General features: G+C 41.8%; 45 protein-coding genes (1 of these 45 running past the window's edge). 17 read left to right on the top strand and 28 right to left on the bottom strand.

Annotated elements, in window-relative coordinates; genetic code table 11:
* Positions 1 to 46, bottom strand: the 5' end (the start) of a protein-coding gene (locus tag F612_RS0110875; protein ID WP_019557800.1) for an Lrp/AsnC family transcriptional regulator. It extends 437 nt beyond the left edge of the window; 46 of the gene's 483 nt are visible here — the first part of the coding sequence; the start codon lies at positions 44 to 46; its stop codon lies beyond the left edge, outside the window.
* Between the two features lie 168 nt (positions 47 to 214).
* Here F612_RS0110875 and F612_RS0110870 point away from each other — a divergent pair, with 168 nt between their 5' ends.
* The 3 genes from F612_RS0110870 (at position 215) to F612_RS0110860 (ending at position 4,715) form a co-directional block, all read left to right on the top strand.
* Positions 215 to 1,897: a 2-isopropylmalate synthase gene (locus F612_RS0110870; RefSeq protein WP_019557799.1), complete on the top strand. Its 1,683-nt coding sequence runs from the start codon at positions 215 to 217 to the stop codon at positions 1,895 to 1,897.
* 133 nt (positions 1,898 to 2,030) lie between these two features.
* Positions 2,031 to 2,639: a flavin reductase family protein gene (locus F612_RS0110865; RefSeq protein ID WP_019557798.1), complete on the top strand. Its 609-nt coding sequence runs from the start codon at positions 2,031 to 2,033 to the stop codon at positions 2,637 to 2,639.
* A 279-nt stretch (positions 2,640 to 2,918) separates the two neighbouring features.
* Positions 2,919 to 4,715 carry a Na/Pi cotransporter family protein gene (locus F612_RS0110860; RefSeq protein WP_019557797.1) on the top strand — a complete coding sequence of 599 codons (1,797 nt, stop codon included), beginning with the start codon at positions 2,919 to 2,921 and terminating at the stop codon, positions 4,713 to 4,715.
* Between the two features lie 247 nt (positions 4,716 to 4,962).
* Here the strand turns inward: F612_RS0110860 and F612_RS0110855 are convergent, their stop codons facing one another.
* Positions 4,963 to 5,361 carry a secondary thiamine-phosphate synthase enzyme YjbQ gene (locus F612_RS0110855; RefSeq protein WP_322785253.1) on the bottom strand — a complete coding sequence of 133 codons (399 nt, stop codon included), beginning with the start codon at positions 5,359 to 5,361 and terminating at the stop codon, positions 4,963 to 4,965.
* A gap of 136 nt (positions 5,362 to 5,497) precedes the next feature.
* On the opposite strand from F612_RS0110855, the gene F612_RS0110850 reads away from it, so the two are divergent.
* Positions 5,498 to 7,558: a M3 family metallopeptidase gene (locus F612_RS0110850; RefSeq protein ID WP_019557795.1), complete on the top strand. Its 2,061-nt coding sequence runs from the start codon at positions 5,498 to 5,500 to the stop codon at positions 7,556 to 7,558.
* Between the two features lie 105 nt (positions 7,559 to 7,663).
* On the opposite strand, the gene F612_RS0110845 is transcribed toward F612_RS0110850, so the two are convergent.
* Genes F612_RS0110845 through F612_RS0110835 form a run of 3 tightly spaced genes read right to left on the bottom strand, consistent with a single transcriptional unit; the run spans position 7,664 to position 10,010 of the window.
* Positions 7,664 to 8,974, bottom strand: coding sequence for a porin family protein (locus F612_RS0110845; RefSeq protein WP_019557794.1), 1,311 nt, complete (start codon positions 8,972 to 8,974; stop codon positions 7,664 to 7,666).
* A 58-nt stretch (positions 8,975 to 9,032) separates the two neighbouring features.
* The gene (locus F612_RS0110840) at positions 9,033 to 9,521 is read right to left on the bottom strand and encodes a DsrE family protein (protein ID WP_019557793.1); all 489 of its coding nucleotides are present in this window, start codon (positions 9,519 to 9,521) and stop codon (positions 9,033 to 9,035) included.
* 30 nt (positions 9,522 to 9,551) lie between these two features.
* Positions 9,552 to 10,010, bottom strand: coding sequence for a DsrE family protein (locus F612_RS0110835; RefSeq protein WP_019557792.1), 459 nt, complete (start codon positions 10,008 to 10,010; stop codon positions 9,552 to 9,554).
* Positions 10,011 to 10,264: 254 nt separating this feature from the next.
* On the opposite strand from F612_RS0110835, the gene F612_RS0110830 reads away from it, so the two are divergent.
* The 4 genes from F612_RS0110830 to F612_RS0110815 are packed head-to-tail and all read left to right on the top strand — an operon-like array spanning position 10,265 to position 15,101.
* Positions 10,265 to 10,840 (top strand): RNA polymerase sigma factor, encoded by a 576-nt coding sequence (locus tag F612_RS0110830; protein WP_019557791.1) that lies wholly within the window; start codon positions 10,265 to 10,267, stop codon positions 10,838 to 10,840.
* Positions 10,840 to 11,526 (top strand): hypothetical protein, encoded by a 687-nt coding sequence (locus tag F612_RS0110825; protein ID WP_019557790.1) that lies wholly within the window; start codon positions 10,840 to 10,842, stop codon positions 11,524 to 11,526. The genes F612_RS0110830 and F612_RS0110825 overlap by 1 nt, the downstream gene beginning before the upstream one ends.
* 40 nt (positions 11,527 to 11,566) lie before the next feature.
* Entirely contained in the window at positions 11,567 to 12,889 is a 1,323-nt protein-coding gene (locus F612_RS0110820; RefSeq protein WP_019557789.1) for an MFS transporter, read from the top strand.
* A gap of 49 nt (positions 12,890 to 12,938) precedes the next feature.
* Complete coding sequence (locus tag F612_RS0110815) at positions 12,939 to 15,101, top strand: AMP-binding protein (protein WP_019557788.1); 2,163 nt, start codon at positions 12,939 to 12,941, stop codon at positions 15,099 to 15,101.
* Between the two features lie 288 nt (positions 15,102 to 15,389).
* Here the strand turns inward: F612_RS0110815 and F612_RS0110810 are convergent, their stop codons facing one another.
* The 11 genes from F612_RS0110810 to F612_RS0110755 all read right to left on the bottom strand — a co-directional run bounded on the left by F612_RS0110810 (position 15,390) and on the right by F612_RS0110755 (position 29,542).
* Positions 15,390 to 15,845, bottom strand: a complete 456-nt coding sequence (locus tag F612_RS0110810) for a DsrE family protein (RefSeq protein WP_019557787.1) — start codon at positions 15,843 to 15,845, stop codon at positions 15,390 to 15,392.
* A gap of 475 nt (positions 15,846 to 16,320) precedes the next feature.
* Positions 16,321 to 18,042: a BatD family protein gene (locus F612_RS0110805; protein WP_019557786.1), complete on the bottom strand. Its 1,722-nt coding sequence runs from the start codon at positions 18,040 to 18,042 to the stop codon at positions 16,321 to 16,323.
* Positions 18,043 to 18,047: 5 nt separating this feature from the next.
* Complete coding sequence (locus F612_RS0110800; RefSeq protein ID WP_019557785.1) at positions 18,048 to 20,183, bottom strand: VWA domain-containing protein; 2,136 nt, start codon at positions 20,181 to 20,183, stop codon at positions 18,048 to 18,050.
* A 2-nt stretch (positions 20,184 to 20,185) separates the two neighbouring features.
* Positions 20,186 to 21,217 (bottom strand): VWA domain-containing protein, encoded by a 1,032-nt coding sequence (locus F612_RS0110795; protein WP_019557784.1) that lies wholly within the window; start codon positions 21,215 to 21,217, stop codon positions 20,186 to 20,188.
* The gene (locus F612_RS0110790; RefSeq protein ID WP_019557783.1) at positions 21,217 to 21,729 is read right to left on the bottom strand and encodes a DUF4381 domain-containing protein; all 513 of its coding nucleotides are present in this window, start codon (positions 21,727 to 21,729) and stop codon (positions 21,217 to 21,219) included. The genes F612_RS0110795 and F612_RS0110790 overlap by 1 nt, the downstream gene beginning before the upstream one ends.
* A gap of 44 nt (positions 21,730 to 21,773) precedes the next feature.
* Entirely contained in the window at positions 21,774 to 22,709 is a 936-nt protein-coding gene (locus F612_RS0110785; protein WP_019557782.1) for a DUF58 domain-containing protein, read from the bottom strand.
* Between the two features lie 68 nt (positions 22,710 to 22,777).
* Positions 22,778 to 23,770 (bottom strand): AAA family ATPase, encoded by a 993-nt coding sequence (locus tag F612_RS0110780; protein ID WP_019557781.1) that lies wholly within the window; start codon positions 23,768 to 23,770, stop codon positions 22,778 to 22,780.
* A gap of 226 nt (positions 23,771 to 23,996) precedes the next feature.
* Positions 23,997 to 25,697, bottom strand: a complete 1,701-nt coding sequence (locus tag F612_RS0110775; protein WP_019557780.1) for a formate--tetrahydrofolate ligase — start codon at positions 25,695 to 25,697, stop codon at positions 23,997 to 23,999.
* A 141-nt stretch (positions 25,698 to 25,838) separates the two neighbouring features.
* Positions 25,839 to 27,038: a glycolate oxidase subunit GlcF gene (gene glcF / locus F612_RS0110765; protein ID WP_019557778.1), complete on the bottom strand. Its 1,200-nt coding sequence runs from the start codon at positions 27,036 to 27,038 to the stop codon at positions 25,839 to 25,841.
* A gap of 63 nt (positions 27,039 to 27,101) precedes the next feature.
* Positions 27,102 to 28,106 (bottom strand): FAD-binding protein, encoded by a 1,005-nt coding sequence (locus F612_RS12645; RefSeq protein ID WP_019557777.1) that lies wholly within the window; start codon positions 28,104 to 28,106, stop codon positions 27,102 to 27,104.
* On the bottom strand, positions 28,106 to 29,542 hold the full coding sequence (locus tag F612_RS0110755; protein WP_019557776.1) for an FAD-linked oxidase C-terminal domain-containing protein: 1,437 nt from the start codon (positions 29,540 to 29,542) through the stop codon (positions 28,106 to 28,108). The genes F612_RS12645 and F612_RS0110755 overlap by 1 nt, the downstream gene beginning before the upstream one ends.
* An 87-nt stretch (positions 29,543 to 29,629) precedes the next feature.
* On the opposite strand from F612_RS0110755, the gene F612_RS0110750 reads away from it, so the two are divergent.
* A complete protein-coding gene (locus F612_RS0110750) occupies positions 29,630 to 30,745 on the top strand; it encodes a pyridoxal-phosphate-dependent aminotransferase family protein (protein ID WP_019557775.1) in 1,116 nt (371 codons plus the stop codon).
* Positions 30,746 to 31,038: 293 nt separating this feature from the next.
* Here F612_RS0110750 and cmoB read toward each other — a convergent pair whose 3' ends face one another.
* Positions 31,039 to 32,037: a tRNA 5-methoxyuridine(34)/uridine 5-oxyacetic acid(34) synthase CmoB gene (gene cmoB / locus F612_RS0110745; RefSeq protein ID WP_019557774.1), complete on the bottom strand. Its 999-nt coding sequence runs from the start codon at positions 32,035 to 32,037 to the stop codon at positions 31,039 to 31,041.
* A gap of 109 nt (positions 32,038 to 32,146) precedes the next feature.
* Complete coding sequence (gene cmoA / locus F612_RS0110740) at positions 32,147 to 32,899, bottom strand: carboxy-S-adenosyl-L-methionine synthase CmoA (RefSeq protein WP_019557773.1); 753 nt, start codon at positions 32,897 to 32,899, stop codon at positions 32,147 to 32,149.
* 332 nt (positions 32,900 to 33,231) lie between these two features.
* Here cmoA and F612_RS12640 point away from each other — a divergent pair, with 332 nt between their 5' ends.
* The 4 genes from F612_RS12640 to F612_RS13065 all read left to right on the top strand — a co-directional run bounded on the left by F612_RS12640 (position 33,232) and on the right by F612_RS13065 (position 40,890).
* Positions 33,232 to 35,862, top strand: a complete 2,631-nt coding sequence (locus tag F612_RS12640; protein WP_019557772.1) for a PAS domain S-box protein — start codon at positions 33,232 to 33,234, stop codon at positions 35,860 to 35,862.
* Between the two features lie 66 nt (positions 35,863 to 35,928).
* Positions 35,929 to 36,321: a response regulator gene (locus tag F612_RS0110730; RefSeq protein ID WP_019557771.1), complete on the top strand. Its 393-nt coding sequence runs from the start codon at positions 35,929 to 35,931 to the stop codon at positions 36,319 to 36,321.
* A gap of 35 nt (positions 36,322 to 36,356) precedes the next feature.
* A complete protein-coding gene (locus tag F612_RS0110725; RefSeq protein WP_019557770.1) occupies positions 36,357 to 38,057 on the top strand; it encodes a diguanylate cyclase in 1,701 nt (566 codons plus the stop codon).
* Positions 38,058 to 38,160: 103 nt separating this feature from the next.
* Positions 38,161 to 40,890 (top strand): EAL domain-containing protein, encoded by a 2,730-nt coding sequence (locus tag F612_RS13065; protein WP_019557769.1) that lies wholly within the window; start codon positions 38,161 to 38,163, stop codon positions 40,888 to 40,890.
* A gap of 150 nt (positions 40,891 to 41,040) precedes the next feature.
* Here F612_RS13065 and F612_RS0110715 read toward each other — a convergent pair whose 3' ends face one another.
* Genes F612_RS0110715 through F612_RS0110705 form a run of 3 tightly spaced genes read right to left on the bottom strand, consistent with a single transcriptional unit; the run spans position 41,041 to position 43,834 of the window.
* The gene (locus tag F612_RS0110715; protein WP_019557768.1) at positions 41,041 to 42,258 is read right to left on the bottom strand and encodes a murein transglycosylase domain-containing protein; all 1,218 of its coding nucleotides are present in this window, start codon (positions 42,256 to 42,258) and stop codon (positions 41,041 to 41,043) included.
* A 3-nt stretch (positions 42,259 to 42,261) separates the two neighbouring features.
* Positions 42,262 to 42,918 (bottom strand): cation transporter, encoded by a 657-nt coding sequence (locus F612_RS0110710; protein ID WP_019557767.1) that lies wholly within the window; start codon positions 42,916 to 42,918, stop codon positions 42,262 to 42,264.
* Between the two features lie 40 nt (positions 42,919 to 42,958).
* Positions 42,959 to 43,834, bottom strand: coding sequence for a DNA/RNA non-specific endonuclease (locus tag F612_RS0110705; RefSeq protein WP_019557766.1), 876 nt, complete (start codon positions 43,832 to 43,834; stop codon positions 42,959 to 42,961).
* Positions 43,835 to 44,117: 283 nt separating this feature from the next.
* Here F612_RS0110705 and F612_RS0110700 point away from each other — a divergent pair, with 283 nt between their 5' ends.
* Positions 44,118 to 44,471: a putative quinol monooxygenase gene (locus F612_RS0110700; protein ID WP_026329744.1), complete on the top strand. Its 354-nt coding sequence runs from the start codon at positions 44,118 to 44,120 to the stop codon at positions 44,469 to 44,471.
* A 277-nt stretch (positions 44,472 to 44,748) separates the two neighbouring features.
* A complete protein-coding gene (locus F612_RS0110695; RefSeq protein ID WP_019557764.1) occupies positions 44,749 to 45,810 on the top strand; it encodes a response regulator in 1,062 nt (353 codons plus the stop codon).
* 51 nt (positions 45,811 to 45,861) lie between these two features.
* Here F612_RS0110695 and F612_RS13060 read toward each other — a convergent pair whose 3' ends face one another.
* Positions 45,862 to 47,802, bottom strand: coding sequence for a sensor histidine kinase (locus F612_RS13060; RefSeq protein WP_019557763.1), 1,941 nt, complete (start codon positions 47,800 to 47,802; stop codon positions 45,862 to 45,864).
* Between the two features lie 290 nt (positions 47,803 to 48,092).
* Here F612_RS13060 and F612_RS0110685 point away from each other — a divergent pair, with 290 nt between their 5' ends.
* Entirely contained in the window at positions 48,093 to 48,629 is a 537-nt protein-coding gene (locus F612_RS0110685; protein ID WP_019557762.1) for a peroxiredoxin, read from the top strand.
* A gap of 31 nt (positions 48,630 to 48,660) precedes the next feature.
* Complete coding sequence (locus F612_RS0110680; RefSeq protein WP_026329743.1) at positions 48,661 to 49,476, top strand: M90 family metallopeptidase; 816 nt, start codon at positions 48,661 to 48,663, stop codon at positions 49,474 to 49,476.
* 121 nt (positions 49,477 to 49,597) lie between these two features.
* Here the strand turns inward: F612_RS0110680 and F612_RS13390 are convergent, their stop codons facing one another.
* The 6 genes from F612_RS13390 to F612_RS13265 all read right to left on the bottom strand — a co-directional run.
* Entirely contained in the window at positions 49,598 to 49,720 is a 123-nt protein-coding gene (locus F612_RS13390; RefSeq protein ID WP_019557760.1) for a hypothetical protein, read from the bottom strand.
* 41 nt (positions 49,721 to 49,761) lie between these two features.
* Positions 49,762 to 50,943 carry a tRNA 2-selenouridine(34) synthase MnmH gene (gene mnmH / locus F612_RS0110670; protein ID WP_245539539.1) on the bottom strand — a complete coding sequence of 394 codons (1,182 nt, stop codon included), beginning with the start codon at positions 50,941 to 50,943 and terminating at the stop codon, positions 49,762 to 49,764.
* The gene (gene selD / locus F612_RS0110665) at positions 50,943 to 52,019 is read right to left on the bottom strand and encodes a selenide, water dikinase SelD (protein WP_019557758.1); all 1,077 of its coding nucleotides are present in this window, start codon (positions 52,017 to 52,019) and stop codon (positions 50,943 to 50,945) included. The genes mnmH and selD overlap by 1 nt, the downstream gene beginning before the upstream one ends.
* A 288-nt stretch (positions 52,020 to 52,307) precedes the next feature.
* Entirely contained in the window at positions 52,308 to 54,698 is a 2,391-nt protein-coding gene (locus F612_RS0110660) for an HD domain-containing phosphohydrolase (protein WP_019557757.1), read from the bottom strand.
* A 39-nt stretch (positions 54,699 to 54,737) separates the two neighbouring features.
* The gene (locus F612_RS0110655) at positions 54,738 to 56,927 is read right to left on the bottom strand and encodes a CHASE2 domain-containing protein (RefSeq protein WP_019557756.1); all 2,190 of its coding nucleotides are present in this window, start codon (positions 56,925 to 56,927) and stop codon (positions 54,738 to 54,740) included.
* Positions 56,928 to 56,948: 21 nt separating this feature from the next.
* The coding region (locus tag F612_RS13265) for a transferrin-binding protein-like solute binding protein (protein ID WP_026329740.1) at positions 56,949 to 57,671 on the bottom strand (723 nt) is incomplete at its 5' end.

The following is a 57,671-nucleotide window of genomic DNA, read 5'->3' as shown; positions in this document are numbered from 1 at the left end:
TGGCTTTATCGTAATAATCGAGAACAGTTAACTCTTTTGATGTCATATTGCACCTTTACTGAACTAAAGTTGTGTTTTTTATAAGAATTTTAGCATTAAATTGTTATATTTGTCTAATATAGTAAATTGTTTGCAACAAAATTCGACCGTTAACTCTGTAAAATAGAGTCTATCAAAACATTCCACTCAACATTGAGAATAAGAGTTTAACGAGATGAAGCAGATGAACCAAACTATTCGGTCACACAAATATCAACGTACTTCCACGCCTAATATGCCAAATCGCCAGTGGCCAAATAATGTATTAACCAAAGCACCTATTTGGGCGAGTGTGGATTTACGCGACGGCAACCAAGCTTTAGCAAACCCAATGACAATTGAGCAAAAACTGACTTTATGGAAGCAGTTGGTCGCGTTGGGGTTTAAGACGATTGAAGTCGGATTCCCTTCTGCCAGTCAGATAGAGTTTGATTTTATTCGCCGTTTGATTGATGATAATTTGATTCCCGATGACGTGACGATTCAGGTTTTAGTGCAAGCGCGTGAGCATTTGATACAGCGCACTTATGAAGCCTTGTCTGGTGTTAAGCAAGCGGTCGTGCATGTTTATAACACGACTAGCATTGTGCAGCGTGAGAACGTCTTTGAGAAGAGTAAAGATGAAATTAGGGCTATGGCCGTACAGGGTGCGAGATGGGTGCAGGAGTATGCCCTTAAGGCGTCCGAAATAAATCCACATTCCAAGTGGATCTTCCAATATTCGCCTGAGAGTTTTTCACAAACTGAAACCGATTATGCGGTTTCAGTCTGTCAAGCGGTCATGGATGTCTGGCAGCCGACACCGAATAATAAGTGTATTTTAAATTTACCGGCAACCGTTGAAAGTAGTTCACCGAACCGTTTTGCAGATCAGGTTGAGTACTTTATCAACCATTTATCAAATCGTGAATCCGTTTTAATCTCCATACATACCCATAATGATCGTGGCTGTGCTGTTGCAGCGGCAGAGTTGTCTTTGTTGGCGGGAGCAGATCGTATAGAGGGCACCTTGTTAGGGAATGGCGAACGCACGGGCAATATGGATATCGTCACCTTGGCGATGAACCTATTTAGTGAAGGCATTGATCCATTGTTGGACCTCTCTCAGCCCAATGATTGGATTCCTGTAGTTGAGGCGGTCACACAAATTAAAACACATCCACGTCATCCTTGGGTAGGGGAAGATGTGTATACCGCCTATTCGGGAAGTCATCAGGATGCGATTCGTAAGTGTTTAATAAAGCAGCAATCCGATCAACCATGGAATGTTGCTTATTTACCCATCGACCCTAAAGATATTGGTCGTGATTATGAAGCGATTATTCGAGTCAACAGTCAATCTGGTAAAGCGGGTTCTGCGTTTGTCTTGGCCCAAGAGTATGGTTTAAGTCTCCCTAAATGGATGCAATTAGACTTTGCACCTATTGCACAACAGTTAGCTGAAAAACAGGGCGGCGTGATTAATCACAAGGAGCTTTATTCGGCATTTGCAAAACATTATTGCATTGAAGACGATGGGATTGTGTTGAATCACTATCAGTTGGATAGAGAGGGTGATGTAGAGAAATTGTCGCTTGACGTTAATGGTGAAACTTGGCAGGGGGTCGGCTCGGGGACGATCAGTGCTTTATGTGATGCTTGGCAGCAACGCACAGGGCAAGTGGTGGATGTAATTGACTATGCAGAACATGCTATGCATATTACCTCTAATGGCAAAGAAGGTAAAAATGCCAACGCGATGGCTTATGTTTATCTGCAAGTAGGGGGCATCAAATCAGTCGGAGTTGCGCTCGAAAAAGATTCAGTCAGAGCAATGGTTCTGGCCGTTATAAAAGGGCTTTATTCTGTCTTAAAATAGACAGGAAAAAATAGACTATTTAGTCTTTAAATATAAATGACCAGGCCTGGTCATTGGTACATAATTAAATCAACGATTGAACAGTACGTCTGAATGTTTCATCTTTTTACTTCTTTATATAAGGTTATATTGTATGTATTTTAAAACGGCTGATATCAGCACCAAAGAGCTATACCCATTGCTAGTTGAAGGAATTATTCCTCGTCCAATCGCATGGATCAGCACCCAAAGTTCTGATGGTATTGATAATCTTGCCCCTTACTCATTTTTTACCGTTGCCAGTTGTAATCCTCCTATTTTGGCCATTACCCATATCAATCAAGCTAATAAACAAGCCAAAGATACGTTGGATAATTTGCAACAAACCAAAAACTGTGTCGTTAATATCATCAGTGCCAATCAGGCTGATGAGATGAATGGCTCATGCGCTGCTTATCCTGCAGATGTCAGTGAATTTTCTATGCTGGGTATCGAGTCTACTCATAGTGCATCAGTGGATTCTTTGAGTGTTAAAAACTCAAAAGTACGTTATGAATGTCGTTTACGTGAATCGATTACCCTCTCTGATTTACCTGCAGGCGGCACTTTGATTCTATTGGATGTCATCGAAATTTATGTTGATGAGGAAGTTTATAAAGAGGGGTATATCAATGCAAATTTATTAAATGCGATTGGTAAATTAGGCGGCAATGATTATGTTAAAACGGTAGATTCATTTAGTTTACAACGCCCATCACTATAACCAAAATAGAGAGCCTTTTTATGATATTTAATGGCAGTTAACTGATCTGATTAACTTATATAACCCCATTATGTTTCACGTGAAACATAATGGATTGTTTACACGATACTTAAGTTTTTAATAAACAACTGTTTTGTAGGTATTTCAAAAGGCAATTTATTCAATATTCATAAAATCGAGTAACAATATATTTCTACAATAAGAAGCTATAAATCCTAACCCTGTGATTCAATGGGGTTAATATAAAAGTATTTCCAGTCAACAACAGGTTAATTCAAGATGTATATTAACTTACAAACCATTATTCGTATCTTTGCAGTCTTCACAATTCTATACAGTTCTTTTGCATTTTCTCAGTCGCCTAATACACCGGCATTAGATTGGTTTACCATGTTTATGTGGTTGTCTGGCGGCCTTGCTTTGTTTCTGTTCGGAATGGAGCAGATGGTCAAAGGGTTGTTAGTGGTTGCCGGCGATAAAATGAAAAGCATGTTGGCCCGATTAACAACAAACAGAGTGATGGGTGCTATTACTGGAGCAGGTGTTACAGCCGTTATTCAATCCTCTTCAGTCACGAGTGTCTTGGTCGTCGGATTTGTTTCTGCAGGATTGATGACAGTGGGTCAGGCCGCGGGCGTTATTATGGGGGCAAACCTAGGAACCACTATGACCGCTCAAATTGTGGCCTTTAAGGTGACAAATTTTGCGTTATTGATGGTTGCCGTCGGCTTTCTTTTTCAATTCATTGCAAAGTTGCGTAAGAAAAAAGCCATCGGTGATTTGCTTATGGGTTTAGGGTTGATCTTTTTTGGCATGAATATCATGAGTGAGGGCATGGAGCCATTAAAATCCTATCAGCCCTTTTTAGATTTAATGATTGAGATGCGTAATCCTTTTTTGGGCATTTTGGTGGGTTTGATCTTTACTGCATTGGTGCAATCATCATCTGCCACCATTGCTATCGTTATTGTGATGGCAAGTAATGGATTTTTGACCCTACCTGCAGGAATTGCTCTCTCGCTAGGAGCCGATATAGGGACTACTGTGACGGCAATGCTAGCCTCTATAGGCAAGTCACGAGAAGCATTACGCACGGCCATGATTCATGTCCAATTTAACATATTGGGTGTTTTGATTTGGTTGCCTTTTATACCGGAACTGAGTAGTTTGGCAATATTTATCTCAGCTCATGATGTGCTAAATGTTCAAACAATGGATGTTTTGGCAGCCAATACCCCACGTGAAATTGCCAATGCCAATACCCTTTTTAAATTAACGGCTGTTATCCTCTTTTTACCGTTGATTCCTATTTTCTTATGGAGCGTCTATAAATTATTTCCTGTTTTGCCAGAGGAAAAATCACTGGGTGAATTCCAGAATGTATTTTTAGATAAGGCTTTATTGGATACACCCTCGTTAGCTATGAAGGCCATTAATATAGAGTTGGAGCACTACCAAAAACAAGTCGGACTTTTTTATAGAAGGTTGGTCTCCATGATTGCCAATCCCAATATTGATCGCTTGGCACGAGAGGATATGACGTTACAGAGATTAAGATCTTACCAAGGGCAGATCGTGAGTTATCTTGGTCAAGCGGGTCAATCTGAATTGACTTCTGGCGAGCAAAAAGAGTATATGAAGCTCATGAATGTCGTCAATAGTTTAGAGGCAATGTTGGAAGCGATCCATTCTAATTTACAACAAGTTTTACATGAAATGATTCAGGAAAATATCAAGCCCAGTGAGACGATGCTCACTCTAGTAGGTCAATTAACAACAGAGGTGGGTAAATCTATGGAGAATGCCTTACAAAGTATTTATGCCAGAGACAGTGAAGCGGCACTGTCTGTTTTGGCCATAAAACAAACTATTGATCATTTGATTCAAGATGCGTTAACGCATCAAGTAAAGCACTTTAAACCCAATGAAGAGCGCTTAGTCGTTTTCCGGTATGAAATGCAATTAATTGATGGCTTTAAACAATTGCACACTTTATCGAAACGAATTGCTCGTTTACAACTTGTCAGTGACAACGATATGAATGAGCACAAAACGGATACGGCCAGTGAAACTTAGGATAAGTCATTCTCGCAGTTGTTCTAATCAACTTAATTTAGGATTCGGTGCAGAAATTTGGCTTCGTTAGACAACTCCTTAGACCCCTTTTGGGATGTTATTAAGGTTAGATTAGGGTTAGATAATAAAACCTTATACAGAGCCTCTCACTAAGAATTTTTTGATAAATGGGTCAGAAGTTGTTAAATCATCCATTTTAGCGTTAATTCAAAGTTCAAATTTGGATTCCATATTTATATTTAATCTTCTAATTGCCTTGAATGCTAATAATGAGTTTTCGTTTAAATCGACTGGTCCGATGTTCATATAAAAACAAGCCTTGCCACGTGCCTAAATTAAGTCGTCCATTAGTCACTGGTATGGTTTGGCTGGTATCCGTTATTAAACAACGAAGGTGACCGCTCATGTCGTCATCACCTTCGTCATTATGTTGGTAGTTTATATCTCCATCCAAAACGGTCCTCTGCAACCAATTTTCTATGTCCTGCCTTACTGTAGGGTCGGCATTTTCAGTGATAATCAAGGAAGCTGAAGTGTGCTGAATAAATACATGGCATATTCCAGATTGTATCTCGGACTCTATGATAGTTTTATTCATCTCGTCTGTTATATTGTAAGTCCCCCTATTGGGGCTCTGAAAAACCATTTCAGACTGAAAGTGTTTCATTTTACCGGTGCCTCATTACGTTATAATAAATACATTCTAAGTCAATAATGTTTAAAGAATACTCCAATTTTTTAGATTTATATTTCATTTAAAAGAGTAAAAATAAGAAATTAATATGACCAAGTCGACTAAAACTCTAGACAATCCATTACTCAATGTTTCATCACTCCCTAATTTTGAGTTGTTTCACGTGAAACATATAAAACCTGCAATCACCCAGTTATTGGCGGAAAATCGTGCCGAAATTGCCCGTTTGGTCGCAATGACAGAAACACCTAGTTGGCAGAATTTCATTGAACCTCTGGAGGTAATTGATAATCGATTTGAACGTGTTTGGGGGCCTATTGGTCATTTAGACGCTGTTAAAAACAGCGATGAATGGCATGAAGTTTATACGGATTGTTTAGGAAAGGTCACTGCTTACTATACGGAAGTGGGTCAGAATACCGGTTTGTATACCAAATTCAATGCAATAGCCGACAGTTTAGAATTTTTAGACTATTCACTGGCTCAGAAAAAAGTCATTGAAAATGCGTTACGCAATTTCCGTCTCAGTGGCATAGCACTACCCGCTGAGCAACAGTCGGAGTATCAAGAAATTACTCAACAATTATCACAGCTGAGTAGTCTTTTTGCAAATAATGTCTTGAAATCTAGCCAGGCCTGGTCTAAACAAATCACGGATGAATCCTTGTTAAAAGGGTTGCCTGATTCTGCAAAAGGGTTACTCAAACAACTTGCTGAAAATAGAGAGTTAACGGGGTGGTGTGTGACTTTAGATTTCCCCTCCTATTTGGCGGTAATGACCCATGCAGATAACCGGGAATTAAGAGCTGAAATTTATCGAGCCTTTGGAACTCGTTCATCAGATCAAGCGCTGAATACAGCCTTTGATAACACTGATAATATGCATAAAATTCGTTCACTACGTCACCAGAAAGCTAATTTGCTTGGGTTTGATCAGTACGCGGATTACTCTTTAGCCACCAAAATGGCGGAAAGTAGTGAGCAGGTATTGGGTTTTTTACGGGATCTGGCAACAAAGTCAAAACCTCAGGCCGTACAAGAGTTGAAGACCTTAACCGAATTTGCCAAAAGGGAATTAGGCATTGATGACTTTCAGCCTTGGGATGTAACCTTCGCGTCTGAAAAACTTAAAAGCAAAACCTTATCGCTCTCTCAAGAATTATTACGTCCATACTTTCCGGTTGAATCCGCTCTTAAAGGTTTGTTTGATATTACTCAAAGACTGTTTGGTATTCGAATCCAAGCCAAAACAGAGGTACCTGTCTGGCATCCTGATGTACGATTTTTTGAGTTGATTGCTGAGAATGATGACGTTGTTGGCCAATTCTATTTAGATTTGTACGCACGTGATAATAAACGTGGAGGCGCCTGGATGGATTCAGCGATCAGCCGTTGGCGACATCCAAACGGTAAGCTACAAAAACCTGTCGCTTACCTAGTCTGTAACTTTACACCGCCTTTAGAGGGTCAAGTTGCTTGTTTAACACATGATGAACTAACAACCCTATTCCATGAATTTGGACACGGCATACATCACTTAATGACCGAAATGGAGCAATTGGATATCTCAGGCATCAGTGGGGTCCCTTGGGATGCGGTTGAACTGCCTTCACAGTTTATGGAAAATTTCTGTTGGGAAAGAGAGGGCTTAGCCTTGATTTCAAGTCATATTGAAACCGGAGAAACCTTACCTGATGATTTGTTTGAAGCGCTAAAGAAAAGCCGCGGATTTCAGTCGGCGATGATGATGTTACGTCAAATAGAATTTTCACTGACTGATTTTGAAATGCACGCTTATTACAATCCGGAACGGGTCGAAGCGGTTGCCGATTTATCACAACGTATTCGTCAAGAGGTGGCTGTCATTATGCCTCCAGAATACAGTCGCTCTATGCATAGTTTCAGTCATATCTTTGCGGGCGGTTATGCAGCCGGATATTTTAGTTATAAGTGGGCAGAAGTGTTGTCAGCAGATGCGTTTGGTTTATTTGAAGAGGAGGGTATATTGAATCCAGAAACGGGTGCTAAGTTTAAAAATATTATTTTAGCCGCGGGCGGATCGATTGATCCAATGGTATTGTTTAAAGCGTTTAGAGGCCGTGAACCGAATATTGATGCCTTGTTACGACACAGTGGTATTACTGTTTAAACCCAGCCTTAATATTTTTACAAAAAAAACCCCTATTATTGTGAAAATAATAAGGGCTTTTTGTTGGTCGTAAACCAACAGACTAAAAATTAATCTAATTTCTTCTTAGAAAACCATCGTGAATCCAGCGGCTAAGCGATTATCTACTCCATCTAGAATTTTATGTACGCCAGCTGCTGCAGGTGCATTAGGTGCCTCGATTGAACGAATTTCATAGTTCAAACGAACAGATGTCTTCTTGTTAAAGAAGTACTGAGCACCCAATGTTGTGGTTGTAAACAGGCGTTCTTTATCATTACCTGTGCCTGATTGAGCGTCTGTTGCTGTGCCGCTATTAAGTACATCATAACGAGCATTTAACTCTAGGTTAGGCAGAGCACGGTAACCAAAATCAACATAATAACCATCGGCTTTCTGGTCTTTTTGGACGACGAATGTACCACCATTTGCAGGGGTACGCGCACCTGTTGTTCCGCCGTAAATCATACCATCGGCTTGAATATATTCAGCAGCCAAACGGTATTTACCATTGAAAAAGGTTGTCCCTAAACCACTACGAGTACGGTTGTGACCAGAGGTACCGTCAATGGTTCTTTTACCATCTTGTTGCCATGCGAAGAATTTCAGGCCTTTTCTTCTAGGACCTTTTGATTCCCCAAATACTTTTTCAGTTGAAAGATAAACATAGGTATCTAGATCGTTATCTTTATTGGTAGTCGCCAAGCCCCCACCATTACCTATCATGACTGCATAAGAGTGTTCCCAATCACCTCTACGGAATGCATCAAAGACCTGAATACCTGTATCTCTGACAGCGCCTACCGGACCATTACGTGATGTGTCGCCAGTTGAGTTATCAAAAGTACGCTCAATTAATAAACGGTCTGTCGCACTGGTGAAGTTAATGTAGTTGAAGGTTGCAATTCCCTGAAAGGACTCCTCTGAACCCGGTGTTTTAAATAGACCGGCACGGACACGTGCTCCAGGAATATGGTTAAACGTAACACTGGCATCGGTTAACTGTCCTTGTGAACCCTTACCACCTGTAGTGATACCATTATTACCAAACTCAGCTAACATAAAGTAATTCGTTTTAGGATCCAGTGGGAAGTTCGCCCCACGAACACCAATACGGGCACGACGGATATTAAAACTTTGAGATGATGATAATTGAGGTGCAATTTGGTTAAATGCAGCTTCTTGTCCTTTCCCAGGGCCGGCTTTTAGTTTTGTGTTATCTGTGGATTGATATTCACCTTGCACAAAACCCCAAACCTTAGCACGTGGTGCCTGGTGGTCAGCTTCTGTACCTTGCAGCATTAACCAGTTACTTGCTTGTGCGCCTTGTGAAGCAAATGCGCCTGTTAGAGCCAATAAGATTGCGGTTTTTTTGAATGCATATTTTTTGTTTAGCATGTGTATCCTCGTTATTCTTTATTTTATAGATTTATATTTCTGTAGAAATCTTCGACATTTAAGGGCGAAGGTATCTGAAGCCTTGATCTTGTAAGTATGCGAGTTCTGCAACACCACTTGGCACAATGTCCGACTGAGAAGCATCATATAGGTGTTTTTCAACATCGACTTTTCTACCCTTAAGGGTATTTGCGCAGACATTAAAACTGACACCTTGCAGCTTCAACTTATCTATTTTTTGTGTCATTACATGTGTGGCATTAGCCGACTTGAATTTAGGTACGTCTTTTAATGCCTCAGGTTTTAGGATTAAAGATAAACCATTTCCATGCATTACGACTCTGACATCCAGATTCTCAGCACCCACTGCATTGATGTGGTTTTGAATATTTCTTAAAGTACCAGACTGTTTTTTGGCATTGTCGTAATTCACGTGATAAACCACTTTTTGTTTACCATAACGATCGCTGGCAGCCATTGCTGAGAACGATAAACTCGTTACCAGTACCATTAGGAACAATTTGAATATTTTTTGAACTATTTTCATGTGTGATTTCCTTTTGTCATTGACCGTTTTTTAAGGTTTAAGAACCTGCCAACCTGCTCTTTGTAACTGCAAGATACGACCCGCACCGGCTTTAACTTCCATAACACCACCTCTTACAATTGGTCTATAACCCAGTTTCTTTGTCATATTGGTTAAAGTGTTACCACAAACAGAGAAACGAACACCTGCGTCCATAAGTGTTTGAATACGTTGTGCATGAGGGTTGCCTTCCATAAGTAAGCGTACACCCGGACCAAACGTAACGATCTCCATATCGACTTCTTTACCACCAAAGTACTTAAGTAGATTCCCAGCAACATTTAAAACGAGTTGCTGTTTAGCAGGATTGTAATCGCTCAATTGCAAGACAACCTTATTGTCAGCAAAAGTCTCTGGAAGGGGTGAATCGTTCGCGGCTGAAAAAGCAGACATTGAAATGGTGATACCTGCAAATAACCACATTAGTTTGAGAGCTGTTTTTTTAAACATGTAATATCTTCCTCTTTGGTTTTTAGTGTATATCTCGTGGAAATTGTAAATCGAGATGTGTCTTCTATTAAACGCTTGTGGGCGGTGTTTTATTCCATTATTTTGAACCAAACTTTTCTATACCTGTACTAGTTTTGTTTATTTAATTAAACGGTAATATGATTGCTTTTATTCTATTGTTAGCGTAATTTACGATCTCAATTAAGCAAAATAAGCTTGCTTTACACACCAAATTATTCAGAAAGTGATTAACAATGAAATTAACAAAAAAGATTGTTACTTTTTTATGTTCAGTGCAACAAAAAGAACGATTTAACCAGGCTCTTGAAGCCCAGTATGATCGGCTCTATCGTCTTGCCTATGCGTGGACTCATCAAGCCTGCCTGGCACAAGATTTAGTGCAAGAAACCATGTTAAAGGCCCTTGAGAAACAAGGTGACTTAGATAATTTCGACCAGTTTGGTGCTTGGTTAAGCAAGATTATGCATAATAAATTTATTGATAATTTAAGATATAATCGTCGCTGGGAATGGGCAGATGAAACTGAAGTCGATTACTGTTTAGCAGAAGCGTGCAATGAAAGTAAATTAATAGAAAAACAAACCCAAGATGCTTTGCATCTTGCAATGGGCAAACTGTCTTTTGAGCACCGTCAAGCCATTTCCCTGTCAGACATTCAAGGCTTTTCCTACCAAGAAATTTCTGAAATCACCTCAACCCCTATTGGTACGGTGATGAGCCGAATTTCAAGAGGAAGAGAAAAACTCCGGTTTTTATTAGAAAAATCCCATTCTGGACAAAGAAAAGTCGTTCCATTGAGGGGACGTTGATGAGTGCTGCCATTGAAAAATATCAAATTCATGCTTATATCGATGGGGAATTAGCACCTCCAGAAAATAAGGAAATTGAACAGCTTATGGAGACAGATGAGAGTCTTCGTAACGAAATTATTCAATTCAGTGCATTAAAAAGACAGATAAAAGATTCTTATCAACTGGTGAATATCCCATCCTATCAACCTGTGGTTGATAGAGAAAAGGCGGGTTGGCAGCTACCTAAAGCTGCGGTTGCCGCACTTTTTATTGGGGTTTTAATAGGATACTTATCTGTCAATATGCCTTTTAATCAGGCTTTCTTGTCAGCCGCAGACCAGCATCAAATGGCGGAACAAAAATATCTCATTCACTTAGATTCTGCCGACCCTAAAAAATTAGCTGCTGCTTTAGATCAAACTGAGAAATTATTAGTGAATGGTGGACCGGGTATCAAAGTAGATTTTATTACCAACTATGAAGGAGTGGGGTTGTTTGATGTTAATAACTCTAATAGAGCGCAGCTGGAAGGTCTATTAAACCGCTTTGATAATTTAACCTTATATGCTTGTAAAAGAGCCTTACAAAGGGCAATGGAGAAGGATGCAAGATTGCAATTATTGCCACAAGTAAAGCATGATAAGCCCGCTCTTGATCAAGTGGTTGAACGATTGAGTGAAGGGTGGAAATACATTAAAATATAAAATATCTTCTAGAGTGTTATATTTTTATTATGTCTTGCCTATGAATTTTATTTCAAAGTACTTATATTCGAAATCCCCACTGTGTAAAAGACCCTTTTTTACACTTTTTTGGGTTCAGTTTTTAGGGGCATTCAACGATAACTTGTTTAAAAACTCCTTGGTGATGCTAATCACTTTTAGATTGAGTCAATCCAACGGCGAGACTGGTTTATTAATTACCCTAGCCGCAGGCCTATTTATCCTACCATTTTTCCTTTTTTCTGGTCTTGCAGGTCAACTTGCTGATCATTATCCTAAGTCATTTCTAATCCAAAAAATAAAATTAGCGGAAGTGTTTATTATGCTGTTTGGCGCCTTCGCTTTGTTAACCCTGCAGCTCGAATTATTGTTTGTGACGCTCTTTTTAATGGGCACACAATCGGCCTTTTTTGGCCCCATTAAATATTCCGTACTGCCTGAAATATTAATGGATAAAAGTTTAATGCAAGGTAATGCATTGTTCAGTGGATCAACATTCATTGCCATTTTATTCGGGACAATATTAGGCGGGATTGGTGTATTGATGCCAAATGGAATTGAAGTGATGTCAATGGCCATTATTGGCGTTGCATTAAGTGGATACGCTGTGAGTTTATGGCTAAAACCTTCGACAGTACAAAATAAAGAGTTATTGATTGAAGGCAATCTACTCAAAAGTAGTTGGCAACTGATTAAACTTTGTAAGGGATATCACACCTCATTTTTTTCGGTGTTGGCCATCTCTTGGTTTTGGTTTTTAGGGGCGGTCATGCTCAGTCAGATTCCCATACTTACAAAGTATGTGTTGTGGGCAAATGAAGGCGTAGCAACGGCATTCTTATCAGTCTTTTCAGTTGGTATCGCATTGGGGTCTGTTTTCGCGAGTCACTCTTTTAAAAATCACTTGAATTTCAAATGGCATGGCTTAATGCTTGGTTTGATCTCAATATTGTTGTTCGCGATGCTTGGAGTGATTGAGCAGAGCACACAATTTCTATTCCTGCAGAGTCAATCAGCTGGTCGAATCAGTTTTAATGAATTTATAACGACTTGGCCGCTCAACACTCTATTTATTTTATTGTTATTGATTGCATTGTTGGGAGGGGCTTATATCGTGCCCCTTTACACACTATTACAAACGCAAACCCCAGTAAACGTCCGTGCTAGAATGGTCGCGGTTAATAATATACTCAATGCATTTTTGATGGTGATGTCTGCCGTTTTAGTGATGATTGGTTTCGCATTATCGCTCAGTTTATTGAATATCTTATTATGTTTAGCCGTATTAAATTTAAGCATTGCATGGTGGATACAAGTTCGGCAAAACAGACTCAAAATCGTTTAAATGGATGAGTTGCATCATCCTTCCGTTAATTTTTTTATAAAGGATCACAATGAAGTGGTTATTTAAGTTAGTTGCTAAGGGCTTATTCAAGCTATTTTATCGTGTCGAAGTCAATGGACTAGAACACTTTCATGCCGTGGATCAAACTGAACAACCATTGCTGATTATTTCTAACCATGTGTCGACTTTAGACGGACCTTTACTGGATCTTTTTATTCCTGGTGAAACCACGTTTATGGTGGATACTGCACATACTGAAAAATGGCATGAGCGATTTATCTTAAGTATGTGTTGCTTCTTTACGGTGGATTTACACAATCCTTATGCTGCCAAACATATGATTGAAGAGCTCAAAAAAGGCAAACAGTGCATGATCTTCCCTGAGGGTCGTATTACCACAACCGGCAGCCTGATGAAGGTGTATCAAGGAACCGCAATGGTTGCTCAAAAAAGCGATGCTGCGGTATTGGCGGTTCATATTGGTGGCGCGGTTTATAGTAAGTTCTCTTATCTTGACGGCACTAAATTCGCATTTATGAAGCAGTTTTGGTTTCCTAAAATTACCATCAACCTACAACCCGCACAGAAAATAAAACCAGCTGAAGTTCTTAAAGGGCATGCAAAACACCAGTTCTTAAACCAGCAAGTTTTCCGACTCTTACGCGATGGAGGTTATTACGGTTCTGTCAAAACACAAACGGTATTTACAGCTTTGTTGCAGGCAAAGTCGACTTACAATCAGAAGGAAAATTGTGTTGAAGACATTAATAAACAATCTTTAAACCTTAAAAAACTGACCTTAGCATCCATTATATTAGGTAAACAGTTACACAAAGTGTTGAGCGATGAAACACGTATCGGTTTGATGTTACCTAATGTCTCTGGTATGCCAGCTACTTTTTTTGCACTACTTGCTTACGGCCATGTACCGGCTATGATTAACTTTACATCAGGGGTTTCCGCCATTCGTTCCGCCTGTCAAACAGCGGAGTTAAAGAGCATTATTACCTCGCAAAAATTTGTCGACGCATTTGCATTGCAACCACTCGTCGATGAACTTTCTTCAGAAATTCAATTTATCTATTTAGAAGATATTCGTGCACATATCGGTAGATTGGATAAGTTAATGGGGTTAATGACTTCCCCTAAATCACTGCTTGGTCATCATAAAGATCCGTTAGATGAGGCGGTGGTTTTGTTTACTTCTGGATCAGAAGGCGTGCCAAAAGGGGTGGTGCTTTCTCATCAAAATTTAGTAAGTAATATTGAACAAATTCATTCCATGTTGACCTTATTACCTGGCCAGCAAATTTTAAGTGCCTTACCGACTTTCCATTGTTTCGGCCTTACTGCCGGAATGTTATGGCCGATTATTAAAGGGGCTAAGGTGTTTATGTACCCTTCGCCTTTACATTATGCCGTTGTCCCTGAAATGGTTTATCAAACCAATGCCCGTTTCATTTTTGGTACGGATACCTTTTTTGGAGGTTATGCACGAAAAGCAGATCCTTTTGATTTTTACAGCATCACCGCTTTAATCGCAGGCGCGGAAAGATTAAGCCCTGAAACGCGTCAGGTATATGCTGAAAAATTTCACCAGCCTATCTACGAAGGTTATGGGGTCACGGAAACGACACCAGTATTAGCCGTCAATATTCCGACCGCTTATAAACATGGTTCTGTGGGTCAATTTGTAGCAGGCGTTGAGCATCGTTTAGAAAGTGTGCCAGGCATTCAAGAAGGAGGCCGTTTGTTCGTTAAGGGTCCAAATATTATGTTGGGTTACCTCATGCCAGATAATCCAGGAGTCCTACTCCCACCCAAAGAGGGTTGGCATGACACGGGTGATATCGTTGAGGTTGATACGGACGGTTATGTCTGGATTAAAGGGCGCGCTAAACGATTTGCTAAAATTGGTGGCGAGATGGTCTCATTGACAGCCGTTGAGAACTATATCAATGAAGCGAGTCCAGATGCCCATCACGTTGTCGTTGCTGTACCTGACGAGCGTAAGGGAGAGCAATTAGTCTTAGTGACAAATGACTCAACCTTAAGCCGCAGTACGGTACTCGATGCCGCGAAAGCAACCCAAGTGACTGAACTAATGATTCCAAAAACAGTTATTTTGGTCGAATCTATTCCCGTCTTAGGCACGGGGAAAACAAACTATCCTGAAGTGCAAAATATTGCAGAAAGACATTTTACCAGTTAATTATTTCGCAAACGAAAATCAAAAAAGGCATTCATTTGACAAGTTAGGTGCTTCTTGACGGGATTTAAGTGCTTTAGCAATAAATTCGGTTAAAAACCCTTATAAGTGTGCTACAACGGGTTTTTACGGTTTTTGATTAGGGTTAGATTCAGCAATGCTGCTTGTTTTATTCCAGACATAAAAAAGCCCCGTTAGTACGAGGCTTTAGTCAAGTATGATTTGACATCCATTGAGCCCTACGGCTTAGCAAATTCCTGAATTTCGTATTTCGCCTTACCGTGGGTAGGTTTAGGGCTTTAGAAGCTTCCATCCAGCATCTTGTAACTGAAAGATACGCGGAGCACCAGCAGGAACCACGGTCACCCCATCTTGAAGTTCAATTTTTTCCCCAAGCTTTGCGGCCAAACTATTTAACGTTTTTTCACATGCACTAAATCGAACTCCAGCATCCATATAAATTTTCACTCGCTCTGCATTCTTGTTGCTTGCTTTTAGAAAATTAATTCCAGGGCCAAAGGCGACAACCTCAATATCAACCTCCTCCCCTTGATAGTACGTAAGAAGGTTACCGACCACATTGAGTGTCAAAACTTGCTTGGAAGGGTCACGATCGCTAATCTGGAGTACGAATTTTCTCTCCGCAAAAGTATCAGGAACTTCAGGTTTAGCCACTTCGGCCATGACTGAAAAGGCAGCCGCCACGCCAGCTAAAACTACAATTGATTTCATTAAAGATTTAAGCATTATTCTCTCTATATTTTTATTTGTAATTGATATTTAAGGGTAAAAATCCTTCTGTTTCAAGCATTTCCAGGCCAGCTACAGCCTACTCCAAAAGGCATGTCAAAAGATGTTCTTTTAAATCCACAGGGACTTTAATTTTAAATGGGGTCTCTAGCAACAAAAATGAGGTAGAATTTTACGTCTTAGCCATTAGAGAGTCTAGTCGCGTATTATTTTTCTAGCCAAGAAACGGTAACCTTGTCACCTTTAATGGAACGGAAATTTTTAGATATTTTTCTGGAAAAAGTGAATTTAATAGGTTGGCATATCGCTCATCTCTCATGCCCCACTAACACTGCCACAGGGTGATAGATAAGTTAAGCAATGTTGAACCAGCATAAAGCACAAGACTTTAGTTAAGTATTATTTTCAACCATCAAACCCTACAGCTTATTTATTTGAATACTTTTTATGTCACCCAAAACAGGGGGTCTTATCAACGACCATAGAGTGAACTGAGTTTACTGTCGGGGGTGGACTGAGCTTGACCTGGTTTTGTTGACCAGCTATTGAGTAACCGACAGATATTTGAAAGCGTGTCTGGGTTTAAAAGTTCTTGGTTAAAGAGATGAGCTTCCAAATGAGCAATTTCGGTTTGTAGATCTGAGTGTTCAAGTGCGTCAAAATGATGAATATTGTGAGTATCAGCTAGTTGTAATCTCAATTTATTATAGAACTGTTGCGGACTTAGTTTAAGGCCGCCTTGCTCATCTGTTTGGCATAACCCCATCTCTGTTGCTAACCTGACCTGCTGACTGTCGGCGGGGGTTGATTCTTGTGGTGTTAAGGCGCTGATTTTAGACTGCATCTGTTTATGTTTTCTACGCCACAATAACAACGTAGCTACCCAAACTAGAGTCATCAGTAAACTGATGATTTGCCAGATGCTTGTCGTTTCACGTGAAACCATGGCATTGATTTGTTGACTCGCTGAAGCGGTTTTTGCATGTTGGTTTTTCAAAACATCGGGATTCAACACTTGGCCATTGTTATTTAAAGGCCCTTGACTAACAAGAGCCGGCAGAACGGTTATACTGCGGGCGGGTACTGAACTCATCTCAATTTTTTGGGTTGTGGTATTCCACCAAGTGATGCTTTGTTCAGGCAGTGTGAGTAGGCCTTCTTGTGTTGGAATAATGGCTTGTTTAACCTGAATTTGGCTTTGTAGACCCGATTTAACAATGGTTTGATTCGTCACGGGTTGATCGGCGTATATTTTATACCCTTTACCATTTTCTGTGGTCAGAACAGGCAGTTGACTGGCCTTTAAGCCGACCACTTGTAAGGTCAGGGTTCGCGTCAAACTGTCGCCGACGCGTACTTTGTCTAAAGAGCTGATCCACTGCTCTTTCAATTGTAAATCGCTAGCCGGTAACCAAGGGTTTTTAGACTGGCTTTTGAATTGAGCGACTTCTGGCAAGACCGTCAAAGTCTGTGTATCGGCGATTTCACTGACGCCTTTCTGTCGGCCTTGATATTGAATGAGACCCGAAAATTGCGCCCCAGGGATGTCCAGTTGGCCACTTTTCTGCGGATATAAAGCGTATACCCATTCATACACCGTATAGTTTTTGCCATTGAGTTCTTTACCATAGACGGATTGTACTTTGAGCGGTTCAGAGAGTGCTTGACCAAATTGAGGAGGGCGGATATTACCTGAAACACTGCCTAAGAAGTATAGACGCAGTGTATATATGACCTCTTCTTGAACCATCACATTTTGCTTGCTAAGTGAGGATTCCAAAAAGTAGGGACCTAAGTCACCTTTACTGGCTTTTTTTGCGGGTACAACCGTAATGGTTAAGGACTGGCTTTTAGCGCCTTCAATTTGCAGCGGCGGAATGACTAATTCACCGACGTGTTTTGCCACCATCTGAATCTGCCAGCGAGTACGCGAGCTGAAGTTACCATTGATAAATTCAAGGTTATTACTTTGCTGTTTTCCCAATACGTCAAATTGGTCTTCCAAAACGGTCAAATCCAGCTGTTTCCCACTTGTTTGGAAGTCGGTTTGAATGACTAAGCTAATCACATCGCCTAATTCAACCGTTTGCCTAGCTGTTTGCACCGTTAAGGTCTGAGCCCATGATAATACCGGTATTGCCAATAAAAAAGCGAACAGAAGGCCTTTATGGAATGATTTGAGTCTCTTTTGCATTATCTTTACCACTGCTTATTTGACGATTTTGGTGTTGAGTGAGCGGGTGATGTCTGACCCGTAGGCTGCGCCGATTGTTGTTGGTACTGGTATTCGAATTTACGTTTTAAAAAGACACCCGGCTCGTCAGGAATCTGTTTTAACCAATTACGAGTCGCTTGTTGCTCTTCAGTTGGCGGGCGTTTAGTTTGAGTCGCTTGAGCGGCGTCACCTTGTTCTCGCCCGTTCATTGTCTGTTCCGAAAGCTTGGAATCCGCCAGGCCTGGTAAGGCCTTGTCGTTTTTAATGTCACTCGCCGAGTCAGCGGTTCCACGACTCGGTTTGCCTGGGTCATTAGGCTCTTTAGCGGTCGAATCAGCTAACGGATGAGAAGGGTTTTCTCCCTTTTTTGAATCTTCTGGCGTCGGGTTTTTTGGTGTAGGTTGATTTAATGCTTCATTGGCTTTTTTAGACTTTGCGATATCGGAGGTGTCCGATAAATCTGAGTCAGACCCTTTAGAGGCATCCCCACCTTGCTTGCTGTGCTCTGGGGAGTCGTCTTGACCACTGTTTTGGCTGCCATTTTTATTAGAGTTTTCTTCAGAACCAGAATTTTCTGGTTTGGTATCTTTGTTATTCTTGCCTTCAGAAGAGGAGTCATCTTGCTTAGAGTCACTCTTTTTAGAGTGTGATTCTGGTGGCTTTTTTTGTGACTTTTCTTCTTTCTGCTGTTGCAATAGTTGGTTGACTAACTTTAAGTTTTTCTGAGCAGCTGCAAAATTAGGCTGCTTTTTTAAAGCCTTTTCATAAGCTTGTTTGGCTTGTTTCAACTGGCCAGATTTGGCGAACGCATTCCCCTGATTGTAAACACCATTGGCGGATTTGTCTTTCGCAAATAGCGGGGCGGCTTCAGCATATTTTCCTAAACGATAGAGAGCACTGGCGCGCCATTGACTGTCTTCAAACAGAGCTTCGGCCGCCTTGTAATTTTGATCTGACCAGGCCTGGTAGCCTTGTTGATTTTGTGATTTAAAGGCATAGGAAAAATTAGGCAACTCACTGCCTGCAACACTGGGTGTAGGCATGAGTGATCCGGCCAATCCTAACGGTAGAATCAGCGTAAATGACAGACTAAAAATCCAGCCACGGCGATAAATCAACGCAACTAATGGCACTAAAAGAATTAATAACAAAGCCCCATCATCCAGTGCATTCACAATGGTGCCGTCGGTGGTTTTATGTTCAGGGTTTTCATCACTCTCTTTCTGACTTCGCCGAGCCGATATGGGTGGCAGTAAAGCCTCAACAGAATTATCACCAATACGCAGGGGCGTGACGCTGACCCCTCTTAAATCATTCAATTGAACAAAGCGTTCCATCGGTAACGGCGGTAAAACGATTTTTCCGTTTTCATCTTTCAATAAACCATAATTTGGAATCTGTACGACACCTCCCGTAACCGTGCCGACCGGCATAATACTGACAGTGTAGTCATGTGATTTAATCCACTTCCTGATGGCCGGTTGTTGTGTTGCTTCCAAATCATCGGTCATCCAAATGATGTGACCGTGATTAATAAAAGCACCGTCCAACAATTTTTTGGCCTGCTCAAATCCTAATAATGGGTTTGAACCATAACTTGGCATAATCAAAGGATTTAAAGCGGGCAATAGCCCTAAAAGTGTTTGATTATCTTCTGAAATAGGCGAGATGCTATGCGCACTGCCTGCATATCCGACTAGGCCAATTGACAGTTCTGGGTGCTGTTTCACTAAATCCGTAATTTTGTATTTGACCCGGCTCAAGCGGTTCGGCGCCAGATCATCTGCTAACATTGAGAGTGACAGGTCGAGCAAAATAACCGTGCCTTGTTGGTTCTTTTCGGCCGGCATCTGCACCGATTTAAGCGAAGGGCCAGAGAGCGCCAAAATCGCTATAAGCCAAATGAAACCAAGTACCCAAATGGACAATTTGTTTAAAATAGAGACTTCACCGAGCTTATTCTCGCCTAGCAGTAAGCTTCTAAATTGCGGAGCTATGACCTGATACCAAGCATCTTTTTGGTGTTTGAGTTGCCAAACGTTCCACAGTAGCCAAATTACCGGTAATAAGCCTAAAAACCACCATGGACGTAAAAATTGGAATTGCAAAATCTCATGCATCACTACTGCCCCCGTCTTTTAAGATGTAACAGGGCCAGGCCTAAACTGAGTATAAAAGCAGCACCTAATGGCCACACGTAAAGTTCCGAACGATGCCGGTAATTATTGACCTCATGATCGCTAGACTCTAACTGGTTAATGTATTGGTATATTTTACTGAGTTGTTGCGTGTCATTGGCTTGAAAAAATTGGCCATGCGTAATTTTAGAAATACGTTTCAATGACGTGATATCCATCTCGGATTTCCCAGCCAGAAAAATATCAAGTCCGTTTCTATCTTGCACACGACCGACACCCACCGTATAGATCTTTAAACCCAATTGTTTGGCCTTTTCAGCGGCTTTAATCGGATCTACCTGGCCTGCTGTATTGGAGCCATCCGTCAATAAAATCAATACCGCTTTAGAGTGTTGGTTTTTTTGGGTTTTTTCAAGGTGTTTTAACGTTAAACCAATTGCATCACCAATAGCGGTATTGTTACCGGCCATTCCAATCTCAGTTTCATTTAAAAGGGTCTTTACCGTGTGTAGGTCATAGGTTAATGGACTTTGTAAGAAAGCCTGTGTGCCAAACACAATCAAACCGATGCGATCACCTTTTCGTTGCTCGATAAACGAAGAGACCACGGACTTCACGGCCACTAAACGGTTGACATCATGACCATTCAAATACATATCTTCTTTTCGCATGCTGCCCGAGAGATCAACCGCCAACATCAGCTCTTTACCACTGACCTCAAACGGTGTCGGATTTAAATACCAGATCGGACGCATCGCCGCTAAAATTAATAAGCCCCACAACAAAATAAACAACAGAGGAATGCGTGCCTTTTGCGGGTGAGCGGCAACGAGTTTGTTCTGTGGCATATTTTCAGAAATACGTGCCATGATTTGCGGTGCTAATAAGGGATTTTGTTGTTGTGCTACCGGTTTACTGAAGCGTCGAATAATCCACGGCAATGGCAAAAAGACCAGCATCCAAGCCGATAGAAATTCAATTTCAGTGAGATTTGCTAATAGCGTTAAAATATCCATTATTGATGATGCCCTTTAATCCATTTCTGAGCATAAGTTTGCCAAGCCGTTAAGAGTTCTTGGTTGTTTTTTAATTGTGCTTCATCCGTCGTGGGGGCTTGGTAGGCGACTTTAAAGAGCGCTTTCAAAACCTTCGGTTGTTCAATAAAACTGGCATTTTGCTTTAAAAAATCTAACCAGGCCTGGTCATTTAATTTAGCGACATTTACGCGACCATAAGTGGTTAAGGCAACTTGCTTTAATAAGCTGTTAATCGCTAAGACTTGTTCATTAATGCTGGCGTATGACTCTTTTGGATGCATTATAAGGCTCAAGGTCTCTTGAGCTTCCCTACGATAGGCATTGCGTTTGCGTTGTTCACGAAAGTACCAGATTAAACCAATCAAGATAGAGGTGACGCTTAAAATCAAAACCCACCAGGAGAACGCTAACGGCCACCAACTGATGGGTTCCGGTAACTGAATGTCTTGAAGTTGATTCAATACAGCTTGTTGCTCTTCAGTGAGTTTCATTGCAATAAGGTATCCAGAAGACGATTTTTAAGAGTACACATAGATTACACAATGACCTTATGACGTAATAAGCTTTCTAATGGGTTTTCGTGGCAACCAATCTCAATTAAAGGCAGTTTGATTTGTTTAAATTGGGTTTGCGCCGCTTGCCATTGAGTCGCATATAACTGGGCATAGCTATCGCGTGTTTCAGAGCGAAAGCTATCGAGCTTTAATAGTTTGTCTGCTTTAACGCCGAGCGTTAAACTCAGCCACCCGAGTTTGGGTAACTGCTTCTCTAATGGATCAAATAGGTGAATCGCGACCACGTCGTTATGCCGTGATAATTTGCGAATATAAGCCATACTTTGATCAGTGAGTTGTAGCAAGTCGCCAATTAAAAACAATTTACTGCCTGGTTTAACGACTTGGGTCAGGTGTTTCAAATGACTCTGCCATGTCAACGGATTAGACTGACCAGGCCTGGTCAGTTGGTTTTGCATCTGTATCGCCTGTTGTAATGTCTGCAGTACGGTTTGTTGGCTGCGTTTAGGCTTTACCCAGGCCTGGTGGGTTTCATTAAAGCTAAACCCACCAACACGTTCATTCTGGTGAAGTGCCGTCCACGCTAGAATGGCAGACAGGTTTAGAGCTTGAGCTGCTTTTAAACGTACTTGAGAGCCAAAAAATAGAGCAGGGGTTTGCTCGGTAACTAAAATCACCGGGCGTTCGTGTTCTTCAATAAAGACTTTAGTATGGGCTTTTTGGGTTCGCGCCGTCACGCGCCAATCAATATGTCGAATATCATCCCCAGGTTGATACTGGCGTACTTCGCTAAAGGTCATGCCGTGACCTTTGCGTTGAGCATGGTGATTGCCTCCACTGGTCGCCATCAGGTTGTTTTGTTGGGACAGTTTCTTTTGTTTCACGTGAAACCGAAACGCCACCAAGGCTTCTAATTGGCTGTAAAGTGATGTGGCCTGTTCAACCGTTTGTGACATTAGGTTTGAGCTTCCTGGATGATGCTAATATGTATTGATTTGTTCGCTGCAAAACTGAATATGTTCAATTAAGTCACCGGGACAAAACTAAGGATTTGATCCGTAATGTCATCCGGTGTGATGTTTTTCGCATCCGCTTCAAAATTCAGCAGGATTCTATGGCGGAATACGTCATGCACTACCGCCTGTACATCGTCCGGGCTGACAAAGTCTTTTCCTTGCAACCAAGCATGGGCACGTGCACAGCGAGAAATTGCAATGGTGGCTCGTGGACTAACACCAACTGCGATGAGTTCGGCGAGGTCCGCGCTGTAAGTTTGAGGTTGGCGTGTCGCCATCACCAGTTGCACAATATAATGCTTAATAGCATCGGCCATATGGAGTTTTAAAATGTCATCACGTGCTTGGAATAGATCCACTTGTGAAAGTGGTGGAAAACCAGTTTTGTTCATATCCCGCGCTTCACTCTCAACCAGTTCCAAAATCTGCAGTTCACTTTCTGCATTTGGATAATCCACATTTACATGCATCATAAAGCGGTCTAGCTGGGCTTCTGGTAAAGGATAGGTGCCTTCTTGTTCCAACGGGTTTTGAGTCGCCATCACCATAAAAAACTTTTCCATCGGCAGGCTTCGTTGACCGACACTCACTTGACCCTCACCCATGGCTTCAAGCAACGCGGCTTGTACCTTGGCGGGTGCACGGTTGATTTCATCTGCCAAGACCAAGTTATGGAAAATGGGCCCAGCCTGAAATTCAAATACGCCTGTTTCTGGACGATAGATGTCTGTACCGGTGATATCCGAAGGCAATAAATCTGGGGTGAACTGAATACGGTGAAAACTGCCTTCTATTAATTCAGAGAGGGTTTTTATCGCCTTGGTTTTCGCCAGGCCTGGTGGACCTTCTACCAACAGATGACCGTCCGAAAGAAGGGCAATCAATAAGCGCTGTGTTAAATGCGGTTGACCAATAATTTGAGAATTTACATAAGTTTGTAGAGACTGAAAACGTGCAGCCAGCGTTGTATTCAAAGTTTCCGACACCGTAGAACCATCCATTTACATAATCGTTAAGGTGCTGACATTATACTGAATCAAAAACAGGGTTGTATAGCGGATATGGGGCGGGATAATTGAGATTTCATTGAGAAAAAGTGGATGTTAAGTGGGTCTGTACACATTATAAACAGACTCTTATAAACCCAAAACGCACTAGCCATTAAGGTGGCTAGTGCGTTTAGAAGTTCTTAAAAGTTAATTAACGATTTTAAAAGAGGTGTTTGGCTTAGAACAAGCCCGTAATAACACCGTCATCATCAATATCGATACGTTCGGCCGTTGGCACTTTTGGTAGGCCTGGCATGGTCATCATATTGCCCGCAATGGCGACAATGAAACCGGCGCCATTCTCAAGTTTAACATCGCTGATTTCAACGATATGCCCACTGGGTGCGCCTTTGGCAGTTGGGTCTGTAGAGAAAGACATTTGCGTCTTGGCCATACAGATTGGCAAGGTGCCATAGTGTTCTTGGAGTCTGGCAATCTCATCACGTACTTTAGCGCTGGCGGTAATTTCTTTAGCACCATATAATTTAGTGGCAATGGTTTCCATCTTCTCCCACAAAGGCAGCTCATCTTCATACAGGTAATCAAAACCAGGCTCGCGGTGATCGACAATATCGAATACCGCTTCGGCGAGTTCTTCGGCACCTGCACCACCTTCTGCCCAGTGTTTCGAAATAATGCATTTAACGCCTAAGGCTTCACACTTCGCTTGCAGCAGTGCGGTTTCAGCATCTGAATCGAAAGTGAAGTGGTTAATACACACAATAGCAGGTAGGCCGTAGTTGACAGTGATGTTGTGTAGGTGGCGCTCAAGGTTAACAAAACCGCTCTCTAGCGCGCTTAGGTTCTCTTGGTTAAGGTGATCTTTTTCGATGCCACCGTGATATTTAAGTGCACGAACCGTGGCGACTAATACCACAGCAGAAGGTGCGAGTTTCGCTGAGCGACATTTGATATTTAGAAACTTCTCGGCGCCTAAATCAGCTCCAAAACCAGCTTCGGTGATGGCGTAATCAGCCAGTTTTAACGCAGTTTGCGTGGCTGTTACCGAGTTACAACCGTGAGCGATATTGGCAAAAGGGCCGCCGTGAACAATGGCAATGTTGTTTTCTAAGGTTTGTACGATATTCGGTTTAATGGCGTCTTTTAATAAAGCGGCCATAGCACCATGCGCTTTAATATCGCTGGCGTAAATAGGAGTCACTCTGTCAGCTTTATAGGCGACCACAATACGGCCTAAACGTTCTTTCAGATCCGCGCGGTTGGTCGCTAGGCATAAAATGGCCATCACTTCAGAGGCAACCACGATATCAAAACCATCTTCGCGTAAGTAACCGTTAGCAGGGCCTCCTTGTCCGACGGTGATTGAGCGCAATGCACGGTCATTCATATCCACCACACGTTTCCACTTAATACGACGTGGATCAATACCTAGGGCGTTGCCGTGGTTAATGTGATTATCAATCATTGCTGACAATAAATTGTGTGCGACGCCAATGGCATGAAAATCACCGGTAAAGTGTAGGTTGATGTCTTCCATCGGTACAACTTGCGAGTAACCGCCTCCAGCGGCGCCTCCTTTCATGCCAAAACAAGGTCCTAAAGAGGGTTCACGTAGACACATAATGGTTTTTTTACCTGCGTGTTTACCCTCTTTTTTGCCTAGACGGTTCATCGCATCGCCTAAACCTACGGTGGTGGTGGTTTTACCTTCCCCGGCAGGCGTTGGGCTAATCGCCGTGACTAGGATTAATTTACCTTGCGCCTTGTTGTGTGAAACTTGGTCAACGTATTCCAAAGACAGTTTGGCTTTGTAGTGACCGTAAGGATCTAAATGCTCCGCAGGGATTCCAAAAATTTCTTCTGCTAGACCAATAATAGGCTTCATCTTGGCTTTTTGAGCGATTTCGATATCTGACATGGGTGTTCCTCAATTCTTATAAAGCGTTAGCTTATGTTTAATTTTAATGATTCTAGAGTCGTGAGTGACGCTTGGATTTTTGGTCAAGTGCAGCAATATTCAAAACAGGAATTGGGTAAAAGACTGTTTTGATTCGATCTTCTAGAGGAGTTCTATCCAATGCTTAACCGGTGTTTTAGTGCCTTTTTGTAAATGCATTAAACAACCGATATTCGCGGTAACAATAATCGGGGTTTTGACTTCGAGTAGATTTGCCAGCTTGTTATCTCTGAGTTGTTTAGATAATTTTGGCTGAAAAATCGAATAGGTTCCAGCGGATCCACAGCATAGGTGGGCATCCTTAACGGGGTTAACGCGATAACCCAATTTACCAAGTGCCTCTTCAACCACACCTTGAAGTTTTTGACCGTGTTGCAAGGTGCAAGGTGAGTGAAAAGTTATTTTTTGGTTATCAAAATGGGTGAAAATCGACAGATCTTGTGAAAGTAAAAACTCTGAAATGTCTTTAGTATGTTCGGCAATACGCAACGCTTTGGCTGAATATTCGGCATCTTCTCTCAGCAAGTGCGGATAGTCTTTAACCATCACTCCGCAACCACTGGCATTTGAGATAATCGCTTTGACGCCTTGATCTAAGTACGGTAACCAGGCATCAATATTGGCCTTAATTTTATGCATGGCATCTTGTGTGCCTGACAGGTGATGATCAACTGCACCACAACACTGATCTTGTGGGGTTTCAATAACATTCAGGCCTAAGCGGTTTAGGACTTTAATGCTTGATTGGTTAATGTTCGGCGCTAAAGTCGGCTGAACGCAACCTGATAGCAACAGTACGCTCGATTTAAGTGCATCTTCTTGATCCTTGAGGGATTGCTGCAGTGCTAACTCGTCAACGGTGAATTGAATGGCTTTAGAGTGTTTTAAGAATGGCATTAAGCGGATGGTTAAATTAAAGAACCAGGGGGTTGTTAAGCTTTTACGCACCGCATAACGGCTGAGTCTTTGCAGTGGATTGCGCGGACTGAGTTCTTCTACAACTTCACGTCCAATATCCAATAAATGACCGTATTCCACCCCAGAAGGGCAGGTCGTTTCACAAGAACGGCAGGTTAAACAGCGGTCTAAGTGGCCTAAGGTGTCTTTAGAGACGTCATTGCCTTCTAAAACACTTTTGATTAAATAGATTCGCCCACGTGGGGAGTCAAGTTCATCGCCTAGGATGCCGTAAGTGGGACAAGTCGAAAGGCAGAAACCACAGTGTACGCAAGAACGTAAAATCTTATCGGCTGTTTTGCCTTGCTCCGTTGCAAGTAGATCAGTAGGTAAATTTGTCTGCATAATAGTGTCTATTTATCTTTTTAAGTATTTAAAGGCTCTGTTATGGGTCATAGAGTCTGCTGTTTAAAGCTGTTTAAAAATGTGGTTCGGATCAAATACATCTCTTAAACCCAATTTTATTTTCTGCACACAAGGCGTGTCGTTATGCCTTGGGGCAAAACGTGTTTGCCATAATGTCACATAGGGGTGATTGGGTTTATTTGGGCTGGCAACCCAACGACGTGTGCCGCCCATGCCCACGGCTATGGTATTTTCAATCGCTGGGTTGGTGCTTTCAACATCAACTCGCCATAGTTTCTCACCCGATTCGAGTTCGGGTCTAAAGGGATTAAGCGTAACCCAAACACTGTTATCACACTCTCTTACGCCAACTTGATTGGTTTGCAGGGGATGTTCACCGGCCACGCGATAATAAAAACGCCCTTGGTAATAAGCTCCACCAGTCATTGGCAGTGCCGTACCTGCCATTTTATTCATTAATAAAATAGCCTCATTTTCTGGCATTTCAATGCAATAGGTTACTTCGACAGCTAGCGGAATTACTTTTAGACTCATTTCAGTAATTAAGGCCATGGAGCCTTTTGAACCCACCAGCATGCGAGAGACATCATAACCGGCGACGTTTTTAATCATTTTGCCGCCAAACCCAAGCTGACGACCTTGACCATCAATTAGTTTGGTGCCTAAAACAAAGTCTCTCAATATCCCTCTAAAGGGCTTTGAAGGACCGGTTAAGCCAACAGCATAGGTGCCGCCAATGGTCGAATTGCCATAATCAGGCGGCTCAAAGGCCAACATTTGATTGCGCTCTGCTAGCGCTGCTTGCAGTTCGGTTAAAGGGGTGCCAGCTTTGACGGTAACCACTAATTCTGCGGGTTCATACTCAATGATTCCGCTGTAGTTTGAGATATTAAGTTCCTGTACGGGCAGACCATTAAAATCTTCAATGCCTAACGGCACTTTACTTTGATTGCCAGTAATTTGGATCGTTTGTTTGTCTATATTAGCTTGTTTGATTTGCTCGGCAAACTGCTCGATAACTTGATTGGGCGTTGAAAAGGTAGACATTAAAAACGCTCCAAATGTGGATGAGGTAATTGATTATTATGCACGTGCATCTGACCGACTTCGGCACAACGATGCAAGGTTGGCACCGCTTTACCAGGGTTTAGCAGGCCTGTCTTATCAAATACGGCTTTAATGCCGTGGAAAATTTCCAGTTCGGGGGTATTGTATTGGTGACACATTGAGTTGAGTTTCTCTACACCCACGCCATGTTCGCCAGTAATGGTTCCACCGACATCAACACATAGGTTTAGAATTTCAGTACCGAATTTTTCGGTCAACTCTAACTCACCGGGTTTATTCGCATCGTAGAGAATCAAAGGGTGCAAGTTGCCGTCACCTGCATGGAAGACATTGGCGACTTTAAGTCCATAAATACCGGACATGCGATCAATCTCTTCTAATACAAACGCCAGTTTGTTACGTGGAATGGTACCATCCATACAATAATAATCCGGTGAAAAACGCCCAACGGCTGGGAAGGCATTTTTACGGCCTTGCCATAAAGCGATTCGTTCTTTTTCACTTTGCGAGACGGTGATTTTATAGGCGCCCTTTTGGGTCAGAATATCCGCCACACGTTTGGCATCGGTTTGCACTTGTGCATGGCTACCATCCACTTCGCAAAGCAATAAGGCTTCAGCATCTGTTGGATAGCCGACTTTGGCAAATTCTTCGGCGGCCATTAAAGAGAACTTATCCATCATCTCTAGACCGGCTGGGATAATGCCTTGTTCAAGCACGCTTGTCACTGCATCAGCACAATCACTGACCGAGTGAAAAGCGGCCATCACCAATTGCGCAGACTCCGGTTTGGGTAAAAGTTTGAGTTTGATTTCCACAATCACGCCCAATAGACCTTCTGATCCATTTAATAACGCTAATAGATCAATGCCATCATCTTTTTCATCAAAAACGCTCTCTTCACCATCCATATCAAGCACTTTGATAGAAAGGACATTGTGAACGGTTAGACCATATTTTAGACAGTGAACGCCACCAGAGTTTTCGGCAACATTCCCACCAATCGAACAGGCAATTTGTGAGGAAGGATCTGGTGCATAATAAAGGCCATATTTCTCTACGGCTTGACTGACAGAGATATTTCTAACCCCTGGTTGAACGACGGCAATACGCTGCAATGGATCAATTTTGATAATATCACTGAGTTTAGAAAGCCCTAAAACAATACCGTCTTTCAACGGTAAGGTGCCCCCTGCGAGTCCCGTTCCTGAGCCACGAGTGATGACAGGTACCTTATATTGTTTACAAATGCGCAATACAGCTTTAACCTGCTCTACATCATCTGGCAGCGCAACGGCAAGTGGTTTTTCTCGGTATGCGGAAAGGCCATCGCATTCGTAAGGTCGGCAAGACTCTACCGAGTCTAAAACGTTTTTAGCGGAGATGGCTTCTTTTAGTGCTTGAATAACATCCATTTTTTAACTCTTGTATATCATAGTTAACTGCCATTATAATTGAGCCAAATCAATTTTCTAGTCATATTTTAATTTAAAGGAAATCTTATGCACTCTTTTAACCCACCACTACGTACTTTAATGGGCCCAGGTCCTTCTGATATCCACCCACGTGTCTTGTCCGCTATGGCTCGCCCAACCATTGGTCACTTAGATCCAGCCTTTGTTGGCATGATGGATGAAGTAAAAGAGATGCTGAAATATGCATTTCAAACTGAAAACGCGCTCACTATGCCTATTTCTGCACCGGGTTCAGCCGGTATGGAAGCGTGTTTTGTTAACTTAGTTGAGCCAGGCGATAAAGTCATCGTATGTATCAATGGTGTATTTGGTATGCGTATGCAAGAGAACGTAGAACGTTTTGGCGGCGAAGCAATTATCGTTTCTGATGAGTGGGGCACTGCGGTCACAACGTCTAAAGTAGAAGCGGCTTGTAAAGCACATCCTGATGCTAAAATTGTTGCATTTGTTCATGCTGAAACTTCAACGGGTGCGGCATCTGATGCGAAAACAATTTGTAAAATCGCACAAGATCATGGCTGTTTAACGATTGTTGATGCCGTGACCTCTCTTGGTGGCATTGAGTTACGTGTAGATGAATGGGGCATTGATGCCATTTATTCTGGTACTCAGAAATGTATGTCATGTGTACCAGGTCTTTCACCTATTAGTTTTAATGAGCGCGCTTTAGACAAGGTGCGTAACCGCGCGACTAAGGTACCAAGTTGGTTCTTGGATTTAAACTTAGTGATGGGGTATTGGGGAGCAGGTGCGAAACGTGCCTATCACCACACTGCGCCAGTCAATACGTTGTATGCGCTGCATGAATCATTGGTCATGTTAACGGACGAAGGTCTAGAAAACGCATGGGCGCGTCATGCCACTAACCATCAGCAGTTAAAAACGGGTCTGGAAGCAATGGGCATTAAGTTTGTTGTTGACGAAAAAGATCGCCTGCCTCAGTTAAACACTATCTGGGTGCCAGAAGGCGTTGACGAAGCAGCTGTTCGTACTACTTTACTAAACGATTACAACCTAGAAATCGGTGCAGGTCTTGGCGCTTTAGCTGGTAAGGTTTGGCGTATTGGTTTGATGGGCGAAAGTTCTAAACGTGAAAAAGTTCTTTTCTGTTTAGCCGCCCTTAAAGAAGTGCTTGGAAAGTAAGGCTTTATAGTCCAAAGCCCTAAGTTCTAACAAAAACCCCGTCATGTTCTGTTGAGCATGGCGGGTTTTTTTATATCAGAATAAAAGTAACCCTGCGCTCACATGATTTTGTAAAGCCGCAGGACATGCCAGGCTTGGTCACTTTTAGAGTGAATGCAAAACGGGACAAAATTTAGACTCAAGGCCTAGGTATAATAAATGAGAATTTTTGCTTAAGGTCAAGGCGGTGATTGGTAAAGTGTACATCTGTACACGAGCAAATCTACAACGCTAAGATTATGAAAAATGGCCATTTATTGGGATTTTGGGGTGTTACATACCATTACCGCACGTAATGGCGCTGGGTAACCTTCAATAGTTTTATTATGGTCTTCAGGGTCTAAAAAGCTTTCTAAAGAGTTCCACTGCATCCAATCGGTGCTGCGCTGCTCTTCTATTGACGTTTGATTTTCATCGACACAACGTACATTTTCAAACCCACACCGTTTTAACCAGTGGGTCAGCTCTAACACCGAGGGTAAAAACCAAACATTCCGCATTTGCGCATAACGGTCTTCAGGGAGTAATAATTGGCCATAATCATCAGGAATGACCAGGGTTTCTAACACCAATTCGCCACCAGGAACGAGGTGTTTCTTGAGATCGTAGATATGGTCAATAGGAGAGCGACGGTGATATAAAACGCCCATTGAGAAGACGGTATCAAAAGCGCCGCCTCGCGTGGAGGTGGGGAGTTGCTCTAACGTCAGTGGTAAAAAATAGGCGGGTACGGATTCGCCAATGAAATGCTTTAAGACTAAAAACTGGCTCATAGAGAGTAGGCTTGGATCCACTCCCACGGCAAGTTCCGTGCCTTCGCCCGCCATACGCCACAGGTGGTAACCACTGCCACAACCAATATCTAATACCTTTTTGCCCGCTAAGGGCGAAAGGTGGGGGCGTACTCTGTCCCATTTCCAGTCGGAGTGCCATTCGGTATCAATGTGAATGCCGTGAATGCTAAAAGGGCCTTTGCGCCACGGCTGAAAGAGTCTAAGAGTCTCTTCCAGCAGGATTCTTTCATCAGGGGAGAGCGCTTGAGCATCACTGGCTCTAAGGACAGAATGGTTGATGTCATAAGGTACATTGCTTGGGTAGGTTTTAATGGCTTTCATCGCGGTTAACCAACGGTGCAAGTTGCCGTTGCTTTCAGGGTTGAGAGCTATATCAAGAATAGGCAGCAGGGCTTGTTGCCAAGATTCTAATTTTGTCTCCTCTAGACGTGCCCAAAATGTATCGTAGTGTTGTTTCACGTGAAACCTGCCCAGCATCTGAATTAAGTGTGGGCATTATAAGGTTTTAAGATCAGACTTTGAAGGTGCATAGAAAAGATAACCAAGCCTGGTCGGATTGCTCGAGGACTTATTTAATGGCGATGAAAGAGGAAAAATTGTAGGCTTGAAACCAAATGCCTGACGTTTTGAAACCTACTTTTTTGAAACGCTCTAAATGCGTATGTTCAGTATCACTGATTAAAACATTCTCTAAAGAACTTCGTTTTTGACTGATTTCCAACTCCGAATAGCCATTGGCACGTTTAAATTGCAGATGCATATACTCAATGCTCTCTTGCAAGGCTTTATCTTCAAAATGAATTTTTTCTGAAAGAATCAAAATTCCACCTGGATTTAGGCCTTGGTAAATTGTCGTTAGCAATTGTTCACGTTGCTCTGGATCGATAAATTGCAGAGTAAAGTTAATCACGACGACCGAAGCATTTTCGATAGGCACCTTGGTCATATCGGCACAGTGTAAGTGAACTGGAATCTCAGAGTGATAGGCATGTAAGTACTCTTGGGCCCGTTGAATCATGGCCTCCGAATTATCAATCGCAATGATTTCGCAGCTTTTACTTTCAATGCTGCGCCGCATCGTCAAGGTTGCAGCCCCCAAAGAGCAGCCCAGATCATACAGTTTAGTACTGTTTTGAGCATATTTTTTCGTAAGCTCACCAATCCCTGTAAGGATTGTTTGATATCCAGGAACAGAACGTTGAATCATATCTGGGAACACGGCCACTACAGATTCATCAAACTGGAATGCACCCACCGCTTCATGCGCTTGCGCATAAAGGGTGTCTTTTTGCTGCTGGGTTAAATGGCTCAAGGTATTCATGGATTCAGTGCTCTTGATAAAACGTACATTAAGATAAATGTTTATTTTATGGGATAACGGCTTGAATTTCGACTTTAAAAAAGCCTGTTTAAAATTAAAGACTGTTTTAAGTATTTTGTGATTATCTGAAATTGGCCTAAGCCGTTTTGGTCCAGTCGTTTAAGATTAAATTTCTGGTAGGTAGATTGATCATCTTAATAATCTTCCATAGAGCTAGATGAGATATTAACTAAGCATGAGAATGTTAAAAGTTCATGTTTGGCGATTTTGTTATAGAATAAAACTTACATATTCACTTTGTAGTCTTACCACTCACTAAGAACTCCCTATTTATGAATGATTCCATACAAACAATAAAAAATAACGAAGCACGCATGCGTGCAATTGTTGAGACTATTTTGGATGGTATTATTACCACAAGCGAACTTGGCATTATAGAGACGGTTAACCCTGCTGTTTTACGCATGTTTGGATATTCTAAAGAGGCGCTGATTAACCAATCGGCGATTTTACTGATCTCGAACAAATACCGTGTTGAATATGCAGGTTATTTACAAAGTTATCGAGATACAGGAGTGAAAAAAATCACAGGGGCTGGTACTCTTGAGTTAGAAGGGCAGCGTAAAGATGGATCAATATTTCCAATAGAATTGATCGTGACAGATATGGTGATTGATGGGGTTAAAGTATTTACTTGTGTGGTGCGTGATGTGAGCCAACGCATTGAAGCTGACCGCCAACGTAAAGACATGGAAAATCGTACCAAAGTCATTGTAGAAACAGTGGCGGATGGCATCATTACGATCAGTCAGGTTGGTCTTATGGAAACCGTCAATCCTGCTGTAACTCGGATGTTTGGTTACACTGAAGCCGAGATGGTGGGTCAAAATGTCAAGATGTTAATGCCGAATCCTTATAAAGAAGAACATGATGGTTATTTAAAACACCATCGTGAGACCGGTGAAAAGAAAGTCATTGGGATTGGTCGTGAAGTGCAGGGCCAACGACAAGACGGTACTATTTTTCCAATTGATCTCGCTGTCAATGAGATGGTGATGGGTGGTGTAAAAATGTTTGCCGGCGTGGTGCGAGATATAAGCGAACGCGTTGAAGCAGAAAACCGTCGTAAAGATGTTGAAAGCCGCAATAAAGCAATTTTAAATACGGTGGTGGATGGCATTATTACCATTGATAAGGTTGGCATCATTGAAACCGTCAATCCAGCAACGCTTAATATTTTTGGTTACACTAAAATGGAGATGGTCGGCCAGAATATTAAAATGCTGATGCCTAATCCTTATAAAGACGAACATGATGGTTATTTAAAACATCATAATGAAACGGGTGAGAAAAGAGTTATTGGCATCGGAAGAGAGGTCGAAGGTCAACGCAAAGATGGCTCGATTTTTCCGCTTGAATTAGCCGTCAATGAAATGATCATTAATGGTAAAAAACACTTTACCGGGATTGTCCGAGACATTACTGAGCGAAAACAAGCCGATAAACTTAAAGAAGAGTTTATTTCTACCGTCAGTCATGAATTAAGGACACCCTTAACCTCTATCCGAGGTTCAATTGGCCTGCTAACGGGTGGACTTGCGGGAGAATTTAGTGACAAAGCCAAGCAGTTGCTGGGCATCGCTCATAATAATACCGAACGTCTCTTAATGCTCATAAATGATATTTTAGATTTGTCTAAAATTGAATCGGGCCAGATGGATTTTAATTTTGAAGAGATCGAAGTTTTGCCATTTTTAAAAGAGGCCATCGAATCGAATCATGGGTACGCAGAGCAACATGGCGTTGAGTTTATTTTAGAGTGTAATATAAAGAGTTCTAAGCTATTGGCGGATTCAAATCGGTTGATGCAGGTCATGAATAATTTAATGTCAAACGCGGCTAAATTCGCACCCAAAGGCGATAAGATAAAAATCAGTGCGACACGTCATCATCAGCAAATACGCATCTCTGTTACAGATCATGGTCCCGGAATTCCTAAAGCATTAGAAGGCAGAATATTTGATAAGTTTACTCAGGCCGATTCCTCTGATACACGTCAAGTAGGAGGGACAGGTTTAGGGTTAAACATCAGTAAGGCGATGGTTGAAAAGCATAACGGACGAATCTCATTTGTAACAGAGTTAGGGGTGGGTAGCACCTTTTATTTTGATATTCCTGAACTGGTCACTAATCAGACCCCACAAGCACTAAGCGCGATGAATAAACATACTGCGCAACGCATACTCATTTGCGAAGATGAGCCCGACATTGGGTCCTTATTGAGGTTGATGTTGGCACAATCTGGTTTTGACTCAGATATCGCCACGACCGCTCAAGCAGCTAAAGAGTTACTGCTTAAGAATCATTATGTCGCTATGACTTTGGACATCATGTTACCGGATAAAGATGGCGTGACTCTATATAAGGAATTACGTGAAAACTCAGTGACTAAAAATGTCCCGATTATATTTGTCTCAGCTAAAGCGGATATCACCAAAAATACGCCCGAGGGAATCAGTTTTAATGGTTCGGTGAAGTGGATTAATAAACCCATTGACGAAGAGCATCTTATTAGGGCTGTGGAAGCTGTTATTGTCAAATTCAATACTCAAGCCACTAAACGAATCTTGCACGTTGAAGACGACGCAGATATTCGTAACTTGGTGAAGATGTTATTGGATGACTCATTTGAAATTACCCAGACCGCTACCTTACAAGCTGCCCGAATAGCATTAACCCGTGAAGACTATGATTTGGTCTTACTGGATATTGGCTTGCCAGATGGATCGGGTTTAGATCTGATTGAAAACATTCGTAAATTACCTTGTGCACCTCAAATAATGATTTTTTCAGCAGACGATATTAAAATTTCACAAAGCCGCATTGTGGCAGAAGCTTTGGTTAAGTCAAAAACGACCAATGACGAGTTAATCGCTACGATCAAAAAACTGGTTGGTAGTTAGTTTTCAAACGGTTCGACTGGAATGTTTTGAGCCAAGATTAAACCTTAAAAATGAAAGGATACTACTATGTCAGCATCAAGCCTTACAAAAATTTTATACGCTGAAGATGAACCCGATATTCAGTCAATTGCTCAAATGGCGTTGGAGATGATGGGAGGCTATACCCTTAAAGTTTGTAATAACGGACAAGAAGCCCTGGAAGCCGCAGAAGCTTTCGCTCCCGATTTAATTTTACTCGACGTCATGATGCCTTCTATGGACGGGCCAACGGCCTTGCAAGAAATGCGGGCAATTCCAGCTTTGGCGAACGTGCCAGTTATTTTTATGACCGCTAAGGTACAGAATCAGGAAGTTGAAGGATATAAAGCAATGGGGGCTATTGATGTCATTGCCAAACCGTTCGACCCAATGACCCTTTCCGAAACCATTCAAACCCTATGGGAGCGGGCGGTTGGTTAAACCGTCGAAAACTAATGACTATTGAGAGACCAACTATGCCAAATGATCCTTCTAACACTGTGCCAAACATGCCTGATAAAAATGATGCTAAGGCTCTGTTTCAAGCAAAATTGAATGCCATGCAGGAGACTTTCAAAGTCGGCTTGCCTGCACGTCTTATCGAGATCCAGCAAATTTGGGATGATGTACAAACCGGAGCTGACGCAAGTGAAAGTTTAGTCATTTTGCACCGTTTAGTGCATACGTTAACAGGGTCAGCAGGTACGTTTGGATACCAACAGTTAAGTCATGATTCACGTGCGTTAGAGATTTTATTAAAGGGTCTGATTGGCCATGAAGGTGCCAATTTTGATGAGAGTAGCCGACAGATTCAAGAGATGATTTATAGCCTAGTCGAAGTCGCAAGAAGCGGAGCCGAAAGTGCTTTAAGCCAACAGTTGGTTAGCAAATTAGATATAACGGAAAGTAAGAATCATATTCTAATCTTAGAAGACGATAAAGAGTTGAATCAGTTGCTAACGCTACAGTTGCATCACTTTGGTTATGAGGTAGCTTCAGTTGAGACGTTAGAGGATTTAACGACATCAATTGAATCATTTCATCCAGACCTTATTTTAGCGGATATTACCTTTCCCGAAGGTGATTTCGCGGGTATACAAGCAGTAAAGAGCGTTTTGGAAAAGCGGACTAATGTCTCTGATGATCTGCCTGTTGTTTTTATTTCGGCACGTCAGGACATAGAAGCACGCTTACAAGCCGTGCGCGCTAAAGGCCAAGCTTATTTTCCAAAACCGATTAATATTTCTGCGTTATTGAACCAAATACGAGAGATGACGAATCGCTTTGAAAGCGAGCCTTATCAAGTCGTAGTCATCGATGATGATCCCGCATTGGTGAGTTTGATTACCTTTATATTGGAAGACTATGGTATGCATGTTGCCACTGTTACCGACCCTAAATTGGCGTTAGATGTCATCAACCGGCATAAACCAGACTTGATCTTGATGGATGTTCACATGCCTTGGTGTAGTGGCATTGAGTTGGCACAGGTGATACGTCAACATAATAATTTGTCAAGAATTCCAATTATCTTTTTGTCATCAGAAATGGATGAAGAAGTTCAATTTCAGGCCGTTTTAAAAGGGGGGGATGATTTTTTAAGTAAGCCGATTGATGTCAATAAATTACCAAAATTTATTCAATCCAGGGCACAGCGAGCACGCAGTCTAAGCTCATTGATGATTCGGGATGGTTTAACAGGGCTGTTTAATCACACTTATATTAAGGATGCAGTTGAGACGGAAATGAATCGTTCAGAGCGCACGGGCAATGAATTTAGTGTGGTCATGCTGGATGTAGATTTTTTCAAAAAGGTCAATGATACCTATGGCCACACTATCGGCGATCAGGTGCTAAGAGGCCTATCGCATTTCTTAGTACAGCACTTGAGAAAAACCGACAAGGTAGGGCGATATGGTGGTGAAGAATTTATGGTCGTCTTACCTGATACGTCTCTTGAAGATGCGGTGTCAGTCATAAGGGCCATTTTGGAAAATTTTGGCGAAGTGGTTCATCATGCTGCAGAAAAGGATTTTCATGTGACGTTTAGTGCTGGCGTTATTTCAAGTCGCGTGACTCAGGAGGTGGCTATGATGCTGGAAAGCGTAGATAAAGGGTTATATAAAGCTAAGCATAATGGTCGAAATCAAGTGACAGCCATTGAGCATGTTTTATAATCATTTATAGGTAATACTGAGTATTTTAATTAATTAATAAAATTACGTAATCAATAAGTATATAATGGCACCTGTTTTGTTTTAATATTACTCAGGAAATTACGTGCTCAGCAGAAACCATTACATACAACGCCTGTTGTTCTCTCTGCTACTCTTTATGGTCGTTCTTCTGACGACCAAGCTGTACCTCGATCGCGATTCTGAAAATCACCTCTCGCAAACGTATTCGAAACGTGCACTTGAAACGCAACTTAGTGTGCAATCATTGATTGATCTTAAACAAGAAAAAGCCGCTTTGATCGCCATATCACTCGCACAGAATCATGTGTTACTAGCCTCACTTTTAGATAAAACGACTAATCAACTTTCATTTAAGTCTTTGTTGCAATCTTTGTCCAATAAGGCGGATTTAAAAAACATTAGAATTCAGGTCACCGATAAATCAGGAAAATCTTTTTATCGTAGTTGGACCACGGACTCGATGGATTCAATGTTCGTTAATCGCACAGACTTGCAGGCACTGTTTGCAGAACCAAAAATGATGCAATCTATTCATGCTGATGAATTTGGTTTAAGCCTTAATACGCTCGTTCCTGTCTATTCTGAAGGTGAGTTGATTGGAGTATTAGAAGTGATTACAGACTTTAAATCAATTGTAGACAACCTTAGAGCACGTGGCATCTCTCCCATTTTGCTCGTCAGTGATGCACTGCAAAAAGATTCAACAAGTGATTTTAGAGCTTCTTTTGCAGGCAAGAATAATCTGATTAATTTAAGCACTATGTCTAATTATCCAAACGTCATTCAAGCCAAAAATTTAATCAAAGTACTGAACACGCAGGGGTATGCTATTGACAAGGAAACCCAGGAGTTTGTTACGTTGTCTGTCTTACCAGAATCGTCTGGAGAGTCGATGGGCAAACTGCTTTTGTTTAAAGCTTTAGAGGAGAGCCATAACGAAGGACTCTCTTCCCATTTAATTCTAACTTATTTGGTCGCTTTGTATTTATTACTGATTTTATTGTACATTGGTTGGATTTATAAACGAGAGTCCAAAAGGATGACTTCCTATGAGGACCCGCTCGAGATTGAAACCTCTCAACAAATTAAAGCCGTACAGCAACAAAAAGATTTTTTACAAACGATCATTGATGGTCTAAGTGATACCGTTATGGTCTTTGATAAAAGCCATAACGTTGCTTTAATGAATACCGCAGCTAAAACTCAGAAAGTCTCATTTTTAGACAAACAATGGACAGTCGCTAATCCACTAACCGCATTCAGGAGTCAATCTACCTCTAACCTCATTAGTGATATTCAGTACCATCTTTTGTCAGATTGTTTAGCTTCTGGTAAGAAGGAGATTATGGTTCAGCGCAATATTGATGAACAAGGTGTTTCACACTATTTTGAATTAATTGCGATGCCTCTGAAAAATTTGAGTGGCGTGGTTGAGCATGTCATTGAATTGGGACATGATATAACACCCTATGTTGAAGCCAAGCAGCAGTTAGAGCTTCAAAAAACGGAACTTGATTTTTTGGCCTATCATGATTCTTTGACCAATCTGCCAAACCGTACCTTATTTTTGGATCGTTTAGACCAAAGTATTCAGCGTGCTGCACGCCAAAAAACGGAAGTAGCGTTGCTGTTTATTGACTTGGATCGGTTTAAGATGGTGAATGATACCTTTGGCCATAAAGCGGGCGATGCGGTTTTGATTGAGTGCGCGAAGCGTTTAGAGCACAGTGTTCGTGAGACCGATACGGTGTCCAGATTAGGCGGAGATGAGTTTACCGTGATTATGGACGGTTTTGTTTCAGAAACGGACTTGATTACGGTTGCGAGTAGTTTAATTAAAGCGTTAGCCGACCCCATTACCGTTAAAGATCATCAATTTTATCTGACCGCCAGTGTCGGTATTAGCGTTTATCCAAATGATGGAATGGACAAGCATGAATTGCTAAAAAATGCAGACACAGCGATGTACCGTGCTAAGGATCTTGGTAAGAACAGCTATCAATTTTATACTAAAGCGATGACGGAAGAAGCGGTCGAAAGATCAATAATGGAGAGTAATCTACGTCAAGCAACTCGCAATCAAGACTTTACGATGGCATATCAACCGCAGTACGATATTATGACGAATGAAGTCACAGGATTTGAAGCGCTGATTCGTTGGAAGCATGCTAAATTGGGTGATATTCAACCTAATGATTTTATACCGATCGCTGAAGAGACTGGATTGATTATCCCCATTGGAAAATTAGTGTTAGAGATGGCTACAGCCACCATTTCCGAGTGGCACAGAAAAGACTTAACCTCTCAGAGAATGGCCATTAATGTTTCTCCAAGGCAGTTTATTGATAAAGACTTTTTGGAAACCGTTAAGAGCGCATTGCAACGGACGCAGTGCTCTCCTAAATGGTTAGAGTTAGAGATTACTGAAAGCTCAGTGATGGACAATGAAGACTATGCCGTTAAGGTGCTTAATCAGCTCAAAAATATGGGTATTACAGTATCCATCGATGATTTTGGCACAGGCTACTCATCACTTTCTAAACTTAAAAAACTGCCCATTGATAAATTAAAAATAGACCAATCTTTTATGACAACATTGCTTGAAAATGACGAAAATGCAGCCATTGCAAAAGCCATTATTGCGATGAGCAAGAGTTTGAATATCGATCTCTTAGCGGAAGGGGTTGAGTTGATAGAGCAATCACAATTCTTGCAGAAAGAGGGCTGTCATAAAGTGCAAGGTTTCTTGTTCAGTAAGCCAAAACCTAAAGGCGATATTGAGAGGCTGTTACGGCATCTGCGAGTGACTTAATATCCACGTAGAGTGTGTTTACCTTGGCGAGACTGAAGTCATGAAGCGTAAATTATTTACCCGTATTTCACGGCTTAAGATTTGAATTTGACCAGGCCTGGGTCAGGTTCTTTTTTAAAGCACCCTGAGACCTGAAATCAGCCTATCCTTTTAAACCCCTTGGTATTTACGCTTATTTTCAGTCACCTTAACCACGTATCGACGTGCTTCCGCATACGCTAAGTGTTGAGTCAGATACTGATAAACGTATTGAGGATGCATCGAATTAATTTTTCGAATTGCATGCTCTTTATTGACAGAAAAGGCTTTTAAAACATTTCCCGCCCCTGTGTTATAGGCCGCAATCACGCAATATTCCCGAGACTTAAAATGGTGGATTCCACTGAGATAACGGTTGGATAAAATAGACAAATAGGCTACGCCATACTCAATATTGTGCGAAGGGGTAAAAAGGGTTTGTTTACTGGGTGTGCCGGGTCGATTATGTATCAGTTGATACGCGTCTCTGCCGGCCGTAGTCGGTACAATTTGCATGAGTCCATACGCGGGAGCAGAACTGATTGCAAACGGGTTAAAGGCACTTTCCGTCTCGATAATGCCATAAACGAGAGCGGGTTCCACTGCAAACCGTTTAGCTTGTCGAAGGACATCCATTTGGTAGCGATGCTGTTGCTGACCTTGGTAATCTTTACGCATATCAAAAGTAACATAATGTCTTACTTTGCTCTGACCATGTAGGACTGCTCTACGGGTTTTATAACCCTTTTTAATTAAGTAGTCTGCAAAACGCTTAGCACGCCATGCATAGCGTATGGCTTGGTTCTGGTGATCGCGCACTAAGTCCACTAAAAAAGGTGTTTGCCCTGCTTGAATCGGTTTTGCGCTGAGTAAATCCACCTGAGAGGGGTCATTGGGCGTTAATAAGGTGCTCACAATGGCTTTTTTGAGTGCAGATTTTGGGTTTTTATTAATGAGCGTTTCAACTTGAATCCGCCCGGTTGTAAAGTCTATTAAAGCTCGACTTTGGTAGTGATCAGTGTACTTTACATACTCTTTAGGGCTGGCAATGCGTTTTTCACCCCAAGTCTGCACCAGTTCATCCAATAAGCTGGCAATTTGATTCCTGACTAAACCATCCACTTCGGGAATACCCAAACCTGGAACTTGTGACGCAAGCGCTTGAGATACATTGCCTTTAAAGAGTTGATGGCTGGTATTTATACTTCGACGAATTTGGGTGGCAGTACAACCCACGAGGGAAAGTCCAGCCAATGTAGATAAGCCGGCTTTGAGAAAAAATCTTCGAGAAGTGTGTGTCGGTTCAATTGGGCGACTTACTGAGTTTTCAATCAGTGGTTTTTTACGCATCTTTTAAACCTTTGTCTCATTGCAAACCGTGGCATTATCCGTACAGATTGGTGAGCTTATTTTCAACAGCTTTAGTTCATTTCTAGCATCCTTTAATATGCGGATGGCACCCCACAAAACCAAGCCAGTAATAAGTGAACCGATGATTAAATCGGGCAATCTAGAACCCAGCCACCATACCAATAAACCACTCAAAATAACGCCCAGATTCGCTAAGACGTCATTCGCCGAAAAAATCCAACTTGCGCGCATATGGACTTCGCCATTGCGATGAGAATAGATTAATTTTAAGCAGTAGGTATTAGCAATCAGTGCGATCAATCCCATCAATATCATTAATTCAGAAATGGGTTCACTGCCATACAAAGCACGTCTGAGTATATCTAAGCCAATTAATACGGCCAACATCATTTGAAAATAGCCACTGACTAAAGCTGCTTTAGCCTTAGTTTGCATGGCTTTTCCAATCGCATAAAAACCAATGGCATAGACAATGGCATCGGCCAACATATCCAAGGCATCTGCGGTTAATCCAGTTGATTGGGCGTACCAGCCTACTGTAAATTCAATGACAAATAATAGAGCGTTAATCATGAGTAAGGTCATTAATAAGCCTTTTTGAGAGGCATCCGTAATTTCAATATCACATTCACAAGCCATATTTATATTCCATAATAATCACTTAGGTTGTTGCCCTCAATTAATAACGGGAAGGTCGCTTTGAGACGTTCTGTAGCCGCCAGGCCTCTGGTGTTTGGCTCGCTTCCAGAACATCTTCAACATCATCTTCTAATTTAGAAAAAAAATCGATTCCAGTTTGAACTTCAATCTCATCAATGGATGTGACAAAGGTCATTAAGTCAGCATTCGCTTTAGCATTTTGTGGAAAGATAAAAGCCAATGCAATCGGTGGTTGTTCAGGGGTGGAAGCTTTGACCAATATTTTGTAAAAAGCCTTAGGAATCGCAACCTGGGTGTTTTTCATGGTTTGAGGGGTGTCGGAAAAGATAGGCCCTGTCACCACCCAGAAATCACCATACCATTTTGAAAAATCATTGCCAATAATCTCTTCCAAACGCTGCCAAGACTTCTGATTAAGGTTAGATTTTTGTGGGGTAATATTGGTCATTAAAAAGGTTTCTTGCTGCGCAGATTTACCATAGCGGCTGGCAATCACATAGTTAGGCGCCATATGGCCGCGATCATAACCAGAGCGTGTGTAATCGCTATGATGAATGCCTGCAATACTACGCCAATCGGCTTTAAATCGATTCGGGCGTTTACCCATTTTAAACTGTCGTGCAGTGACCTTATAGGACACCCACAACGGGTTTGCCAACGTTTCTGAGTACTCAAGCAGATAACCTTCGTTTCGCAAAACATGTGACCAACCATTTGCAGCAATGCCAGATTCTACCTTAGGAAGTCCCATATAACTCATTGCTGGACGAGCAATTAGGGATTCGTAAGTAAACCAGAGTCCGCCCATCAAAATAACCAATATAAAATACTTAAGATAGCCGGGTAAGATTTTAAAAACGGATTCTAGTAAACGTAACAATCGGTATTTTGGCATGATGAGACAGCGGTTTTATCTTGAAAAACGTCAATTATAGTAGCTTGTCAGCGATTTACTAAGAAAAGCGATCGAAATAGGATTAAAAGCAGGGGTAGAAAAATTGACGCAGTGCTTGTACTACCTTACAGAACGATAAATACCAGTCATGATTAAATCGGTTGCCGTGCCTAGGCAAAGCTTGATTGAATGTCAGGCCTGGCATAAACTTAAATTTAATTTAAAACACATGCGGTTTAAACGTTTTTTAACGCATCTCTTATGGAAAAATTATGGAAATATTATGTCCTCAAAAGTCTATTGCTTAGCACAATTTCAACCGAAACTAGGCAAAGAAGCCAAACTGTTCAAGGTTTTACAAAGCCTAGAATCGAACACTTTACGTGAAGATGGCTGCATACAGTACCGGGTAACGCGTCAGATCCAAAATCGATTTGCTGAAGGAAAAAGTCTATCGATTGTTTTTAACGAGATTTGGAAAGATATGGCTGCATTTGAAGCCCATTGTCAGCGCAAAGAGATTATCGATTTTTTTGAGACCTACTGTTTAGCTGAAACAGGGTTAGCTGCAGAGTGGAATGTCTGTGTTTATAGTGATCAACCTCAAAATTATGATGCGCCGTTATTAACCTCTTAAACGTGCTTATACGATTCAAATTTGGTGTGTAAAGTGCCTCATAAATTGTAGGTATTATCCAATCAGGTCAAGACGTTAAGTTTCCATCAAACATGAAATATTTCAATGAGTTAATTGTCTATTACGTTCTTGTGATTTGAGGGCGAACCGTTTAGAATTAACTCGTATTAAGTGCGTAAGTTCTCGGTTTCTTGCAACGAGTTTATTTTGAGAGCAAGCAAATACGATTTGTAGGCTAATAAGCAAGCACCATCCTTTAATGGCTAGGAATATCAATGTGAACTACGAAAATAAAATATTAATCGTCGATGACGCACCTGAAAATATTGAGTATATCGAGCTTGTTTTAAGTGAGGATGGTTATTGTTTTAGTAAAGCGAACAGTGGTGAGCAGGCGTTAGAGTTATTAGAGGACCAGAGCTTTGATTTAATTCTATTGGATTTGATGATGCCGGGTATTGACGGCTTCGAAGTGTGTCGAATCCTCAAAGAGACCCCCCGTATTCAAGATATTCCTGTTGTTTTTCTAACCGCTCGAACGGATATTGATGCGATTACTCATGGGTTTGGCTTGGGGGCGGTGGACTACATCATTAAACCTTTTAATTCAGCCGAACTTCTGGCTCGTGTCAAAACTCACATTGAACTTCATAACACTAAAAAAAGTTTACAGTTTGCAAATGAGGCATTACACAGTAAATTAGAGCTTAAAGAACGTCGATTGGTCTCTGAAATTGAAGAGGGTCAGAAAGAGATGATTCTTATTCTGACGGAATGGGTTGCGCGCAATTCTGATGAAACAGGGAATCATATCCGTCGAGTAGGTCAATACTCTCGGTTATTAGCACGCTATCATCCCAGCTTACATTTGGAGGATGAGGAGATTATTAGGCACGTTGCACCCATGCATGACATTGGCAAGGTGTGTGTGCCTGTTGAGATACTTCAAAAAAAGGGTGCTTTGACCGATGAAGAGTTCGAAATCATTAAAACGCACACGACCCAAGCGCATAACTTTTTTATGACCTCTAATCGTCGATTGATGAAAGCGGCTGATGTGATTGCGAGTCAGCATCATGAGTTTTGGAATGGTAAAGGGTATCCTCAAGGATTAGTTGGCGAGGATATACATATTTATGCACGGATTGTCGCAGTTTCAGATGTGTTTGATGCCTTAACGCATAAACGTGAATATAAAGAAGCTTGGCCAACAAAAAAGGCCTTAGAATATATCGAAGAGCGCAGCGGGACGCAGTTTGATCCCATTGTGGTTGCATTGTTTTTAGCGCATGCCGATGAGATGATTAAAATTTGTGAAGATCGTCTTTTGAAGGAATAGTTACCAGAGGCCTGCTCACTTTGTTTTCAACACCTCTATCAAGCCAATATTTCACGGGCTTAATGGTTTTATTGGCAGAGCAATACAAAAAGTCGTGCCTTGCTCTGGTTTCGTGATAAAGTTAATTTGGCCAGAATGTTTTTCAATGATTTCTTTGGTGATGGCAAGCCCTAGTCCCGTCCCCCCTTTCTGACGCGTATCTGAAGAGTCGGCTTGAGAGAATTTCTCAAAGACTTTTTCTTGATAATTTAGCGGAATACCTGGCCCACTATCTGCGACTAAAATCTGAATGGTTGTCTCGTCACTTTCGGTTGAAATGATGACAGGTTTATCGTGCGGTGAATATTTGATAGCATTAGAGAGTAGGTTTAATAATGCCTGTATCAGCCTGAGTTCATCCCCCATGACCATTACGCTGTCCTCTGCTGTCGGTTGCCAAATACATGCCACACCATATTTGTCTGCATAACCCTGGTTAGAGTTTATCGCTTGACTGACTAATTCATTTAGGAGGATGGGTTTAAATGTTGAGGCGGACAGCTGCAGTTTATTGATATCCAACAAGTCATTAATCAATAGCTCTAAACGTTCGCTGTTATTGGCTGCGATGGTCAGCATGTCCAGAGCTTTTTCTGGAATGGCGCAAATTTTACCGGAAAGCACCATAAGTAACGCACCTTTAATAGACGTTAAGGGTGTGCGTAATTCATGACTAACAACTGAGACAAACTCATCTTTTAAATGATCTAATTTACGGCGTTCAGTAACATCATCGAAGATCACTACGTAACCGATGTCTTGTGCATTTTTCTTCAAGGGGGTGCTAGTGTATTGTACGGGGAAACTTGTGCCATCTTTTCGCCATAAGACTTCATCTGCAACCCGTTGGATTTGACTGCTCTTAAACGCCAAAGCCATCTGACACTCTTCAGAAGGATAAATCGTGCCATCTGCGCGAGTGTGATGAATAAGCGGGTGGAGTTGTTTCCCAATCAGTTCTTCCTCCTTATACCCTAACATTTCACAGGCGGCCGTATTGATAAAGGTCGCACTGCCTTGCGCGTCCATGCCTAATATACCTTCACCCGCGGAATTGAGTAACAAGCTATTTTGTTGTTGGGCATCTGCTAATTTATCCATGGCTAAGTTAATTGTTTTCGCCATAAAAACCACAAATAATAACAAAATAATCACAATCGCTGTTGTGCTTAATGCGCTGGCGAAAGCGGGATCTATCCACCCCGTACGGCTTGCATAGGCACTCAGACTAATCGTCGCAAACGGAATCAAGATGACAAAAGGTATGGCGGCTCTTGCCAGCTTGCTGCCAATGCCGTCACCAATGAAAATGGCAAAAAACCCATACTGCATTCGAGTGATCATGACAGAAAATACTAAGAGGGCTGAGCTGATTAAGGTTTGTGGTGAGGTTAAGGTCTGGGTAGATTGACTGAATAAGTTTGAAGCTTGAAAGCTGTAACCTGCTAGGATCACTAAAACAATTGCCAGCAGGAGAAGGCATAAGATATCTATGAGTTGATGTATTCGTTTGTGGGATGTGTCTAGTAGTATTAAGCTGATGCCTAATATAAAGTAAAAAATTGCCGTCTGGATTGACATTCGTCCAGGCATATCTGAATGCATATCAGACGCTAATAAGGTGTCTACCTCAAAAATCGTCCCCGTCATGTGTCCCAGAAGCGCAATGGCTGAGAGAAGTATGACACCAAGGGCGAATAGTTTGCTAACCCATTTTTTAAGCGAGCTTTCTGATTGTGCCAAGAGCAGACTGCCAATACTGAACAAAATGACCAATGCCGTATTGGCTTTCATGAATGACCACCCGTCAGGCAGTAACAACCCTATGCTGGATATTAGCCAGCCCAATAAGATCGTTGTCGCAATCAAACCCGCGGTAATAATACTGAAATGTTGAACTCTTTTTAACGTTTGGTTTATGTGGTTAACAGGTTCAGTAACAGGGTATTGCATACAGATAGCCTTTCATCGAGTAAAGTTGAGGGTTATTCATCAGCTATGACTTGAGCAGTTTAATATATTTTTTGGTAGAAGGCCTGCTTAAATAGCCAGCTTTTTTGGATACATCAGGACAAGGCTAAAGCTTTCGTTTTTATAGTTTGATATGGGAATGGTTGATTATTTATACAGTGGATATGGCCTTAAATAGGCTGTTTAATGTTAGGGTTTAGGACACTCAAAGGTTTCAAGAGCATGCTATGATGTGTTTTCTCATTTTAAAATGAAAAAAGGTTAAAAGTCTCATGAAACTGTCCGTCTTGATTAAGGCTTTTACACTATTTGTATCCGTCAGCTTCTCACCGCAAGTCTTTGCTGAACCACTGCATATTGGTGACGTCGCGCCAGAGTTTACATTAACTGATCAACACTCTAACGCCATTAGCTTAAGCCAATATAAGGGCCAATGGGTGGTGCTGTACTTTTATCCTAAAGACGATACCCCGGGTTGCACTAAGGAAGCTTGTAGTTTCAGAGATAACATTAACCATCTGATTAACCAGCATGCTGTGATACTGGGTGTATCGATTGATAGCCTTGAAAGTCATCAAGACTTCGCGACAAAATTTAAGCTGCCTTTTTCACTCTTGGCAGACAAAAAAGCCACTGTCTCCAGACGCTATGGGACTTTACTGAACTTAGGGATTGTAAAGTTTACCAAGCGCCATACTTTTATCATTGATCCCAGCGGTAAAATCGCTAAAATTTATAGAGATGTGGATCCTGAAAAGCATGTGCAACAAGTCTTAGTGGATTTAAAATATCTGCAAAAAGGCTTATAGTGTTTAATCGTTTTAGTACAAGTGAGGATAGATGAGGGTTACCACTAGAATACGGCGTTTCATCGTCCAGCGCAGACTACGCAAAGATAAGATTCCCTTAAAGCTTTGGCATCGAAGCTGTGCCCAAATGCCATTGCTATCGCGTTATAGCGGGCGTGAAAAAATGCAGTTACGTTTGCTTGCTAGTCAAGTATTATGGGATAAGAGAATTATTCCGGTGAAAGACTTTGAACTAACCGATGAGATGCGGGTTATGATTGCCGCTCAAGTCGCACTCATGCTGTTCGGTTTAGCGGAGCCAGAAACAGAGCCTAACTTGAGTTGGATTCATAACTGGAATCAAATTCTGGTTTATCCCGCGCCTTTTCACAATGGACGAGATACGGTGTTTAATGCACTAGGTCAGATACAGAGTTTGGCTGGTTTTGAATCGGGTGAGACGCACTATCAAGGGGGGATTATTATCGATTGGGAAGATGATCAACCGCATCCTTTACGTAAGCATGCAAATCAAGTCCTACTGCATGAGATGGCACATAAACTGGATATGTTAGATGGCGATACCAATGGCCACCCTCCCTTGCATTCCAATATGAGTCACCAGGCCTGGTATGAGGCATTTGAAACGGCGTTTGACACCTTAAATCGACAACTTCAACACGGTAAATTTACCGCTTTTAATCCTTATGCAGCCACCAATCCAGCCGAATTTTTTGCCGTTTCAACTGAATATTTTTTTGAGTCCCCTAACGTTCTAAACAGACTTTTCCCTAAGGTCTATCAACAATTAACGCTTTTCTATCGACAAGATCCTTTAATAAGGGTTTCTGCTTTGCAGAAGTCTTAGGCAAGGGTGCATCAAAACAAAATAACCAGGCCTGGTTGTTTTGTTCGGGATGCTCCGGTCAGCTTGTAAAATGTTCTGTTAAGTGCTTATCTGCAGTTAAATGCATCGTATAGAACGCTTTTTAAGCAATGCCGCCCAATACCGCATCAGAGATGTTTTGTGATTGAGGAGGGATTTGCAATCGTTTGGCAATAGCTTCTGGCCGGTGCTCAAATTGGAGTGTCTCATGACGGAGTTGCTTCATAGAATATCCCTAAAGGGTTATGGGCTTAGGTGATGAGCTCTCTATTGTGGCTGATAGGTTTTTAAGAAGCTAACAACCTCATCAATACTGCCTTGAAAAATAATCGGGTAATCATTTTTGGTCATTTGATAGTCATACATTGGATCATAATATTCGCTTAACAAAATTTCTATCCAGCCACGATGGCCATCTGTTATACCTGTTTCTTGTTGCCTTTGTAAGGCATCCTCAAAGGCTTTTAATACACGTTGGTGTCTTTCTCCGCCTAGACGTTTATGGATACGCCCAAAGGCACCCTGCATAAACTCTACCCACTCCGTTAGGTTTGAATATTCGGCTTGGGCTTGTAAAACGTACTCTTGTTGGGTAATTTCAATGCGTTCTGCAAGTGGGGTTTCGACTACGATTCTAGCCCCCGACTTTAGAGCGGTAAAGATCTCTAGATTCATAGAAACTGAACCAATATTTCGACCTTCATCTTCAACAATAAGGCTTCTATGAGGGGTTTCAATAAAGCGCATTAATGCCATGGAAAGCTGATTTTCGAAGTTGATTTGTGTCGGTTGTGGGCTTGCATGGCGCCCAAAAGCCGAACCGCGGTGGTTTGCGAGGCCTTCTAGGTCAATGGCGTTATCGAGTTGCTGCAGTACAATGGTTTTACCTGCACCTGTGCGTCCGGCGAGCACAATCGGTTGAATGTTTTTTTCAAGGAATAGGTGCGGTATTTTGTCGAGATAGTCGATTAAAAAGCGTCTAAATGCTTTGTAACCGCCTTTTAAACGGGTGATCTGGTAACCACTGTCTGCCAACCACTGTTGGGAAATTTTAGAGCGTTGTCCACCTCTAAAGCAGTAGAGTAAAGCACCTGGATGACTATCGATAAAAGCGGCCCAAGCTTTTATGCGAGGTGCACGGGCATTTTCATTCACCAGTATATGCCCCAACTCAACTGCGGCATCATGACCCTTTTGTTTATAACAGAGACCGATATTGTGGCGTTCCTGATCGTTCATCAACGGAATATTAAAAGCGGTCTCGAATGCGCCCTGATCAAACTCAAGCGGCGCTCTGACATCTAATAACGGTGTTTTATTTAATATAATGGATTTAAAGTCATCCATTTGCGGTAGATCATCCGAATATTGCGTTAATTGAACGGGTAGGTCCTTTGATAAGTCATCAGGGGTCATTACGCTAGTGGATGCCATTTTAGGTGAGGACATTAAATGACCTCAACGCAAGTATTTGTCGGCTTGGCGATTGTCGTATGGCCAATGGATTCTAAAGTAAGACCGTGTTGTGCAGCGACCGCCTTAAACTCAGCGACTGAATCAGGGCGTACAGCCGCCAGCAAGCCACCTGAAGTTTGTGGGTCACAGAGAATCATCTTCTGGGTTTCAGAGAGTTCGCCATTTTGGCCTTTCACTTTATGACCGTAGCTTTCAAAGTTACGGCCAGTACCTCCTGGAGTACAACCCAAAGCTAAGTACTCTAATACATGCGGTAAAATCGGCACCGCATCAAAATTGATTTGGGCGTGGATACCACTGCCTTCGCAGATTTCGATTAGGTGACCTAGTATGCCAAATCCAGTAATATCGGTTAGCGCGGTAACACCCTCGATTTTAGCGAAATCTGTCCCTGCACGGTTTAAGGTCGTCATGGCTTCAATCGCGATGGCCATATGGTCTGGATGTATCTTCTTCTGCTTTTGTGCCGTTGTTAAAATACCGATGCCCACAGGTTTGGTTAAAAACAGTTCACAGCCTGCTTCGGCAGAGGCATTGCGTTTTAAATGAACATTATCGACGATGCCGGTGACGGCCAAGCCAAAAATCGGTTCAGGGGCGTCAATAGAGTGCCCGCCTGCTAGCGGAATGCCTGCCGCCTCACATACTGACCGACCACCCTCAATGACTTGCTGACCGACCTCTACCGGCAGAATATCAATGGGCCAACCAAAGATAGCGATGGCCATTAATGGCTTACCGCCCATTGCGTAAATATCACTGATGGCATTGGTGGCTGCAATTTGGCCAAAGGTAAAAGGGTCATCAACTATCGGCATGAAAAAATCGGTTGTGCTCAAAATAGAGGACCCATTGCCTAAATCAAAAGCGGCCGCATCATCTTTAGTGCTATTACCCACTAACAATTGCGGGTGGGGAGCAATTTCTAACTGAGTCTTGAGAATACTGTCGAGTAGCTTGGGAGAGATTTTACAACCGCATCCCGCACCATGACTGTATTCTGTCAGTTTATAAACAGTATTAATTGAAGTTTTTTCAGTAAGGGGCATTGATGGAGTTCCTATGCAATCAGTCAGGGGGCGTGAAGAAGTAATCGAAGCCACCGTTAAAATGGACTCAATAAAAGAGAGTTTAACGAAATAAGTCCAAGGTGGGAATGGTAAAGAGACCTAAAGAGGTGAATCAGTAGAGATCGCTTGATGTTCATCATGCTTTAAAAAGAGACCAGGCCTGGTCATTTTTGAATCGCGGTAGAAAAGTTGAGAAAGTGGGTGGTTCAAAAGGTTGCTTCTAACATTCATGTCCCTTTACGGGGGGTGAGTCACATTCACACTTAGTTACTCAATGTACAGTTGAAATTCATCAATTTGGCTAGGTTGTAGATTTTTATTAAAGGCTTTGTAAAGACCACTTTCAAAGAAGAAGCGTAAAAGTTTCTTATCGATCAGACCTTGATTTGCCATAGAGCATAAAGTTTTGACGATTGCAGACAACGGATTAGGATCTTTATAAGGACGATCTTTAGAAGACAGTGCTTCATACAGATCAGCCAGAATTAGAATTCTGGCCTCCAATGAAATGTGTTCATCGGTTAAACCGCGTGGATAACCACTTCCATCCAGTTTTTCATGGTGATTCACGGCAATCTCTACAACACGTTCATATTTCTTAGGGAAAGGTAACGTTTGCAAGATTTCCAATGAGACACGGGCGTGATCATTGATTTTTTCACGCTCCATTTGATTCAATGTGCCTGTGCGAATCGAGAGGTTTAAAACCTCATCTTCAGACAGTAAAGACTGTGATTTATCATTGACTTCAAAAGTTAGAGTAGCGAAGTCGTTAATTTTAGCAATCTCGGGATCGCTTAAATAGTGGTTCCCTAAGTTGACGACTTTTAAGAACGGTAGAATGGCATTCAAATCTTGCTCTGTCTGTTGATAACGTTTTTCATGATCCGTTAAATGGGATGCAGAGCTGGCTTGCAGCTGAGCCTCTAAAAACTCTATTTTGTTGTCTCGCTTTAAAATTTCAATACGCTGCTCAATATTGTTGATGCGATCCTGAACGGTTTCAAGCTTGGATGACTTTTGCATAATGAATTCAGGTGTTGCGATCTTGCCTACATCATGCAGTAAAGCGGCGAGTTTCATGGTATGAAAATGTTCAGGCGTATAGTTAATTTCTGAATAAGTCGTCACATCTTTGTGAATTCCCTGAGCAATGAGTTGTGTGAGTTCAGAGACTTGTCGTACATGCCCACCGGTATATGAACATTTTTCATCGAAAGCTTTTGTGATCGTGCTAATGACCGCTTCAAACAGCTTTTCCAAGTCGGCTATAAGCAGCGTTTTAGTTAAGGAAATAGCCGCTTGTGAAGCCAAAGCCTGAGTGTATTTTAGGTCTCGAGCTCCAAAAGGGATAATGTGCCCCGAGCTATCTTGTTTGTTAATCAGCTGTAAGACCCCAATGAGCGTTTGATGTTGACCGAGTAGAGGGATCACTAACATTGAAGTTGAACGATAGCCTGTAGCCGCATCAAAAGTTTTAGTGCCTTCAAAATTGAAATCTTTATCGGCATAGACATCTTCAATCAAAATGGGCTTTTTATTCAAGGCGCATAATGCGGCGACCATACATTCATTGGGAGAACCATCTTCTTGATAAAGCGGTAAGTTATTCCAACTGATGGGTTCAGCCGTACCCCCCATTTTAAGGTTCAAAGATTGGTTTTGGATGACAGTGAAGGTCAATTCTTTTTGATCTTCAGAGACCCTGTATAACGTACCCGCATCAGCATGAGAGAAGTTAATCGCTTGTTTCAGAATCATCTCGAGCAACCTATCAAGATTGGTTTCCGCTGATAGAGCATATGCAATATTTAACAGGGATTGAAGGTTTTCTTCACTAATGTTCTGGGGATAAAACTCAATATGAGAGCGCTTTATTTTGGAAGCGAACACATCCAAAGTATCACCACTTGATAAGGCTTGATCCAATTGTTGTCCTGGCAGTGAAAGCTGTCGTAACTCTGCCAGAGTGTCTTCTTTATAAGCGGGCTTTAAGTGGTAAGGATAGAGTGTAATGCTACGATTGAAGTCCGAGACAAGTTCGGTCAACAATCTGGGCGTTAAGTGTTTCGTTTGTTTTGCGAGTTCGCCTTGAGACGAGGGAAAAGAGACGTCAATCAGTAAGCTTTTAATACTTGAGTCTTGGTTGATGCGTTCTGCTAATTTAGGATTGAGGTAGGTGTCTCCAGAAATGAGGCAGCCTATGGCATTTTCTTTGAGTAAAAAACCACAAGCTTCGACTGTGTGGTTGGCTTCAATAGGCGTAATGGATAAACCATCGATGTGCAGCGTTTGCTCAAATGTAAGTTCTACAAAACTGAGGAGCGGTTTATGCAGTGTTGGATGGATTATTTCCTGAAATTTTGGCCAAATGGTGCCATTAAACAGCGACTGCTCTATGATTTTAATGGTCTGTTTTAAACCATAAATTTTAAGCGGTTTAGTCCGTTTTTCAAAATGTGTTTCAATTAGAAAAGGCAGATCTAGAATATGATCGAAATGGGCGTGGGTCAAAAACACATGCTCTATAGCATTACTTTTCTCGCCGAGAGGGCGCATGATATTACCAGCATCAATAACGATGTTATCAGCCACAAGAAACGAGATACACTCTTGGTGCCTGTCTAAGCTGCCGGATGCGCCAAGTATCTTGATCATGCTTCTGCCTTCTTACGGTTTTTCTAACATTGCAGGGAATTATTTTGCGGTATGTTCGTGTATCGCATTAAAATTTTCAGGCTGGCGTTCAATATAATCGCTGCACCGTTCAATGTAAATACTATAAATTTTGGTATTACTCAGATCGGGCCATAAGGCAAGCTCTGTGAAAAGTTTAAGCGCTTCGTGAAAGTCTGCATTTTGATAGCGTTCGATGGCTTTGTGATAGCTGTCTAATTCCATCTTGAAACGCCCGGTTGCCTGGCCAAAATCATGCACCTGCCAGATATCGACGGGTTGTATTTTGCCCTGGACGGTCACCGTGTCTAAAAATCGAAAAATATAATTTTTCTGTAACTGTTGCTTGGTCTGATCCGAAATGTTCAGGGTTGAACCATAATATTTACACAGCGATTCTATACGTGAACCCAAATTAACGGTGTCACCAATCACGGTATAATCACTACGTCCAGTACTGCCCATCTCCCCAACGACAGCCTCCCCTGTGTTTAAGCCAATGCCAATTTGAATAGGTTCAATCTGTCGACTTTCACAGAATCGAGTGAGGGCCTCGAATTTTGGATTTTGTTTAATACGTCGATTCAGTCCAGGTAGAGCATGTAACTGCTCCAAGCTGGCCGTCACTGCGAGATCAGCATGGTTCTGTAGGCTTATGGGTGCATTCCAGTAGGCCATAATTGCATCACCAATGAATTTATCAACCGTCGCTTGGCGTTTCACAATAATATCGGTCATTTCTGTGGTGTATTCATTCAAAAAAGCAATAAGGGTTTGTGGGTCAGGCATGCTTTCGGATAAGCGAGTAAAGTCTCTTAAGTCTGAGAAAAATACAGTTATTTCACGGGTTTGTCCCTGCATGATATCCAGTGATTCATTTTTTAGAATTTCACTCATAACAGAAGGGCTTACTTTGCTGGCAAGTTTACTTTTTACGAGGTTTTTTTGACGTGTTTCAAAGAAATAGCTCGATAAAGTCGCTAATAACATAGCCAGTAAAAGGGCTATAAATGGCAATAGAATATTTAGGATGAGCCCTTCGTTGAACAACATATAATCCAAGAAAATGTAAAGCAAACTGAAGCTGATGATGGCTGCCAACACTAACCAAAATACGGACAGCTGATTAAAGATAAGATAACTGATTAAAAAGACTGCTAGTATCAAGGCCAAGTCCATACCATCTATCCATGCAGGTTGGGAGAGAAAGTCACCTTGTAGAATGTTATCTATTACATTGGCATGTACTTCAACCCCAGGGTAAACATTATCAAAAGGCATAGCCCGTAAATCGAGCAGACCGGTCGCTGAAGTTCCAATTAACACCCACTTTTGCTTGATGCGCTCAGGGTCAAAATTACCGTTAAGAATATCGACTGCACTGATATAAGGGAAGCTGTGCCCTGGCCCTCGATAGTTGACAAAGAGTCCCCCATAGCGATCGGTTGGAATGTGCACATCAGCCAATTGAATGGAATCGACACCTGTTTCAGAAGAACGAATTTTAATGGCAGGGCTATCTAGCCCAATACGTAACATCTCCAGGGCTAATGAAGGATAAACGACCCCTTGATATTTCATTACCAACGGTACACTTCTGACCATGCCAGACGGATCAGGGACATTATTGAAAAAGCCACTGCTATAGGCTCGGCTTTGGATGATTGGGATATTGGGTAATACACCTTTAGGCGTTAATAAATAAGTGTTTTTGGAGGCGCCTTGTTCAATCACGATTGCAGGAATAGAAGGTACTGCTGTCTGAGGCGTTGCGTCTGTCATTTTGAACACATAACCCAAAATAGTTGGGGTATTCGCAACCGTTTCAGCCAAGATGGCATCATAATCGATAGGGTTGTCTAAGGAAAATTGGTGTTTTTGATTAATGTAAGCCGGAGAGGTTTTGTCCGCTTCCGCAAACACCATATCCATACCAATCATTCCAGCGCCATTTTTGGCTAGTTTTTCTAACAGTTGGGCAATCAGATTGCGTTCCCAAGGCCATTGTCCGAGCTGAGCCAGACTTTTTTCATCGATATCAATAATGACAACTTGATCAGAGGTTGGGATTTCACCACGAATTTGGAAGAATATGTCTCGCAATGAACTATCAAGTGATTGCATCTGAGGAGGGGGAAATAGGAATAAAGCAGACATAAAAAAAGCACCGATTAAACCTATGATCAGATTAATAAGGTGCTTTGTTTTCATACAATATCTTTAAAGTGAGGTTTAAGGTTCAATTCCATCGCCCGTTGCACTATATGCTCCCGTGGAGGTAGTGCTTAACCCAGTTTTGTCTACCGTACCCGACAAGTTGAAAGTACCGGCCACGTCTTCAGCCTTTAGTCCGTAGAATTTACCATTCAATTGACCGTTAATCCCACTCACATCAGAGCCTGATTTAGGAGTAAAGTTATTAATTCTCATGCCTGTATTGTTAACAGAACCGTTGAAATTTGTCTTCCATTTTGTGTCGTCAACGCTGTAGTTTAAGGTGCCATCCACTGCATGAGCGCCGCCATCAAAGTCGACATTGATTTTAACATTACCAGTCCCGCCTATTTTATTTTCATCAAAAGCGACAACAGATCCTGCGTATTTAGCGGTAGCGGTAGGGTTAGCAATAGCGAGGTCAAGAACCGTTGGTAGGGTGGTCGGAGAACCACTTACCCACACGTCTGAGATTTCTCCAGTCGTGCTATTTAACCAGTAGCCATATGAACTATAAAGGTTTTTCCCCTTGATGATTTCTGTTGTTTCATCGGTTAGGTTAATAACTGCGCTAGGGTCTTCTAAGGTGGTTTCATTTGATGAATCTTTTATGGTTTTGACGGAATCATTTGAATTTTCAGTGCTATCTATCGTTTCAGCTGAATCCTTTGCCGTTTTGGTCGATTCAGAGTTTGAGTGTAAGTTTGAATCAGACTTGGAATCAGACTTGGAATCAGACTT

Source organism: Thiomicrorhabdus arctica DSM 13458, assembly GCF_000381085.1.
Classification (GTDB): Bacteria; Pseudomonadota; Gammaproteobacteria; order Thiomicrospirales; family Thiomicrospiraceae; genus Thiomicrorhabdus; species Thiomicrorhabdus arctica.
This window is presented reverse-complemented; position numbering and strand designations above follow the sequence as displayed.

Bases quoted from the DNA above. Each gene is read 5' to 3' on its own strand.
- F612_RS0110870 (WP_019557799.1), top strand. From the start codon at position 215: ATGAAGCAGATGAACCAAACTATTCGGTCACACAAATATCAACGTACT.
- F612_RS0110865 (WP_019557798.1), top strand. From the start codon at position 2,031: ATGTATTTTAAAACGGCTGATATCAGCACCAAAGAGCTATACCCATTG.
- F612_RS0110860 (WP_019557797.1), top strand. From the start codon at position 2,919: ATGTATATTAACTTACAAACCATTATTCGTATCTTTGCAGTCTTCACA.
- F612_RS0110855 (WP_322785253.1), bottom strand. From the start codon at position 5,361: ATGGTTTTTCAGAGCCCCAATAGGGGGACTTACAATATAACAGACGAG.
- F612_RS0110850 (WP_019557795.1), top strand. From the start codon at position 5,498: ATGACCAAGTCGACTAAAACTCTAGACAATCCATTACTCAATGTTTCA.
- F612_RS0110845 (WP_019557794.1), bottom strand. From the start codon at position 8,974: ATGCTAAACAAAAAATATGCATTCAAAAAAACCGCAATCTTATTGGCT.
- F612_RS0110840 (WP_019557793.1), bottom strand. From the start codon at position 9,521: ATGAAAATAGTTCAAAAAATATTCAAATTGTTCCTAATGGTACTGGTA.
- F612_RS0110835 (WP_019557792.1), bottom strand. From the start codon at position 10,010: ATGTTTAAAAAAACAGCTCTCAAACTAATGTGGTTATTTGCAGGTATC.
- F612_RS0110830 (WP_019557791.1), top strand. From the start codon at position 10,265: ATGAAATTAACAAAAAAGATTGTTACTTTTTTATGTTCAGTGCAACAA.
- F612_RS0110825 (WP_019557790.1), top strand. From the start codon at position 10,840: ATGAGTGCTGCCATTGAAAAATATCAAATTCATGCTTATATCGATGGG.
- F612_RS0110820 (WP_019557789.1), top strand. From the start codon at position 11,567: ATGAATTTTATTTCAAAGTACTTATATTCGAAATCCCCACTGTGTAAA.
- F612_RS0110815 (WP_019557788.1), top strand. From the start codon at position 12,939: ATGAAGTGGTTATTTAAGTTAGTTGCTAAGGGCTTATTCAAGCTATTT.
- F612_RS0110810 (WP_019557787.1), bottom strand. From the start codon at position 15,845: ATGCTTAAATCTTTAATGAAATCAATTGTAGTTTTAGCTGGCGTGGCG.
- F612_RS0110805 (WP_019557786.1), bottom strand. From the start codon at position 18,042: ATGCAAAAGAGACTCAAATCATTCCATAAAGGCCTTCTGTTCGCTTTT.
- F612_RS0110800 (WP_019557785.1), bottom strand. From the start codon at position 20,183: ATGCATGAGATTTTGCAATTCCAATTTTTACGTCCATGGTGGTTTTTA.
- F612_RS0110795 (WP_019557784.1), bottom strand. From the start codon at position 21,217: ATGGATATTTTAACGCTATTAGCAAATCTCACTGAAATTGAATTTCTA.
- F612_RS0110790 (WP_019557783.1), bottom strand. From the start codon at position 21,729: ATGAAACTCACTGAAGAGCAACAAGCTGTATTGAATCAACTTCAAGAC.
- F612_RS0110785 (WP_019557782.1), bottom strand. From the start codon at position 22,709: ATGTCACAAACGGTTGAACAGGCCACATCACTTTACAGCCAATTAGAA.
- F612_RS0110780 (WP_019557781.1), bottom strand. From the start codon at position 23,770: ATGGATGGTTCTACGGTGTCGGAAACTTTGAATACAACGCTGGCTGCA.
- F612_RS0110775 (WP_019557780.1), bottom strand. From the start codon at position 25,697: ATGTCAGATATCGAAATCGCTCAAAAAGCCAAGATGAAGCCTATTATT.
- glcF (WP_019557778.1), bottom strand. From the start codon at position 27,038: ATGCAGACAAATTTACCTACTGATCTACTTGCAACGGAGCAAGGCAAA.
- F612_RS12645 (WP_019557777.1), bottom strand. From the start codon at position 28,106: ATGTCTACCTTTTCAACGCCCAATCAAGTTATCGAGCAGTTTGCCGAG.
- F612_RS0110755 (WP_019557776.1), bottom strand. From the start codon at position 29,542: ATGGATGTTATTCAAGCACTAAAAGAAGCCATCTCCGCTAAAAACGTT.
- F612_RS0110750 (WP_019557775.1), top strand. From the start codon at position 29,630: ATGCACTCTTTTAACCCACCACTACGTACTTTAATGGGCCCAGGTCCT.
- cmoA (WP_019557773.1), bottom strand. From the start codon at position 32,899: ATGAATACCTTGAGCCATTTAACCCAGCAGCAAAAAGACACCCTTTAT.
- F612_RS12640 (WP_019557772.1), top strand. From the start codon at position 33,232: ATGAATGATTCCATACAAACAATAAAAAATAACGAAGCACGCATGCGT.
- F612_RS0110730 (WP_019557771.1), top strand. From the start codon at position 35,929: ATGTCAGCATCAAGCCTTACAAAAATTTTATACGCTGAAGATGAACCC.
- F612_RS0110725 (WP_019557770.1), top strand. From the start codon at position 36,357: ATGCCAAATGATCCTTCTAACACTGTGCCAAACATGCCTGATAAAAAT.
- F612_RS0110715 (WP_019557768.1), bottom strand. From the start codon at position 42,258: ATGCGTAAAAAACCACTGATTGAAAACTCAGTAAGTCGCCCAATTGAA.
- F612_RS0110710 (WP_019557767.1), bottom strand. From the start codon at position 42,918: ATGGCTTGTGAATGTGATATTGAAATTACGGATGCCTCTCAAAAAGGC.
- F612_RS0110705 (WP_019557766.1), bottom strand. From the start codon at position 43,834: ATGCCAAAATACCGATTGTTACGTTTACTAGAATCCGTTTTTAAAATC.
- F612_RS0110700 (WP_026329744.1), top strand. From the start codon at position 44,118: ATGTCCTCAAAAGTCTATTGCTTAGCACAATTTCAACCGAAACTAGGC.
- F612_RS13060 (WP_019557763.1), bottom strand. From the start codon at position 47,802: ATGCAATACCCTGTTACTGAACCTGTTAACCACATAAACCAAACGTTA.
- F612_RS0110685 (WP_019557762.1), top strand. From the start codon at position 48,093: ATGAAACTGTCCGTCTTGATTAAGGCTTTTACACTATTTGTATCCGTC.
- F612_RS0110680 (WP_026329743.1), top strand. From the start codon at position 48,661: ATGAGGGTTACCACTAGAATACGGCGTTTCATCGTCCAGCGCAGACTA.
- F612_RS13390 (WP_019557760.1), bottom strand. From the start codon at position 49,720: ATGAAGCAACTCCGTCATGAGACACTCCAATTTGAGCACCGGCCAGAA.
- mnmH (WP_245539539.1), bottom strand. From the start codon at position 50,943: ATGTCCTCACCTAAAATGGCATCCACTAGCGTAATGACCCCTGATGAC.
- selD (WP_019557758.1), bottom strand. From the start codon at position 52,019: ATGCCCCTTACTGAAAAAACTTCAATTAATACTGTTTATAAACTGACA.
- F612_RS0110660 (WP_019557757.1), bottom strand. From the start codon at position 54,698: ATGATCAAGATACTTGGCGCATCCGGCAGCTTAGACAGGCACCAAGAG.
- F612_RS0110655 (WP_019557756.1), bottom strand. From the start codon at position 56,927: ATGAAAACAAAGCACCTTATTAATCTGATCATAGGTTTAATCGGTGCT.